Genomic DNA, 54,024 nt, shown 5'->3' with positions numbered 1-54,024 from the left:
GTCGAACGTCAGCTTGCCGTCCGGCTTCGGATACTCGATCGGCGTGCATTGCGACGCGGGCTTCAGCATCTCGTGGTCCGCATGCTTGTGGTGCAGCGTCCACGGCACGTTGCCGCCCATCACCTTCTGCTCGAGCCCGACCATCAGCGTGCCGAGGTACAGCCCCTTGGCCATCCACTGCTTGAAGTTGCGCGCGCGGTACAGCTCGGTGTACAGCCACGACTGCCGGAATGCGTCCGGGTAGGCGTGCAGCTCGTCCGACTGGCGGCCGGCCTGCACCGCATCGAACGCCGCGTCGGCGGCCAGCATGCCGGTCTTGATCGCCGCGTGGCTGCCCTTGATGCGCGATGCGTTCAGGAAGCCCGCATCGTCGCCGATCAGCGCGCCGCCCGGGAACACCGTCTTGGGCAGCGACAGGAGCCCGCCCGCGGTGATCGCGCGTGCACCGTACGACACGCGCTTGCCGCCTTCGAGGAATGCGCGGATCGACGGATGCGTCTTGTAGCGCTGGAACTCCTCGAACGGCGACAGGTACGGGTTCGTGTAGCCAAGCCCAACCACGAAGCCGACCACGACCTGGTTGTTGTCCATGTGGTACAGGAACGAACCGCCGTAGGTATCCGACTTCAGCGGCCAGCCGGCCGTGTGGATCACGAGGCCCGGCTTGTGTTTCGCCGGATCGATCTCCCACAGCTCCTTGATGCCGATCCCATATGCCTGCGGATCGGCGTTCGCGTCGAGCTTGAACTTCGAGATCAGCTGGCGGCCGAGATGACCGCGGCAGCCTTCGGCGAACAGCGTGTACTTCGCGTGCAGTTCCATGCCGAGCTGGAAGTTCTCGGTCGGCTCGCCGTCCTTGCCCACGCCCATGTTGCCGGTGGCGACGCCCTTCACCGAGCCGTCGTCGTTGTAGAGGATCTCCGCGGCCGGAAAGCCGGGGAAGATCTCGACGCCGAGCGCTTCGGCCTGTGTGCCGAGCCAGCGCGTGACGTTGCCCAGCGAGATCACGTAGTTGCCGTGATTCTTGAAGTTGTCGGGCAACGCCCAGTTCGGCGTCGTGACCGCGCTCTGCTCGGACAGGAACAGGAAGCGGTCCTCGGTCACCTCGACGGTGAGCGGCGCGCCGCGTTCCTTCCAGTCGGGGAACAGCTCGGTGATCGCGCGTGGGTCCATCACCGCGCCCGACAGGATGTGCGCGCCGATCTCGGAACCCTTCTCGAGCACGCACACGCCGATCTCGGCGCCTTTCTCGGCGGCCAGCTGCTTGAGCCGGATCGCCGCCGACAGCCCGGCGGGGCCGCCGCCGACGATCACGACGTCGTATTCCATCGATTCGCGCGGGCCGTATTGCGCGAGCAAGTCCTGGGTGGTCAAAATACTGTCTCCTCCTGCGCTCCGACCGTGGCGGTCAGAACTGGTCTTCCGTCAGCGCGAGCACGCTCTGGTTACCCTTCGCGCCGACGATCGACGCTTCGAGCGCACCGGCCTGCACGAGCACGTGTTCCGCATAGCATTGGGCGATCGCGATCTTCGCGTCGTGGAACGCCGCGTCGCTCGCGCGGTTCGCGTCGGCCGCGAGCAGCGCACGCGCCATCTGCCATCCGCACAGCACGACGCCCGCCAGCTTCAGGTAAGGCACGCTGCCCGCGAACACCGCGTTCGGGTCCTGCTTCGCATTGGCGAGCACGTAGTCCACCACCGCCGACAGCGCGCGCGCGCCCTTCTCGAGCTGCGCCTTCATCGATGCGGCGGCCGCGCCGTCGACCTTGCCGAGCGCCGCGACGGTTGCGTCGATCTCCGCGATCAGCGCCTTCGCGACCGCACCGCCGTCGCGCAGCGTCTTGCGGCCGACGAGGTCGTTCGCCTGGATCGCGGTCGTGCCTTCGTAGATCGCGAGGATGCGCCCATCGCGGTAATACTGCGCCGCGCCGGTTTCCTCGATGAAGCCCATCCCGCCGTGCACCTGCACGCCGAGGCTCGCGACGTCGTTGACCATCTCGGTGCTCCAGCCCTTCACGATCGGCACCAGATATTCGTAGATGGCCTGATGGCGCGTGCGCGTCGCGTCGTCCGAATGGCGGTGCGCAATGTCGCTGTGCGCAGCCGCGACGTACGCGAGCGCGCGCGCGCCTTCGGTCAGCGCGCGCATCGTGCCGAGCATCCGGCGCACGTCCGGGTGGTGGATGATGGTCACCGACTGCTTCGCCGATCCGTCGACCGGGCGGCTCTGCACGCGCTCCTTCGCGAAGGCCGCGGCCTTCTGGTACGCGCGGTCGGCCACGCCGATCCCCTGCATGCCGACGCCGAAGCGCGCCGCGTTCATCATGATGAACATGTATTCGAGGCCGCGGTTCTCCTCGCCGACGAGGTAACCGATCGCGCCGCCGTGGTCGCCGTATTGCAGCACCGCGGTCGGGCTCGCCTTGATGCCGAGCTTGTGCTCGATCGACACGCAGTGCACGTCGTTGCGGGCGCCGAGCGAGCCGTCTTCGTTGACCAGGAACTTCGGCACGATGAACAGCGAGATGCCCTTCACGCCCTCCGGCGCGTTCGGCGTACGCGCGAGCACCAGGTGGACGATGTTGTCCGCCATGTCGTGCTCGCCCCACGTGATGAAGATCTTGGTGCCGAACACCTTGTACGTGCCGTCGCCCTGCGGCTCGGCGCGCGAGCGCACCAGCGCGAGGTCCGAACCGGCCTGCGGCTCGGTCAGGTTCATCGTGCCCGTCCACTCGCCCGAAATCAGCTTCGGCACGTAGCGCTGCTTCTGCTCGTCGGTGCCGGCCGTCAGCAGCGCTTCGATCGCGCCGTCGGTGAGCAGCGGGCACAACGCGAACGACAGGTTCGCCGCGTTCAGCATCTCGATGCACGGCGTCGCGATCAGCTTCGGCAGCCCCTGACCGTCGTACTCGACCGGGTGTTGCAGGCCCTGCCAGCCGCCTTCGACGAACTGGCGGAACGCGGCGCCGAAACCGGGCGTCGCCGTCACGGCGCCGTCCTTCCAGCTGCTCGGGTTGCGGTCGCCGTCGACGTTCAGCGGCGCCAGCACCTCGCCGCAGAATTTCGCCGACTCGTCCAGCACGGCCTGCGCGGTGTCGTAGCCGGCGTCCTCGAAGCCGGGCAGCTGCGCAACGGTGTCGATGCCCGCGAGTTCCTTCAGCACGAACAGCATGTCCTTGACGGGGGCGTTATAGCTCATGGTCGTTGTTCCAAATCAGGCAGTGAATGAAGCGCGCGGCCCGCGCGGCTGCGGCAAAACCGGCCAGCACCAGGCGACGTCGTGGCCCATCGTAATGCCGACGCGGCCGTTTCCCACTGTCATATCCGGCCCAGATAGTGACAAAACCGGCCACACGATGCGCGCATGCCGACACCCGAACCCGGCCCTTTCGCAGCGTGTGCCGACGCGGATTTCCACGGGGCCGACGCGCCCACGGCACGCCGATCGGGCGGCCGGGGCGGCGCGCCGGTCATCGCGATGGACGCCTTCTATGGGAAAACCCTAGGGCCTGCGCGCGCTGCGCATTTCGCATGCCGGTGCCGCGCTGCACGATGCGCGGCAGACTGGCCGCGTCGGTCGCCGATCCGGATGCCGCGCCGAGACGCGCGCGTCGACGAAACACAGCGGCGCGGCAAAAGACAGCCGCGATGCGACCGCGTGCTGCCCTTGTCCGACGCAGGCGCGCGGCGCCCGGACCGCGTCGGCGCCGCACCGCGAACGACCGATCATCCTGTGATGCAATCTCGCAACCGGTCCACGAAACACAGGCATGATTCTGGTAACTTGACGCACCGGCCCGAGCGCTTCGCGACGGCCATCACCCATCTTTCATACCATGACACTACAGATTGGGATTCCTCTGGAGACAGCCACCGGCGAACGGCGCGTTGCGACCGTGCCCGAGGTGGTCGAGAAACTGATCAAGCTGGGGTTTGCGGTGGCCGTGCAAAGCGGCGCCGGTGCCGGCGCGAACTTCGACGACGACGCCTATCGCGCGGCCGGCGCGAGCATCGCCGCTACGGCGGCTGAGCTGTGGTCCGGCAGCGACATCGTGTTCAAGGTGCGCCCACCGAGCGCCGACGAAGTCGCGCTGATGCGCGAAGGCGGCATGCTGATCGGTTTCGTGTGGCCGGCGCAGAACCCCGACCTGATGCAGCAGCTCGCGGCGAAGCGCGCGACCGTGCTCGCGATCGATTCGCTGCCGCGCACGCTGTCGCGCGCGCAGAAGATGGACGCGCTGACGTCGATGGCCGGCATCAGCGGCTACCGCGCGGTGATCGAGGCCGCGCATGCGTTCGGCCGCTTCCTGAACGGGCAGGTCACGGCGGCCGGGAAAATCCCGCCGGCGAAGGTTTTCATCGCCGGCGCGGGCGTGGCCGGCCTCGCCGCGATCGGCACGGCCGCGAGCCTCGGCGCGATCGTGCGTGCGAACGACACGCGCGCCGAAGTGGCCGACCAGGTGAAGTCGCTGGGCGGCGAATTCGTCAAGGTCGACTACGAAGAGGAAGGCTCGGGCGGCGGCGGCTACGCGAAGGTGATGAGCGAAGGCTTCCAGCAGGCGCAGCGCGCGATGTATGCGCAGCAGGCGAAGGACGCCGACATCATCATCACGACCGCGCTGATCCCCGGCAAGCCGGCGCCGAAGCTGATCACCGCCGAGATGGTGCAGTCGATGAAGCCCGGCAGCGTGATCGTCGACATGGCCGCCGAACAGGGCGGCAACTGCGAGCTGACGGTGCCCGGCGAGGCGGTCGTGCGCCACGGCGTGACGATCGTCGGCTATACCGATCTCGCGTCGCGCCTGTCGCGGCAGTCGTCCACGCTGTATGCGACCAACCTGCTGCGCGTGCTCGAGGAGCTGTGCAAGGGCAAGGACGGCACGATCGACGTCGACTTCGACGACGATGCGATCCGCGGCCTGACCGTCATCAAGGAAGGCAACGTCACCTGGCCAGCGCCGCCGCTCAAGCAGCCGGCCGTCGCGCCCAAGCCCGCGGCCGCCGCACCCGCCGCGGCCGCGCCGGCGAAGTCCAAGGGCCACGGCCACAGCGGCGAGCCGATGTCGGCCAAGGCGCTCGCGATCGTGTTCGCGGTCGGCGCGCTCGCGTTCCTGCTGGTCGGCCAGTTCGCGCCGGCCAGCTTCCTGTCGCACTTCACGGTGTTCGTGCTCGCGTGCTTCGTCGGCTACATGGTGATCTGGAACGTCACGCCGTCGCTGCACACGCCGCTGATGAGCGTGACCAACGCGATCTCGTCGATCATCGCGATCGGCGCGCTCGTGCAGGTGGCGCCGCCGACGGCCGAGCTCGCCAATGCCGGCGATCGTCCGTCGGGGCTGATCCTCGGCCTCGCGGTCGGCGCGCTGACGCTCACCGCCGTCAACATGTTCGGCGGCTTCGCGGTCACGCGCCGCATGCTCGCGATGTTCCGCAAATAAGGGGACGACAACCATGACTTCCAATCTGACCACCGTCTCCTACATCGGCGCCGCGATCCTGTTCATCCTGAGCCTCGGCGGCCTCGCCAACCCCGAAACCGCGCGCCGCGGCAACCTGCTCGGGATGATCGGCATGCTGATCGCGGTGCTGGCCACCGTCGCCGGGCCGCGCGTGTCGGCAGCGGGCATTCCGTACGTGATCGCCGCGCTGGTCGTCGGCGGCGCGGTCGGCCTCTATGCCGCGAAGAAAGTGCAGATGACGCAGATGCCGGAGCTGGTCGCGCTGATGCACAGCCTGGTCGGCCTCGCCGCATGCCTGGTCGGCTTCGCGAGCTACGTCGACACGTCGCTGCAGTTCGTCGGCGCCGAGAAGGCGATCCACGAGGTGGAGATCTACGTCGGCATCCTGATCGGCGCGATCACCTTCGCTGGCTCGATCGTCGCGTTCGGCAAGCTGTCGGGCAAGATCGGCGGCAAGCCGCTGCTGCTGCCGGCACGGCACTGGCTGAACCTCGCCGCGCTGCTGATCGTGATCTACTACGGCCGCGCGTTCCTGCATGCGGAAACCATCCAGGACGGCATGCTGCCGCTCGTCGTGATGACGGTGATCGCACTGCTGTTCGGCGTGCACATGGTGATGGCGATCGGCGGCGCCGACATGCCCGTCGTCGTGTCGATGCTCAACAGCTACTCGGGATGGGCCGCGGCCGCGACCGGCTTCATGTTGGGCAACGACCTGCTTATCGTGATCGGCGCGCTGGTCGGCTCGTCCGGTGCGATCCTGTCGTACATCATGTGCCGCGCGATGAACCGCAATTTCATCAGCGTGATCGCGGGCGGCTTCGGCAGCGGCGCGGGCGCACCGGCCGCCGCGGGCGGCGCCGCGCAACCGGCCGGCGAGGCCGTCGCGGTGAGCGCGACGGAGACGGCCGAGCTGCTGCGCGAAGCGAAGCGCGTGATCATCGTACCCGGCTATGGGATGGCGGTGGCGCAGGCGCAGCACACGGTGTTCGAGCTGACCAAGCTGCTGCGCGAGAAGGGCGTCGACGTGCGCTTCGCGATTCACCCGGTCGCGGGCCGCATGCCCGGCCACATGAACGTGCTGCTCGCCGAAGCGAAGGTGCCGTACGACATCGTGCTCGAGATGGACGAGATCAACGACGACTTCCCCGACGCCGACGTGTCGATGGTGATCGGCGCGAACGACATCGTGAACCCGGCCGCGCAGGACGACCCGACGAGCCCGATCGCGGGCATGCCGGTGCTCGAGGTGTGGAAGGCGAAAACGTCGATCGTGATGAAGCGCAGCATGGCGTCCGGCTATGCCGGCGTCGACAATCCGCTGTTCTACAAGGACAACAACCGCATGTTGTTCGGCGACGCGAAGTCGATGCTCAATGAAATCTTCGGCGCGTTGAAAGCCTGATCGCGACGGCGCGCGCGGCCGGCGACACGCCGGCTTGCGCCGCGCACGAATGCGATGACCGTCGGCCCGTCCCGCAGCGATGCGCGACGGGCCGACGCGCATGTGCGCCATCGGTACGGGGCCGGCAAGGTGGCGGCCCGGCTGGGATGCCGTCCATGGGAGCGCGGCAAGGATGCCGGTTATGGGAAAGCGCTACGCGCGCCGCCGGTACGTGCCCGGCGTACTGCCGGTCCAGTGGCGAAACGCGCGGTGGAACGCGCTCGGATCGTCGAAGCCGAGATCGGTGCCGATCGCCGCGATCGTGTCGAGCGTATCGGTGAGCCGCTGGATCGCGATGTCGCGTCGCAGCTCGTCCTTGAGCGCCTGGAAGGTGGTGCCTTCGGCGGCCAGATGGCGGCTCAGCGTGCGCACCGAGCAATGCAGATGTTCGGCCGCCCGCTCGATCACCGGCAGCTCGGGCAGCGCCGCCGACAGGTACTGCCGCACGCGGTGGCAGACGAGCTGCTCGCTGAACGATTCGAAGATCCAGTCGCCCGGCGCTCGCGCGAGGAACTTGCGCAGGTTGCGCTTGCTCTGCCGGATCGGCACGTCGAGAAGGTCGGCGCTGAAGCGCATCAGCGTGCGCTCGCAGTCGAACTGCACGGAGCCGGAGAAGAAGTACAGATGATCGATCGCATGCCGCGGACGCCGGCACGCGAATTCGATCCGCAGCAGCGGGATCTTCTGCCCGATCAGCCAGGAACACACGCCGTGCACGAGCTTGAGCATCAGCTCCTGGCCGAGCGCGCCGATCGGGCCGATCGCCGGGTTCGGACGCAGCAGCACCTGCGCGACCAGGCCGTCGCGCGTCGATTCGACGAAGAAGTCGTCGAGCAGCAGATGGAAGAACTGGCCGAAACGATACAGCGCCGTGCCGAGGTTGCGCGCATCGAGCAGGCTCAGGCACAGGTACTTCAGCGTGCCGCGGCGCAGCGGGCGCGAGAAGATGCCGGGCATCTCGTCGTCGAGGTCGATCGCGAGCGTGCGGTACAGCGTCGAGAACTGATCTTCGGTCACGCGCGCATGCGGCTCGCCGAGCAGTTCGAGCGGAATGCCGGCGCCGCGCAGGTAGCGCTCGACCACGTCGCGCTGCGCGCCCGCGCTCGCGAGAAAGCCGTTGACGAGCGAAATCGGCACCGTCGCGCTGGGCGACGGCAGCGCACGCCCAGGCTGGGCGGGAGGTGAATCTGTACCGGTCATCGCGTCCCCGTCGGTCGAACCGCTCGCATTGTACTTGAGCGACCCACGGCGGGCTTGCGGGGCTTTCCGGTGTTTCGGGGCTTTCGGGACGACCGCGCCGGCAGGCGAGCCGGCCCGCGCGTCGTCGCCCGCGCGGCGCATGCGCACCATCACTGCGCGTGGCTGAGTTCCCGGCGCAGGATCTTGCCGACCGTCGACTTCGGCAGCCGCTCGACCACGCGGATCTGCTTCGGCACCTTGTAGCCGGCGAGGTTCGTACGGCAATGCGCGACGATCTCGGCCTCGCCGACGGTCGCGTCGGGCGCGAGCACCACGAACAGCTTCGGCGCCTCGCCGGTGCGCTCGTCCGGCACGCCGATGCACGCGCATTCGGCCACGCCCGGCAGCGCGGTCACCACCGCTTCGACTTCGTTCGGATACACGTTGAAGCCCGACACGATGATCATGTCCTTCTTGCGGTCGACGATCTTCAGGAAGCCGGCCGCGTCGAACACGCCGATGTCGCCGGTGCGGAAATAGCCGTCCTCGGTGAACGCGGCCGCGTTCGCTTCGGGCTTCTGCCAGTAGCCGCCCATCACCTGCGGCCCGCGCACGCAGATCTCGCCCGCGCCGCCGATCGCGACCTCGCGGTTTTCGTCGTCGAGCAGCTTCACGTCGGTCGACGGCAGCGGCAGGCCGGTCGTGCCCGTGAACCGGTCGACCGACTGCGGATTGAACGTGACGACCGGCGACGTTTCCGACAGCCCGTAACCTTCGCGGATGAAATTGCCCGTCACCGCCTGCCAGCGCGCGGAGATCACGTCGATCACGGCCGCGCCGCCGCCGGCCGACAGCTTCAGCCGCGACCAGTCGACTTCCTTCAGCCGCGGATGGCCCGCGAGCCCCGCATACAGCGTGTTGACGCCGACGAACACCGACGGCCGCGCGGCCTTCAGCACGTCGATCAGGCCGTCCATGTCGCGCGGATTGGCGACGAGCCAGTTCTGCGCGCCGATCGCGAAGTAGGACAGGAAGTTCACCGTCAGCGCGAAGATGTGGTACAGCGGAATCGCCGTGACGACGACCTCCTCGCCCGGCCGCCGCGCGTCCGGCACGATCGCCGCGAATTGCTCGACGTTCGCGATCAGGTTGCGGTGCGACAGCGCGGCGCCCTTCGACAGCCCGGTCGTGCCGCCCGTGTATTGCAGCAGCAAGAGGTCGCTGCCGTCGAGCGCAACCGGCGCGCGTTGCAGCGCCGCGCCGGCCGCGAACGCGTCGGCGAGCGCGAGCGAGCCGGGCGGCAGCGCCGCGCATGCGCCGGCCGGCGCATCGACGACGCCGAGATCGTCGCGGCCCACGGTCAGCACCGTGCGCACGCGCGTCTTGCCGACCACGTCGGCGAACGTGGCCATCGACCCGCCGCACACGACCGCCACTTCGACGCCCGCGTCGTTGAGCTGGTGTTCGAGTTCGTGCGGCGTATAGAGCGGGTTCACGTTGACCTGGACCGCGCCGATGCGCGCGAGCGCGACGAACACCACCGGAAACGCCAGCACGTTGGGCAGCATCACGGCCACGCGGTCGCCCTTGCGCACCTGCGCGACCTGCTGCAGGTACGCGGCGAGCGCGGCCGACAGGCGGTCGACGTCCGCATAGGTCAGCGTGCGGTCGGACGCGCGGAACGCCGGATGACCGGCGAAGCGGCGCATCGCGTCGTCCAGCAGCGCGGTTACGGATGGAAAGCGATCGGGATCGATCTCGGCGGGGATCGAGCCATACGACCCGATCCAGTGTCTCTTCGTCATGTCCTGCTCCTCGGGGGACGGCGCCACGCGGCGCCGTTCGCACGGCGGCCCGCGCATCGGATGCGCGCGGGCCGTCGCCTGACCGACGAATATCGCGCGCGCGGCCCGCTTTGAAAATGATTCGCGCGGCCGAAAACATGATCGAAACGGACACACCGGCGCGCCAGTCCGTAAACCGCAAACCCGCCCGCCCGGGTGGCGACATGATGCGCACGCAGGCGCAGGATCAGGGTGAACCCTATGGCGCGGCCGCGCGTTCGGGGGCAGAATCGCCAACCCGGAACGGTATCGAATCGGACGTACACCCAGCCATGCCGCGCACCGCGCACCTGAACCCGACGGCCGCCCGCGCGGCGGCGCTGCCCGAGACCCTGCCCGCCCATGCGTTGCGCGACAAGCGCTTTTCGCCGGCGAAGCTCGCCGTGCTCGTCGACGTCGCGCGCGAGCTCGGGCTCGATTCGTCGGCGGTGCTCGCCGGCACGGGCCTGTCGCCGGAGGCCGTCGCCGATCCGTTCACGCTCACGTCGCCGCTGCAGTTCCTGACCGCCGCGCGCAACGCGCTCGAGCGCTACGACGGCTCCGACCTCGGCGTGCGCGTCGGCCGCCGGCTGCATGCGTCGAGCTACGGGATGTACGGCTACGCAATGCTGTGCTCGGAATCGCTCGCGCGTGCGTTCGATTCGGCCGTCAAATATCACCGGCTCGCGAATGGGATGCTGACCATCCGCTGGGTTGAACAGGGCGACACCGCGGCGTGGCTGTTTCCCGATCCGCACGAAGCCGCGCTGGCCGGCCCCGATCTGCCGCTGTACCGCTTTCTGATCGACATGCAGTTCGCGCTGCACGTGACGGTCATCAAGGACGTGATGGGCGCGTGGTGCGTGCCGGCGCGCGCGCAGTTCGCGCAGCCGCGGCCCGCGCACGCGGCGCTGCTCGCCGAGGCGCTCGAATGCCCGATCGCGTTCGACCAGCCGCACCATGTGCTGAGCTACCCGGCCGCGTGGCTCGCCCGCGCGCCACAGCTCGCGAACCCGATCACCGCCGCGCAGGTGTCGTCGCACTGCGCGCATCTGCTCGACGAATTGCGCAGCCAGGCCGACGTCACGCGGCGCGTCTACCAGGAGCTCACGCGCACGCCCGGGCAGTTTCCGGACATCGTCGCGATCGCCGGCACGCTGTGCATGACGTCCCGCACGCTGCGCCGCAAGCTCGACGCCGAAGGCACGTCGTACAGCGAATTGCTGACGAGCGTGCGCAAGGCGCTCGCGATCGACTACCTGAGCACCACCACGCTCAGCACCGAGGACATCGCGCTGACGCTCGGCTTCAGCGACGCGGTCGGGTTCCGCCACGCGTTCAAGCGCTGGACCGGCACGACGCCGACCGAAGTACGGCGCAAGCGCGGGACGTGACGCGTGCGCCGCATCGGCGCGGGCCGCGCATGCACGGTCACTGCGGGTCGCCGGGCGCCGGCTGCGCGATCGCGAGCGCGAACTCGAACACCGCGCCGCGCCCGTCCCGGTCGACGAGCCGGATGTCGCTGCCGTTGAGCGCCAGCATCCGGTGCACGATCAGCAGGCCGAGGCCGCCGTTCGTCGCCATGCCGCCGCTGGCGGGCCGCTGCGGCCGCTGGAACAATCCTGCGCGGCGCGCCAGCGGGATCCCTTCGCCGGTGTCCGACACGGTCACCACCACGCGGTCGTCGCGCGGCGTCAGCGCGACTTCGATTGCGCCGTGCTGCGGCGTGTGCCGCAATGCGTTGTCGAGCAGATTGGTCAGCACGCGCTCGATCATCGCGAGATCGGCCGACACGGCCGGCACGCGCGGCGGGATGCGCGCCTGCAGCGCGATGCCGCGCGACTGGGCCGCGAGTTCGAACTTCTGGAAGACGTCCTGCACGAGATCGACGAGCGAGAACGGCTCGCGCTCGGCCTGCACACTGCCCGACTCGAGCCGCGCCAGCTCGAACAGCGCCTGCGCGAGCCGCCCGACCTTGGTGCTCTGCGCGAGCGCGACCGACAGGTAGCGGCGGCGCTCAGAGTCGGCGAGCGTGTCGGCCTTCAGCGACAGCGTTTCCAGATAGCCGTGCAGCGAGGTCAGCGGCGTGCGCAGATCGTGCGAGATGTTCGTGATCAGCTCGCGCCGCTGCTGGTCCTGACGCGTCAGCGCGCGCCACTGCTCGCCGATCCGGTCGGCCATCTGCGCGAACGCGGATTCGAGCACCGCGAGGTCGTCGCCGCGGCGTCCCGGCGCGGGGCGCGGCAGCGGCGGCTGCGTGTCGGGCACGCCGTTCGCGTCGAAGCGGCGCATCGCGTCGGTCAGCCGGCGCAGCGGCCGCGTGATGAAGCTGAACGCGATCAGGCCGGCCACCAGCCCGAGCAGCGCGACGACCGCCATCGACCACAGGGTCGTGCGCAGCACGTTGCCGGCGTCGACGCGCGCGGCCAGCCGGTCGTGCGCTTCGCCGAGCAGCACCACGTAGACGTAGCCGGACGGCGGCTGCCCGGCGCGCTGCAGCGGCGCGGCGCTGAACACCTTGCGCGCGTCGATGCTGCGCGGATCGTCGCCGAGGATCGGCAGCGGCTCGCCCGCGATGAAGCGCTGCACCGGCGCGAGATCGACGCGGGTGCGCTTCACGTGCCCGGGCGGCGCGTCGTCGCCCTCGATGTGCCCCGCGTTGTCGAGCAGGTAGACCTCGACGCTCGGGTTCACGCCCATCAGTTGACCGAACAGCCGGCGCACGGCATCCGGGCGCAGGCCGTTCGCGTCCATCAGCGGCGTGCTGCTGGCGATGTGCGCGGCGAGATCGCGCGACAGCGCCTGCACGACTTCCTTCTCGCGCATGTCGTTCGCGCGGATCTGCAGCCACGCGGACGCGCCCGAACACGCGAGCAGCAGCACCGCGAACACGCACGACAGCCGCTGGGTCAGATTCAGCTTCATCACGCGTCCCGCTGGCCCGGTGCGGCCAGCTTGTAGCCGCGCCCCCACACCGTGAGGATCCGCACGGGATCGGCGGGATCGGCCTCGATCTTCGCGCGCAGCCGGTTGATGTGCGTGTTCACCGTATGTTCGTAGCCTTCGTGCCGGTAGCCCCATACGGCGTTCAGCAGATCCATCCGCGAGAACACCTTGCCCGGATGCCGGGCGAAGAAGTACAGCAGGTCGAATTCGCGCGGCGTGAGGTCGATGCGCGTGCCGTCGACGCTCGCCTCGCGCGCGATCGGATCGATCGACAGGCCGGCGACGTCGAGCGTGCCGGCGTCGAGGCGCGAGTCGCGCGCGAGCGCGTCGACGCGCCGCAGCAGCGCCTTCACGCGCGCGACCAGCTCCAGCACCGAGAACGGCTTCGCGAGGTAATCGTCGGCGCCGAGTTCGAGGCCGAGAATCCGGTGCACCTCGCTCGAGCGCGCGCTCGTGATGATGATCGGCGTGTAGCGCGCCATCGCGCGGGCGCGCCGGCAGATTTCGAGGCCGTCGACGCCCGGCAGCATCAGATCGAGAATCAGCGCGTCCCAGTTTCCCTGCTCGAGCAGACGCAGGCCTTCGGCGCCGTCCGCGCTGTGGACGACTTCGTAGCGCTCGTCGCGCAGATGCAGGCTCAACACGTCGGCGATGTCGGCGTCGTCTTCGACGATCAGGATGCGTTTGGCGTGATCCATGGTGAACGCGGCAGTGCGTCGGTAAGGGTGTCGGGCGCGTGAGCGTTGGCGGCGGCGGCCGGGGCAGCGCGCGGCCGCGATGCCGTCATTGTGCAGAATTTCGCGGCGGCGAGGGATCACAAATCGTTTAACTCTGGGGCAGGCCTGGGCCGGAAGGTCGTTCTTCCTTTCGTCTGGGCGCCGGACAGGCGGCGGCGCATGGCGCGATTACGTCGAACACGAGCGATACGCGTCGCGGTTACTGAGGAACCCGATGTCGGCACTTTGGGGGAGCGGCATCGTCGATGCACCTTGTTCGTACCGACGAACGAGCGCGGAAAATCGCAACCGGTTTTGATTCCCGACGCCAAATACCTCCCGGGAGTGCCGATCGTACGTGTACGCTGTTCAGCTATACATCGGGATCCGAAAATCCCACACCGATCGCGTCGTTCAAGCCCGTACCACGGCCCGTTGGATCAGTCGACTCTCGGTCGACTGGCCGCCGGCTCAAGTCCGGCCGGCCCTATCAATGCAGAGGAATTACATGTCGCTTCTTGACCGCATGCTTTCGCGTGCAACACCGCAAACCGGCAAAGGCCGCCGAAGGGTCTTGGTGCGCGTCTGGCTCGACGACGAAGGTCGGGTGCGCGACCTGAAGGTCCGCCGAAGTTGTGGCGACCCGGCCGGCGACGAGCGCGCCCTCCATGCAATCGCCGTCATGCGCTTTCCACGCGGTCAGCTGGGTTCAGGAGGCGGCACGTCGCAGCGGTGGCACGATCTCAACTACGACGTCGACTGAGGTGTCGACGTTGAGCGGCTTGCTCGTAAGCAGTCGATATGTATCGTCTGGTCGTGGCCGGATGCGTTTGGCGGTGGTTCATCACGTCAATGTGCCTGGTACTCGCCCTGCCGAATGGACCATACAATTGCGCACTTCAATGATGGCACTGAGCTTTACCAGGACTTCGCCGTAATTCAGTACGGTATCGATCGCGAGGACGTGACGCAGTTTGCGAATCTGCTGATGGTCTTGTTGCCGAGCCGGATCGGAGCGGGGCCGCCGTCATCGACTTCGACTGGCCGCGCGCGCTCGACTGCGATGCCGCAGGTTTGCGCGATCGAATCAAGGAGGACCTCCAAGCGTTGCGAGCAAGCGCCTGACTCGATGCTTCCAGCGAGCTCGCCCACGTTACGGATGGTCGCACCATCCGTCAGAATGCCCGCACTTCCGGCGCCGCGATTCTCGTCGCTTGCATGCGCCACTTCGCCGGCGTCATCCCCACCTGCCGTTTGAACACGCGTTGGAACGCAGCCTCCGACCGATATCCGACCGTCTCGCCGATCTCCGCGACGGACATCGTCGTTTGCGCCAGCTTGCGCCCTGCAAGCGCCATGCGGATTTCCGTCAGCACATCGGTCGCCGAGCGGCTGATCGCCTCGTCGAAGTGGCGTGCGAACGTCGCGCGCGACATGTGGCAGCGCTCCGCCAGCTGCGCCAGCGTCCAGGGCTTTTCCGGCTCGTCGAACATCGCAGTGAGCGCCGGCTGCAACCGATGGCGTTGCGCCAGCGCGAGCAGCCCGCGCGGCGCGTGACCGGACTCGGACGCACTGCGCAGCGTCAACGCGAACAGCGCGCCGGACAGATGATCGACCACCGCCGCGCTGCCGGCACGTTGCTCCAGCGCTTCCTCACGCATCAATTCGATGACTCGCGCAAGCCGCGTGGCGGCAAACGCGGCGTCGCGCGTCTGTCCATCGCCGGCGGCGACGCTGCTCACGATCAGACGCCGAGGCAGATGGTCGCGCAGCAACTGCTGCGGGACGGCCGGCAGCACGAAGCGCCCGCACAGCACGTCGATGCTCGCGTCGGCGCTGCCGTTCGTCGTAATGGTCAAGCCGTTGCGGTGCCGCTCCTGCACCGCGCGCGGCGCGTCGCCGCTGCCGTCGTGCAGCCGGTGCGCACTGCCGGAGGGGAACACCACGATGTCGCCGGCCTTCATTCGGAGCGTCGGCTCTTCCGCGCCGCCCGTCTCGCCTTCGACGACAGCCTCGCCGCGCAACAGGATGTGATACGGAAGCTCCCGCTCGTTCGACTCGGGATGGTCGATGCGCCACGGCGAACCGAAATGGCACCGTACGTCCAGCCGGCCGGTGACCGGCATCATCGACAGCAATCGGTCCAGCATGTCCATATGAGACGTTTGAGCATGAATTTGCGCAAGTATGGCATTAAAGAACTCGCCCTGCATCCCTACACTGACTCCCATGCCATACGACATGGCTAAGCAGTTCAACCACTCAACTGAACGAAGGAGTCGATCATGTCCCGTCTCACCACCATTCGCCCTGAAGAAGCCACCGGCGCGGCAGCGGAAGTGTTCGCGAAGATCAAGAAGGCCGCAGGCAAGGTGCCCAATGCGTACGCAACCATCGGCACGCACAGCCCCGAAGCCCTCGGCGCGGCGCTCGCGTTCGACGCGGCCGTGGCTGCCGGCACGCTCGCAAAGGCCGACATCGAAGTCATCAAGCTGGCGGTCAGCGAACACGTGGGCTGTGACTATTGTGTCGCCGCGCATACGCTGATGGGCAAGCTGGCCGGGCTGTCGAGCGACGCCATGAAGCAGGTGCGCGCCGGCGCGGCCACCGGCGACGCCAAGCGCGACGCGCTGGTGACCTATGTGCGTACGCTCGTCGGCACGCGCGGCACGGTGCTCGAGGCGGCCGTCGACGCCGTGCGCGCCGCCGGTTACACGGAGCGCCAACTGATCGAGATCAGCCTGGCGATCGCGTCGATCACGTTCACGAACCTGGTCAATCGCGTCAACGATACGACGCTCGATTTCCCGGCCGTGGCGTAATGGCGCGTCGGTGGGCAGGCACGGCGATCGAACGCAGTCGATCCGACTGCGTTCGATCGTGAGGCCCGTCTCGCCGGCGGAATGTGCTGGCCGGCGGCGCCGTACTTCGATACCGCCTCTGTCACGCGCTGCCGATCACACCGGTCGATCCGCAAAGTCCTCCCACGCCAGTAACGATCAAGACGGGGAACGCTGTCGATCGACACGCACTGGATTTGGCGCGTGCGTTCCCTGCTGGCCGGCCCGCGCAAGCCGGTCGTCGCTGCGCGGCGAGCGGCACCGGTGCCGATGTGATCGCTCGATCGGTGTCGGCCCGTCCACCACGGGTCCGGCCACCGCGCTGGCCGGATCGCGTCCGCTCAGCGTGGCGGCAGCCCGGCCGCGATCTGGTCCGCGAGGCGTCCCAGAATCGCGCTCAGCGCGGCGGCCTGCGCGGCCGCGCCGTGCTGCGTCAACGATGCGGTCAAGGTCGTCTCGCGGCTCGCGCTCACGCGCTCGGGCCGGCCCGCCAACACCGTCCATGCGGCCTCCAACGTCAACGTGCCGCCGTCGTCCGCATGCACGTCCAGCACCGTGACGACGAGCGTGCGCGTGTCGGGCGGGCGCGGCGCATCCGGCAGGACGACGGCCCCCGTCGGCAGGCGCGTCAGCAGGTCCTGCGCGAGCGTGCGCCGCATCATCCGGTCGAGCGGCCCGGCCCAGCGCGCGCCTTCGTCGATCCAGACACGGTTCGCCGAGCGCTGCACGACGACCTCGGGCCGGTCGAGCTCCGCCGGCACGTGCACGGCAGTCAGTTGCACCGGCTCGATGGGCTCGTCCGCGCGGGTCGATGTAGCCGGCGTCGCACTCAACGCCACATAGCGCGTCGGCGGGCTGTGCCCACATCCGGCGAGCACGGCAGCGAGCACGGCGGCCAGCGCAACGACCGCCCATTTCATCGGGGCCGGCGCCGCTGCCTCGCCGGCCCGTCGCTTCGATCGACGGATCATGGCTTCTCCTTCGCTCTGCCGCGCACGAGCGCTTCGGGATGTCGGTCGAGATAGTCGGCCAGCGCGCGCACCGAGCGGGCGGTATCGGCGAGTTCGCGCAACACTGCGGGCACGCCGGTCTGCGTGGTGGCGTCGTCGCCGAGCGTCCGGCTGGCTGCGGCCGCGGCCTGGTCGGCGCTGTTCGCGGCGTCGCGCAGCTGCGCGACGAGCGGACCGATCTGCGGCGACACCTGCTGCAGCGTGCGGTCGATCTGCGCGACCGATCGGTCGAGATGCGCGAGGCTGTCGCGGATCTGTGGCGATGCGGTCAGCGCATTGAGCCGCGCCGCGATCGCGCGCACGTCGTCGCCGGTCTCCTTGATCGGCAGCGCGTCGAGCTTGCCGGCGATCGCGTTGGCGCGCGCGGCGATCGCATCGAAGTCGGCCGACGCGACGCTCGGAATCTCCGCCGGGTTGGCGCCACCGGAAAACGCGGCCGCCGAAGCGCCGGCGACGAAATCGAGGCTGACCATGCGCGGGCCGACGAGCGGCGGATCCTGCACCAGCCGCGCGCGCAGCCCGCGGGCGACGAGCCGTTCGAGCATGCCGTCGACGATGGGGCGCCAGTTGCCGTCGGCCGGCGGACGCACGCCGGTGATGCCGAGCGCCGACGGTTCGAGCGCAATCTGCACCGGCGTGCCGAGCTGCCCGGTGGCGGCGTCGTAACTCAGCCGCACGCGCGTGACCGTGCCGACCTGGAAGCCGCGCAGTTTCACCGGCGCGCCGTCCTTCAGCTCGCCGGCCGCACCGGCGAACCGAATCACGTACGGCACCACCGGCCCATGCTCGGGCGCGAGCGCCGGGCGGCGCTCGGTGCCGTCGAAGTGCCGCGCCGGGGCGCCGGCGCCCGGCTCCATCACGATTTCCGGCCCGACGACGAGCGCGCGCAGCGAGGTCGGGTCGCTCATGTCCGGCTGCGCACCGCGCAGGAAAAAGCGCGTGCCGCTGAGCAGATACTTCTGCTGCGCGCGATCGATCTTCAACTCGACCTCCACATGCCGGCCGTCGGGCGACAACGCGATGCCTGCGACCTTGCCGACCTTCACGCCGCGCAGCGTCACGTCGGTATCGTCGACTTTCATTCCGTGCGCGTCGGAAAACATCACGGTGACGCTTTCCCCGCCCTGCGCAAGCGCCCGTATCCCGAGCCATCCGACCACGGCCAGCGTGGCGACGGGCACCGCCCAGATCAATCCCGGCCAACGACTGTGGCGCACCTCGGCGCGCGAGCGGCGGATGCGCGGCTGGTTCATCGAGCCCTCCGGTCGCGGCGGTCCCACATCAGGCGCGGATCGAAGGCGCGCGACGCGAGCATGGTCAGGAACACCACGAGCGCGAATGCGGTGGCCCCGGTAGCCGGCTGCGCGGACGCGACGCCGTCGAAGCGGATCAACGGAACGAACGCCGCGATCGTGAAGACGTCGACGTTCGACCATCGGCCGAGTTCGTCGATCCAGCGGTAGAGGCGCACCTTCAGGCGCAGATGCCGGCGCGATCGCCGCAGCACGGACGCGACGAACCAGCCCATGCCGACGATCTTCGCGACCGGGATCACGATGCTCGTGATGAACGTCAAGATGCCGAACGGCCACAGGCCGACGTGAAAGAGCTGCATGACGCCGTCGACGATGCGGTGCATGTGCACGCGTCCGAGCTGGATCGAGGTCGTCATCGGCAACAGGTTGGCCGGCACGGTCAGCACGAGCGCCGCCAGCGACAGCGCGCTCGCGCGCGAAAGCGCCGCGACCCGGCGCGCGCGCAGCGTCAGCCCGCAGCGCGAACACGAACGCCCGGCGCACGCGTACGGCTGCACCATGTCGCAACCGGCACACGACAGCACGGCCTCGCCGCGCGACGGATGCCGATCGGCTTCGATGGCGCGCCACACGGTGCGCCGGTCGAGCGACGCGCGCGTGAGCATCGACATCAGGCCGGCCGCGATCAGGCAATAGCCGCCTGCGCCGATCGACCCGGTGAGACCGTGCGTGACGCGCACGTAGCCGATGATGCAGCCGACGAGGTACACGTCCGGCATTGCCCAAGCGTCGAGTGCGAGCGACCAGCGGAACACCGCGCCGATACCGGAGAACCGCCAGCCGAAGCGAATCGCGGCCAGCACCAGCATCAGGCCGCCGAAGCGCGCGAACGGCAGCACGATGCCGAACATCCCGAGCAACACGGCCAGGATCACCCAGCCGTCGTTCCACATCGACACGATGCCCGACGCGAGCACCGAAGAATGCGACGCGCCCAGCATCGTGACCGTCATCAGCGGTGCGAGGTTGGCGGGAAACAACAGCACGAAGGTCGCCGTCGTGCAGGCGAGCGCGGCCTCAACACTGCGGCCGCGGCGGCGTTCGAGCGTCGCATGGCAGCGTCTGCAGCGCGCCAGCGCGTGTGCTTCGATCGGCGGGATATGGTCGAGCGTCCCGCACGTAGGGCAGCCGATCGTGGTCATGCGACGACAGCTCCGGTGGGCGCGCGATGCGCGCAATGACACGCCCGGTGGCAAAACCTGCACGACGCGGGCAGGCGGTCGCGCGTGATGATCATCGTCATGCGTTCTCCCGTTCGATTAGGTCGAGATAGCGCCGCGGAGCCGCGGCCGTTGAGCGTGCCGAGCGCTACCCGTGTGGCGTGAAAATGCGCGGCAGGCGCTGCTGCATGCGTGCCTGCCGTCGTCGGGGTGTCGGACAGCAAGGCGTGTGCCTGGGGGGGCGAGTGGTGGCGGGCGGTTGCCGATTGCCGATTGCCGGTTGGGTCGGCGGTCGGCAGTCAGCGGTTTAGCCGTAGCTGGTTGCTGGTTGCCTGCTGGCGGTTGCCAGTTGCTAGATGGCGGGCGCGGCGAGTTGGTGGCAGATGGCGGATGATAGGAGGCGGGCGGCGGCCAGGAGCAGGCCACAAGCAGCGGGCAGCGGCACACGAGCAGCACGCCTCGTCGAATCGCCTCGACGAGGCGAGGACGGCAGCCGGCGAGCCAACCGCCCTCCGCACGCGAATCACCGTCGGGCGCCCGCCGCTCGCCATGAACGATCGGAGCTTCTGATTTTCGAACGCCACACCGCGAACGCGCGAACGACGCACTAACCGCTAGTCATAACTCATCGTGACGGTAATCGATGCGTTGGCACTGCCGGCCGTTACCGCAGCGGCGGTCTGATAGAAACGGGCGCGCAGCGGCACGCTGTAATCGCCGGCCGCGCCGGCATACCCGGTAACTTTCGCCGTCGTTCCAAACGCAACCGGTTTGCCGCTTGCGTCGAGCAGTTGCAGCCCGATTCCGGTCGCGCTCGATGCCCCGTTCAACGTGGCGACCGAATCGCCCGTGCCCGGCACGACCTGCGTCGTCGGATCGAACCGGTAATAGATGCCCGTGCGACCGGCGGGACACGCATTCAACCGCAAATCGAACGGCGTGTCGCCGGCCGACGACCCCGCGCCGGTAAACCGGTTCGTCACCAGCTGGCCCATATCCACGCTCAAGTCCGGCACCGCACAGGCCGGCGTCGTGACCCTGAAGCCGGTGGTCGTCAACGTCGCAACCGAAAGCCCATCGAGCTTCATCTGCGCCGACAGGGAACCGGCAGGGGCGTCGCCCGCACCCACCGGCCCGGTCACGATGACCTTCACGCCGAGCCGCGCGCCCGGTAACGGCATGCCCACCCAGCCCCACCATCCCCAGTTTCCGGCGTATGCGTCGCCGTCGCCCGCACCCCAGTACCTCGTGGAAGAACCGCCGAAGGAGGCCGGAACGACGCCGTCGGCCATGTCGTAAAAGGCCAGTCCGATGCCCGGCACGCCGGTTGCGAACGTATAGGGCGTCACACTGCTGCCGACCTTGGTTCCGCCGTAAACGCTTCGATTCGATTGGCCGGGCGCAGTGCATTTCGCGAACGCAACGGCATCGACCGGAATGCTTACGTCGTCCAGCACGGTGCCGACGGCCGTGCCGGGCGCCACCTGGTATTCCGACTTCAACGCGAAATTGGCGAGCAGTTCGGTCTTGTTGTTGATGAATTGGCAGGCCGCGTGTGCACCGTCCGGCGTCGCAAACGACACCGCCATCAGGCAGCCTGCGAACAGGCGATACATGTTCATTTTTCGGCGCTCCGATTGACGCGAACAGGCACGCGCCGCTTCATCGGTCCATCTGCGATCGATCAATGAGGTGTTCCGATGATGGAACGGCGCTGCCCACGACGAAATGTTGGCGGGCTATGCATTCGTTGGACTGAACCGGTTATGCGAAACGTCAATTTCCGCATCGCTCCGACTTCGATCGAAGCCGACAGAACAACATCTGCACAGCCTATCGGCGCGAGTCATGCATGAAAATCGGAGAACTGCGATTCATGCGCCTCGCCGTGACGATCGGACGCCGTCGTCAGGCCGTGTCGACAATGGCGCAATGCGTGAAGGTCGTGCACTCCGGCGTCCGATGCAGCCGCCACGCCAACCAGTGGCACGCGACGCCGCTTCACACCGATTCACGCAGCCGGCTGCGCCTCCGTCGGCGCGTACTGCTCCGCGCCAGCCGCCACACAAGGCAAATCGAGACTCCGCAGCGCCCGCTGGCCGGCGCCGCGCGGGTTCGCCGGCAACGCATACGACAGCCGGCAGCCCGAGCGCCCGGCGTCGCTTTCCCACCCGACGTTCAGTTCGCCCTGCTCCGCGAGACCGCGCGCCAGCAGCTTGCCGGCCTGCCCGACCACGCCGATGTCCTTGCCGGCCTGATCGGTCACCACAGCACCGAACGGCACCGGCGATCCGTCCGCCTGCCGCAGGCGAATCACCGCCGAGCGCCCGTAGTCCGTCTTGAACACCAGCAGCGGGACGGCGCCCGCAAGCGGTGCGACGCGCTGGCTGGTCTCCTTCAGTTCGACGTCCGTCGACAGCCCCTTCGGGTCCAGCGACACGTCGTTCATCGAGAACGGCGTCAGGTACGGCACGATCGCATAGCCGTTCGCATCGACGCGCACGCCCGACGCATTCGTGACGCGCGCACCTTCGGCATGCTTCGCCTCGACGATCGCGAAAGTCTCTGACAGCGGTTGCGACAGCGTGACGCCGCCGCGGTGCGCGACGACTGCACCGCGCGCGCCGATCGAGTACTGCTGATAATCGGCGCTCGCGCCGACGCTTGCGCTGAGCTCCGCGCGCGCGCCGCGATACGACACGTTGGCGCCGCCGCTGGTCTGCGCCCCGCCCGGCCCGCTGCTGCGGTTCACGTTCACGCCATACGACACGTTGCTGTCGACACCGGCCGAACCGCTCAGGCTCGTCGCGATCTGCGTCGAGCCGCGCGTATCGTGATTGAAACTGGTCGACAGCGTTGCCGGCCGCGTGCTGCCGAGCGGAATCGACAGCCCCAGATAGACCAGCGTGCTGGCCTGCCCCCACGCGTCGCGCTGACGCGTCGCCGACACGTTGTACGCCACGCTGCGAAACGCGTTGCTGTAGCCGACCGTGAAATCGACATCCGAGCCAGCGCGATTCCAGTAGGTCGACGTCGACGCCGTCACGCTGAGGCTGCCGCCCTTGTCGCCGAGCTGCTGACTCGCCACCAGCGACGCGCGGTTGCGTTGCCGGTACACCTGGCGCAAGGGTCCGCCGGACACCGAGCGGTCGCGCGCAGTCATTGCATCGTTCAGACCGAAATAGCCGTTCGTCGAATAGTGATACGCGGCAATCGCGACGTTGGTGCCGGTGGCCGCGACGGTCTTCGCGTAGCTGACGCGAAAGCTCTGCCCCGAATACGTGCGGTCGTTCTGCACCCTCGTCGTCGCATGCGCGACGTCGACGCCGATTGCGCCCCACCCGGTGTTCAGCACCGCACCGACCATCGCCGCCAGGTAGCCTTGCGCGGCCGTCGCGCCGCCATAGCCGGTCAGCATATTCGTGAAACCGTGCTGCCAGGTCGCCTGCGTGAACAACGGCGTCGTGTTCGACAGGTTGCGCACAGCGCCCGCCGTGAAGCTGTAGCGATTCTGGCCGGGGCGCAACGACATCGGCACGGCTGCATACGGGACGGAGAAGGTGTGCGTGGAGCCGTCCGCCTCCGTGACGACGACGTTCAGGTCGCCGCCATAGCCGGTCGGATAGAGGTCGTCGATCACGAACCCGCCCGGCGCGACCGTCGTCTCGTACAGCTTCACGCCGTTCTGCGAAATCGTCACCTTCGCGTTGGTGTTCGCGACGCCGCGCACGACCGGCGCGTAGCCGCGCTGCGAGTCCGGCAGCATCCGGTCGTCGCTGCTGATCCTCACGCCGCGAAACGACGTCGAGTCGAACAGATCGCCCGACGTATACGTATCGCCGGCCACGAACTGCGACGACCACGACGCCAGATCGCGTTGCACGTAGGTCGCGACATTCTGGTAGCGCCGGCGGCCGCGGTCGTCCCAGTTGAACGACCCGCTGTGCCGGAAATGCCAGCGCTGAACGTTGAATCCGCTATCGACACCGACATAGCCTTGCGTGCTGCCGTGCGCGCCGCTCGCCTGCGCGTGGTAGACGTTCGCGTTGTAGCCAAGCATCGCGACGGGCACGCCCGCGCTCCATCGGTCGGGGCTCACGTAGCCGCGCGCGGTGCGGCTCAGCGATACCTGCGGAATGCCGAGATCGAGCCGGAGATCGTTGAAGTCGAAGCCGACGGTGGCTTCCGGAATCGCCTGACCGATGCGCACGCAACCACCCTGCTGTTCAAGCAGCGTGCGGATTTCCTGCGACAGCGCGGTCAGCTCGACACCGATGCGCTCCAGCAGCGCCTTGTCGAAGCAAGGCTGTGCGTCGGGACTGTCCGCTACGCTCTTGAACGGCACCTCGAATCGCCCGGCCCAGCGGCCGCTGACGTAGACGTCTGGACTGTAGGTGCCGGCGCGCACCACGTTGCCGCGCGAATAGCGCGACACGTCGATCGAACCTGCGCCGTTATTGAGAAATCCACCCTCGAATTCGACTTGCGCGAACTCCATCTGCGCAATCTGCTGCGGCCGGGCGTGTTCATCCGCTACCGCAAGTGCGTCCGTTTGCCAGCTGGCGACGATCGAGAAAACCAGCGCACATATCGGCTTGAGCCGTGGCGCAATCTCCGCGTGCGGGCCACTGTATTTTTTCTCCATCGTGCTTTCTCCTCCTATCGATGGCGAAGTCGCCACCGTCCCGTTCGTGTTCCGCTCATCGGCCGCTTGGGACCTTCCAACGCACCGCCGAATCACTTCGTGATCGTCGCCTCGTGCGCATGGGCCGTCCCCCAGTCGTCCACGCTGCTGTAGTGGACGGTCCCACCCGCGAGTGCGGCACCGTTGGCACCGGTCAGCGCGAAGGAAGCCGTTTCGCCGGCACCGACATAACCGAGCTCCGCCGCGTAGGTTTTCCCGCCTGATTTCAATTCGACGCCGGCGAGATTGACGACGTAGGCGCTCGGATTCGTCGCCTTCAACACCGGACGATGTCCATCGTCGGTGCCGAGTGCCCATTTCAGTTGGGCGGGCGCGTCGCCTGCCGTTCCGGCCAGGCCGGCGGGCCGGTACATCAGCTTGATGCGGGTGCGAAACGCGAACTGCAGGCGGTTGACGTCGTCCTTGCCGCTAACCTTGGGCGGCACATCGAGCACGTTCAACCAGAACAGCGACTCCTTGTTCTCCGGCAGAGGCTCGCCGGTATACAAGATCCGCAACGTCTGCCCCTTGCCCGGCTCGACACGAAAAATCGTCGGCGTGATCACGAACGGCACGTCGATCGCATCCGGGGACGTGCGCTGGTTCCCCTTGTCGATCCAGGCCTGAACTAGCGCAGGCTGCTTGCCGTCGTTGGTGAGCTGAACCGTGACTTCCTTGTCGGCGGCCGGGAACACGACGCGGGTGCCGGATAACGTCACGCTGGCCTGTGCATTCATGCAGAACAGCAGCGACATCAGGACCACGACGATGGCATATGGACGATTCATTTCCCTTTTCCTCCTGACAGTTCCTCTGCAGTGCGAATAGACAAGACCACCTCCACCGCACCGAATGACACCCCGGCGCCGGTACGCCTTGCGACCGCCGGCGCCGGGGGTCAGCTCATCGTGCGATCAGGGATAGACGAGCGAATACGTGACGTACGAGTTTGCGGAACCGCCGGTTACAGTAGCGCTCGTCGCGATGTACTGCGCAGAGAACACGAGCGCTGCCCTACCCGAGTCCGTATTGACATTGACGGTTTGCGTACGCTGCTCCGAGGCCGGGGCGCCGACAAGGATCGGCTCATACTTGTCGTTGAGGATCTGGATTTGCACGCCGCCGGCCGCATCGGCGCCGGTCAGGTTCAGACGGCCGGTTGACAGGTCGACGTTGGGGCCGGGCTCGAACGCGACCGATACCTTCTTCGCCGGTGCGGAGGTGTCACCGCCTTCCGCGTTCATCTCGCATCCCGACACCAGGAATACGAACGGTGTACGGCCGACGGTGGCGCCCACGGACCCAAGCTGGCTGGTGGACACCCTCGGCAGGTTGACGACCTGATTGTTCGTCCCCGGTTCGATCTGGCACGTCGACGCGACGATCGAGCCCGTGAAATTGACGGTGCCGTCGGCCGCATGAGCGGTATTTGCCGCCGCGCATGCCAGGCCGAACAGCGACATCGCGAATGCGATATTTTTCATTTGCTTTTACTCCGTTGTTGAGAATGCTGATTTGACGTATTACCAATATTTATACGAGATACCGCTATTCACCACTCCAGCGCAGAACCCTCCATGAACGCGCAATTGATTTGTCCGAAAACTCGTCTTTCCAAAAATTGGTTCGAATCCATTCCATTCGCTCACGACTCGGCACCGCGGCGAACATCGTGTGCACCGCGACCCACGTCGAAAATGTCGAGGGCATTTCCCCCGTATTTCGCTCCAAAGCGCCAATTGAATTCGAATCAGAACCGCGCCATTACCTTGATTTGAACCGGCATCCGATTTGAAAACAGCGGACCGCTAGTCATAGCTGATCGTGACGGTAACTGCCGCGTTAGCGTTACCGGCAGTTACCGAAGCGTCGGTCTGGTAGTAGCGAGCGCGAAGCGGCACGCTGTAATCGCCCGCGCTGCCGGCATACCCGGCCACTTGCATCGTCGATCCGTACACAAGCGGCTTGCCGAGTGCGTCGAGCAGTTGCAGCCCGATGCCCGTCGCTGGCCGGCTCCCGGTCAACGCGGCAACCGACTCTCCCGTGCCGGGCACGACGCTCGTGGTCGGATCGAGCCGGTAATAGATTGCCGTGCGGCCGGCCGGACATGCGTTCAAACGCAGGTCGAACGGCGTGTCGCCGGCAGTCGTGCCCACGCCTCTGAAGCGGCTCGCCGACACTTCGCCCATAACGACGCTGACGTTCGGCACGGAACAGGCCGGCGTCGTAATCCTGAAGCCGCCGGTCCTCAATGTCCCAACGGGAAGACCGGAGATCGTCATCCGCGCATACACGGAGCCGCCCGCGACGCTGCCGACACCCACCGGCCCCGTCACGACGAGCATCACGCCGAGCCTCGAGCCCAGCCGCGGTGTGCTCGACACCCAGCCCCACCATCCCCAGTCTCCCGGACGCCAGGGGCCGATGCCGTCGCCCCAGTAGTGCACGAAGCGGTGGCCGAAGCTGTCGGGCGGATCGGTCTCGTAAAAGATCAACCCGATGCCCGGCACGCCGGTTGTGAATGCACCGGTGTTGCCGACCGGCACCCCGCCATAAACGTTCCGGATCGGCGACTCCGGCAACCTGCACCGCGCGTACGCAACGGTATCGGGCGAAATGCTCACGTCGTCGAGCACGGTGCCGACGGGGGTGCCCGGCGCCACGTAATACTCGTCCTTCAACGGAAAATTGGCGATCAGTTCGCTCTTGCCGTTGATGAACCAGCATTCCGCGCTCGCGTCGCCCGGCGCCGCGAACGACACCGCAATCAGGCACCCTGCAAACAGGCGATACATGTTCATTTCTTGGCGCTCGAATTTGCGCACCGGCGCGCCGCCTCATCCGTCCAGCTTCGACAGATGAAGTGGTCCCCTCACGGAACGACGCCGCCGCACGGAAAAATGTTGACGGGATATGCTTCCGCTCGCGTGAACCGGCTATGCGAAACGTCAATCTCCGCATCGCCCGGCTTCCGTCGAATCAATGAAGCACCACACCCGCATGCTATCGACGGCGAACGCGTGTAGATATCGTAGAACTCTGATTTATGCGGGCCGTCGTGGCGAGCGGCCGCTTGCCGACGATCGTGTCGGCAACGACGGGAAGCCGGCGATCCCGCTCGACCGCCGGCACACTGCGTATCACGCCGGCATCATGCGCAGGTCGCGCGCCGCGCGGGCGTCTCGACCGCCGATTGCATGAACCGCTGGTCGACCGTCGCGGCAATCCGCCGCGCCGTTTCGTACAGTGCGACGCCCACCTGCTCGACCGGCATGGCGCCGGCATCGTCAGGATGCGTCAGATACGGACACGCGAGGATCGCGATGGCCGCACCGGTCTTGTCGACGATCGGCGTCGCGATATCCGTGACGCCCGCAATGCGCGCGTTCGGGCGGCGGATACATCCGTCCGCCCAACGCGATGCCGCCGCCTCATCGTGGCCCGACGCGCCCGGCAAGCCGACGGCCCGCGCGCCGGCGCGCAGCAAGCGGGACCGCGCGTCGTCGCCCTGCAGCGCCACGTACATCTCGCCCGCTGCGCTGCCTTGCAACGGCACGCGCGTGCCGACGCGAACCGCGATGTTCCACTCCGTCTCGGCGTCGGCGGCGGCAATGACGATCATCGTGTCGCCGTCGAACACGGTCAGGTAGCACGACTGCACGGTCTGCAGCGTGAACTCCTGCATTGCCGGCGTGACGAGCGCGCCGAGCGAGCGCGTCGGCGCGTGATGCTGGCCGAGAAAATACAGCTTCATCGTCAGCGCATAGCGATCGTGGCGATCGATCCGGTAGATGTAGCCGCGCTCCTCGAGCACCTGCATCATCCGGTACAGCTCGCTGCGGCTGCGCTTGAGCGCTCGGCAGATGTCCGCCTGCGCCATGCCGTACTGCCGATCGATCAGCAATTCGAGGATATCGAGCCCCTTCTCGAGCGCCGGCGCGCGATAGTTCACTTTCTTCCGGCGCACCGGATTGCCCGAATCGTTCGGGTCCATCTCTGGATTGCGCATGTCAGCCATTACCCTTCAAGGTGGTCGTTCGATTCGCACGGCGCTCGGCCGCGCGATACCCGGACATCGGCAGCGGGAACGCGATCAAGGCGTTTCCGGCCACCACGGCTGTGGGGTCGTCCTGATCAGGTAGTCGTCGAGATTCTTGCCGGCCAGCCAGCCGGGGCGCGCGCCCTTGCCCGACCACGCGCGGCCGGTGTCGGGATCGTAGTATTTCGCCGGCGCCTTCTGCTTCCTCGCCTTGACGAAACCGGCCGCACGCAGCAGTTCGATTTCGGTGATGCCGAACTCGCGCACGTGCGCCGCAATTTCGTTCAGCCGCGCCTGCTTCTCCTTCTGCCGCGCCTCTTCGACGATCAGGTTCAATCGGCCGAGCTGCCGCTGCAGCTCGCGTATGGTCGGATGGGTCATGTCACGCGTTCCGGGAAAACTCGACAGGTTGAGGGGAGCGCGCGCCGGTGCTCGTGCGCGGCTTGGAATGGAGACCAACGGGCAAGGCCGCCGCGCACGACGGCTCGATCGCGTCGATCGCGTCGATCTCGTCGATCACGCCGCGCAGATTGCGCAGCGACGCGTCCTTCACGCGCGGCAGCGCGGCACGCACCTGCTCGCGCAGTTGCGGCAGCGCCGACACGAACCGCTCCAGCACGGCCGCGAGACGCGTCGCGCGCATCGCATCGGCGGGCTTCAGCAGGAAGGCGTCGGACAAGCCGAAATGGCGGAACAGCCCCTGGAACTTGTCCTGATAGGTGAGCGCCGCGACCGGCACGCCCATCCCGAGGCTCGCGATCGCCAGATGCATGCGGCCCGTCACCACGCCGTCGACCTGCCCCGCGATCGCCTTCAGCTCGGCCGCCGACATGCGCGCGCGCGGATAGCAGAGCCGCTCGCCCAACGCCGCGGCCAACGCGCGATGCAGCGGCTCGAGGCACGTGTCGTCGCCGTCGCGGCCGCGATAGTCGTGCGACAGCAGCACGATGCCGAGGCCACGTTGCGCCGCGATCGCGCGAAGCGCGTGCTGCGCCGCCGCGACCAGCGCGGCGATGTCGGCGTCGCTGGCGCCGCGAATCAGCATCGGATGCAGATTGAACGCGATCACGACATCGCCGGCCGCACGCCGTGCGTCGATCCATGCGGCGGTGTCCCGCACGCTGTCCGAAGCGTGATCCGGCGCCAGCATGAACGCCGAATCCGCGACGAGCGTCGCGGGCGCCGAGCTGAAACGCCTGAATCGGTCGAGCGACACGTCGTCGCGAACGTTGACCAGCAGCCGCGCGTCGAGGCGGTCGAACGCGTGCCGCAACGGCCGGTACGGCCGGGCGTTGAAACTGAAGCCGAGAATCGTGCCGCGCACGCCGCGCCGAACCAGCAGATCGGCCGTCGCGAGCAGGCGCAGCGACGTCATCGGCGAGTAGTAGCCATCCATCACGTCGGCGCCGATGACGACCAGCGCGCTCGGGCGCAGCGCCGCGAGCCGTTCGACCGTGTCGGTGAGCCGCCACGGCTCGCGCCACGCGTCGACCGCATGAAAGCCCATCCGCGTCGCGGCGTGCGCGGCCTGCGGCGTGGCCGTGACGACCGAGACCTGCAGCGCGCGGTTGGCCGCCCGCAACCGTTCGACCACCGCGCTCAGCATCGCCTCGTCGCCTTTCGAGCCGACCAGCGTCCACGGATCGCACGGCAATATCAGCAGATGCGCACCGGCCGCTGCATCGTCGCGCGCGACGCAGCGTGCGGCCTCGCGGCGCCATTGCGCGGTCAATCGCTTCACGTACAGCCACACGCGCAGCCGCTGCTTCAGATCCGCCAGTTTCGACATGTCCGGTTTCCTCTGGATGGTGGAAGGTGCCAGCGCACGCGCGCACGCGCGATGTGCGAGCGTTTCGCGCAGCACGCGCAACTGCGCGTCGTGCCATGCGCGCGCGGCATCGCGCGCCGCCGCGCCCTGTGCGACGCGATGAGCGCGATCCGTCGCGAGACGGACGAGCGCATCGGCGAAACCGCGCGGGTCCGCATCGGGCACGATCGTGACGCCGCCCGCCGCGTGTTCGCCGAGGCCGCGCGCGCCCGTTTGCGTGCTGACGGTCGGCACGCCGAGCGCCATGCTTTCGAGCAGCTTGATGTTGATGCCGGTGCCGAGCAGCATCGGGTTGATCGAGATCGGCGCGCACGCGAACGCATCGCCGAGCTCGACGACCGGGCCGCGCTTGACGACGTGCGCGCCGTCGGGCACGGCCGCGGCGATCGTGCCGGCCAGATGCACGCGAAACGCCGGCAGCCGCGCGACGACGTGCGGCAGGATCTCGTCGACGAAATACTGCATGGCGTCGCGATTCGGCTGGTTGTCGCTGCCGACGAAGGTCGCGTCGGCATGCGACGCACAGTCCACCTGCGGCGGGAACGCCAGCAAGTGGCTCAGTACCGCGACCGACGGCGCGCCATCGCTGCCCAGGCGCGCGGCCAGCGCGTCGCCTTCGTCGGCCTGGATCGCCAGCGCGACGTGCGCGCGACGCAAGCCTTCGCATTCGCGCTCCGGCGGAATCGAAAACATGTAGCGCTTCGCGCCCGCGCGACCGATGAACGGCACGTGCCGGTCCGCGAAGATATCGTGCGTGTCGAGGACTTTCACGACCGTGTCGGGGAACGCGTCGAGCGCGCGCGAATAAAACACGTATTCGACGAACACGGCGTCGAATGCATGACGGCGCTGCAACGCGCGCAGCTGCGACAAGAAGCTGTCGCTGAACAGTTCGTCGAGCCCCGTGTAGTACGCGTGACGGCTGCCGACCGCCTGCGCCGCCAGCCGGCGCACGAGCCATGCGACGCGCTTGAACCGATAGCACGCGAGCGCGACGCCCGTGCGATGCAGTACCTGCACGTGGTCGGCGCCGAATTCGTCGCGATGCGCGTCGAGGTCCATGCCGCCGGTCTGCCTCGACTCCAGATAGACGAAGTGCACGTCGCAGCCGAGCGACCGCACCGCGCGCGCCAGATTGAGGATGCGGCTGCGGTTGCCGGCGTTGACCGGAAACAGCGGAACGGGTGAAACGATCGCGACTTTCATGAAGCACTTCCTTTGGGTGGCGCGGGCGGCTGCGCGCCGTCGGGCGCACGATGACGAATGGCGACGAACGCGCCGACCCGCACGGACTGCCCGTGCGCGAAGCCGACGCCATGAACGTAGATGCCGCGTTCGTGATCGACGTCGTGAACGAATGGGCCGCCGGGAACGGGCAGCCAGCGGAACTGCGCGTCGTCGAGCATGCCGGCCGGCGTGTCGGTGTGCAGCGTCATCGGCGGATACGCACCGACGCGCACGGCAGCCGCCGACGCCCCGCGTTCCGGCAGCCGCACCGACGCATAGAGATCCCAGCGCCCGTCGGGCGGCAGCTTGTCGAGCTTCAGCTGGATCGCCCAGACGCCCGAATCGCCGCGAATCGCGATCGCCGCGCCTTCGGGCGCGGCGGCGTCGGCGACCATCCTCGCGCTGTCGTACAGATTCACGCGCGACACGTCGATCGCCCGCCAGTCGGCAGCGGCGACGCCGGCCGCGATCGGCGGCGCGGCGACCGGATGCCGGTCGATGTCGAGCAATGCATCGAGTGCGGCGAGATCGCCGCTTTGCCGGTACTGGCGCAGGCCGGCCGCCTGAATCGCCGCGTCGAGGCGCGCGCGCCGCGCGCCGACTGCGAGATCCCAGCCGTCCTGCGCCGCGCGCGCCGCATAACGATCGCGCAGCGCGAGGATCACGAAATCGACGGGCATGCGCGCGGCCCGCACGCGCGCGCCGTGCAGCGCATCGCCGTCGACCGCGCGGGCGGCCGCGTCGAAATCCCGTTCCGACTCGCGCACGAACTCGTACGTGTACATCGACATGCCGAGCGGCGTCTGCTCGGCGAGCACGTCGCCGCTCGCGCGCAGCGCGGCGTGCATGCGGTCGATGTAGCGCACGATGGCGGGGCCGGCCGCGCCGTAATACGCGTCGCAGTATTCGCGCACGAGCGCGCGCGGATCGGCCGTCGGCGTCCACAGCAGCCGCGCGATCAGCCACACGCGCAGGCTCGCGAACTCGCCGCCACGCGACTGCCAGTCGCCCTCCGCGAAGTAGCCGTCGACGTGCGGCAACGTCGCGAGCCACGCGATGCTGCGGCCGATCGGATAGAGATTCGGCGTCGGCTGCAGATAGCCGCCGAAGTTCACGACGTGGTCCCACACGGTCACGTGCTGCGCGATCTCGTTCCATCGCACGAGGCCGTCGCGCAGCCGTGCGTTGCGCGCGTCGTTCAGTGCGGCGCTGTAGTCGACCTGGATCGTCATCGGGTACACGCGCACGTGGTCCGGGACGAGCATGCCGTCGGGCGGCGCGAAGCCCCAGTGATAGGCCGGCATCGCGAAGCGCGCGCCGGGCACCTCGGCGCGCACGCGCTCCGACACGTCGCGCACGAGGTCGACGAACGCCGCCGACGGCGCATCGCCATGCGCATGCGCAAACGCACGGCTCGCGTCGTCGGGGTCCCAGCCCCAGTCCATCGCGCGGATGCCGAACCAGATGCGCGTCGGCTCGGCGCGACGCTTCAGGCGCTTGACGATCTCCGCGGCCATCGTCGCGCGGACCTCGTCCGACATCATCGCGAGTTGCCCGCCGGCATACCACGACGGGTGCGTCGACGCATGACGGTCGCGCGGCACCAGCGTCCAGAAATCGGCGTCACCGTCGCGCGCGAGCCAGCTGTAATCCCAGATGTCGATACCGGGCGGCGACGGGCGATACGACGGGCCGTGAGATTCGCCGTTCAGCAGGTTGTGCGCACGGAACGCCTTGTCCTCGCCCTCGGCGCTCAGCACCTCGCGATACGCGAAGCGCGGGATCTGCAGCACGGGCGTCGTGTCGACCTGCAGTTCGGGCTGCCGCGGCACTTCGGTCGCATCGGGCGCGAGCCATTTCACGCCGAGCCGGCGGTCGAGCCACCAGTACGCGCCGAACAGCGTGCCGCGCACGGTGTCGCCGGCGATCACGAGATCGCTGCCGCTGCGGCAGATCACGAAGCCGTCGCTGCCGAGCGCCGCGTCGCTGCAGCGGCGCGCCGCATGCTCGCCGCCGACGACGATGGCCGGCGTGCGGCCCGGCGCATCGTTCGACACGGCGAACGACGCGCCGCTGATGCGCGACAGGTAATCGGCGATCTCGTCCGCCGCGTGACGCGTGACGGCATCCGCCGCGCCGGCGCGCACGACGTAGCGCGCGACGCCGTGCTGCGCGAGCCGGACGTGCGACGCGGGCGCGCGCTGCGCGCGGGCGCCGCCGCATAGCGCGGCCAGCGCGATGCACGCCGCGATCGCGGCGGATGGCAGGCGCGTCATTGCCGCGCGATCCGCGACACGCCGGGCGGCAACGCGAGCGGCACGTGGAACTTGCGATAGAACCGCCACAGGCTGCGCAGATGATGCCGTCCCGCGCGCGATACGGGGCTCGCGGCCGACTGCCGTTGATGCTCGTGCACGAGCGTGACGCCCGGCATCCCGAGCACGCGATAGCCGGCGAGCCAGGTTCGCGCGCAGAGGTCGACGTCCTCCATGTAGAGGAAATACGCTTCGTCCATCCCCCCGAGCGATTCGAACAGTTCGCGGCGCACCACGAAGCCCGTTCCCATCACCCACTCGGCATCGAACGGATTGCCGCACGCCCACGCGTCGATCATCAGATGCCGGTCGACGCGCGCGCGAAAGCGGTCGGAGCGGCCCAGCGCGGTGCGCCGCGCGAGGATGTCGAGCCAGCTGTAGAAGCGGCGCGCCGAATACTGGCGGCGGCCGTCGGGATACTGCAGGTCGAGCCCGACGAGGCCGGCCTGCGGGCACGCGTCGAACAGGTCGAGCACTTTCGCGAGCCCGTTCTCGTCGAAGCGCGTGTCGGGGTTCACGACCAGCACGTAGTCGCGCCGGCACGCGGCCATCCCGAAGTTCACGCCGGAGCCGAAGCCGCGATTGCACGCCGCGCGCAGCAGCCGGACGCCGCCCGGCAGTTCGCCGCGCAAGCGCGCGTACGAGTCGTCCGGCGACGCGTTCTCGACGAAGACGATGTCGCCGGCATGCGCGACGCGCAACGCGATCAATGACGCCACGCATCGCAGCGTCAGGCCGGGCGTGCCGTAGTTGACGACGATGACGCTGATTCTTCCTTCGGTTTCCATCGTGATACCCCGCGCGGTGGTTGAATGTGCTGGCCGGTGGGTCCGGCTCTGTGCGTTGCCGTGCGCGTCATCCCGACGCGCCGACCTGCTCGATGAGTTTCCAGAAGCGGCAAGCCGAGTCGTCCCAGCTGAAGCGGCGCAGCTGCTCGCGGCCGCGTGCGACGAGCGCCTCGCGGCAGCCGGCGTCGGTGCCGAGCCGCCGCATCGCGGCCGCGATGTCGGCGACCGACGCCGGATCGACGAGCATCGCCGCGCTGCCGGCCACCTCGGGCATCGCCGACACGCGCGACGTCAGTACCGGTACGTCCGACGCCATCGCCTCGAGGATCGGCAGCCCGAAGCCCTCGTACCGCGACACGAACGCGACGAACAACGCGCCGCGATACAGCTTCGGCATCGCGTCGTTCGGCACGACGCCAGCGAACGTGACGGCGTCGGCGCAGCGATGCCGCGCCGCGTGCTCGAGCAGCGCCGGATCGGGTGCGCCGGTCAGCATCAGCCGCACGCCGAGCGCGACCAGCCCGCTCGCGCCGAACGCCTCGATCAGCCGGTGCAGGTTCTTGTAGTTGCGCCGGTTGCCCGGATACAGCACGTACGGAAACGGATGGCCGAGCGTGTCGCGGTTGTGCGTGTACGCGTCGTCGGTCCCGTTGTGGATCACGTGCACGCGCTCGGGCGGCATGCCCGACCACGCGAGGAATTCGTCGCGCGTGAACGCCGACACGCAGACGATGGCCGAGCAGCGGCGGTACAGCGGACGCAGCACGGTGTCGTAGTACAGCCGATGCGCACGCGTATAGAAGTGGCGATGCGTGAGGTCGTGCACGACGACGACCGACGGCAGGCCCGGCCACGCGGCCGGTACGAAGCCGGGATTCCAGAACACCGCGTTGCGCGCCGGCAGCTTGCGCAGCGCGCGGCTCAGCGCGAGCGGCGACAGCGGATGCGCGACGCCGCCGCCGACCGGCAACGGGACGATCCGGATGTTGGACGGCACGCGCGCCGCATAAGCGGCCATCACGTTGTGGATGCCGGTGGCGGCCGGCCAGCGCGTATCCGTATAGACGGTGACGGGTGCGCGGTCGGTGTGATCGGCGTGATCGCCGCAATCCGCGCACGCGGCAACCGCATCGGCCGCCGTCGTCGTCGCAATGGAGAAGGGCGTGCTCATCGCTCAATCCATCCAGCCGAGCAGCCGATGCGACGCCGCGATCCAGTAGTACTTCGCGCGCTGCGGATTGCGGCGCGCGAACGCCAGCGCGCAACCGGCGACGGGCCGCGCGATCATGTACAGCACGTAAGCGAGCGGATAGCGATTGATGCGCAGCACGTGGCCGAAGCCGCGGTTGTAGCGTCGGCCGCGCGCATACGCGTACTCGTCGAGCACGGCGAGCGGCTCGGGATGATGAACGCGCAACTGCGGGTCGTAGCCGATCCGGCACCCGGCGCGCAACGCACGGACGAGAAAATCCACTTCCTCGCCCGCGCCCCAGCGGCTCGTCGCACCGACGCCCAGCTCGACGTCGAACTGCCCTGCCGCGCTCACCGCCGAGCGGCGCAGGAAGATCGTGTACGACGTCGCGCAGACCCACACGTTGAAGCGGTTCACGGGCTGCGCCGCGGTGGCCCACCGTCCCTGCGACGGCCGCCCCGCGGCATCGATGCTCATGCCGGTCACGCCGTCGAGCATGCGGTCGGCGGACAGCAGCGCGGCGACCGCGTGGAGCGTGCCGGGCCGATACCAGCAGTCGTCGTCGGGGAACGCGACCACGTCGCCCGTCACCGCCTGCAGCCCGACGTTGGTCGCCCGCGACTTGCCCTTCTCCGAACGCAGATGGACGATGCACAGCCGCTCGCGATACCGCTCGACGATGCGTGCGACGCGCGCGTCCGGGTTCTGGTCGACGATGATGACTTCGAGGTCGGCGTAGGCCTGCTGCAGCAGCGAATCGAGCATGCGTTCGATCTCGTCGCTGCGGCCGAGCGTCGCCATGATCAGGGAGAATTTCATCGGATGGGCACGGTAGGGAACGGGGATCGGAGCCGCGCGACGCGCGGTGCGGCGCGCACCGTCCGGCGGACCGCGCGCGGCGCGCGGGCGAACGACGCGAGATAGCCGAGGAACAGGTACGACGTTTCGCTCTGGTGCATCGGATTGATCAGCGACCAGGCAGCGATCGGCGCGAGCAGCAGCATCGCGCGCCGCCCCTGGCCGAGGCCGCCGAAGAACACGGCCCACGCGAGCAGCCCGATCGGACCGGCGACCAGCAGCAGGTCCAGCGGCGCGCAAAACACCGCGCTCGTGCCCTCGCCGAGCCCGCGCACGGCGACCGCCGAATGCGAGAAGTAATGCTCGACGAAGCCGAAGCCGTGGCCGATCAAGTCGCGGCCGACGAGCTTGACCGACTCGACGAACGCAAGGCCGCGCTCCTGCTGCAGCCGCACCTGCAGCTGGTCGCCGGTCAGCTCGCGCGTGAACATGTACAGATAGAACGCCGCGCCGGCGGCCATCGTCAGCACCTTCGCGAACAGATGGCCGCGCACCTGCAGCAGGATCACGAGCGCGCACGCGATCAGCACCGTCTTCGATTCGCTCAGCAGCGTCACGACCAGCGCGAGCGCGACGAACTTCGCGACGTCGGACACGCGGCGCGGCGACTGCAGGAAGCACGCGTACGCGCTCAGGAAGAAGAACGCCGCGAACCAGTTGCGCTCCTTGAACGACCCGTGAACGGCGTTCTGCATGAAATCGACCTTCTCGTACAGCACGGGCACGTCGAAGTACTGCAGCGCGTACTGGATCGCGACGAATGCCGCGATCGCGACATAGCCGAACGGCAGCGGCCGCCGGCACGCGCGCGCGCCGTAGTAGCGGCCGATCAGATAGAACGCCGGCATCACGAAGATGAATTTCACGATCTGCTCGGCGGCCTTGAAGCGCGGATAGCCGGACAGGAAGGTGATCGACAGCGCGGCGCCCGCGAACAGCGCGAACGCCCACACTTCCCATGCGCCGACGTGGATGCGCCGACGCACCAGCAGCACCGGCAGCACCAGCACCGCGAACAGCTGTCCGAGCTGCGCGCCGCCGATCTTCAGGAACTGGATCGAATTCAGCAGCAGCAGCGCCAGCAGGACGGCGTCGGCGACGTCGAGGCGCGCGCGCCGCGCGGGCGTCGGCGCGGCGGAATGCGACAACGGACGAACGGCGGCGCTCATGTCGCGCTCCTCGCCGCGCGCAGCGCGATCAGCATCGACACGGTGCGGCGCGCGGCGTCGCGGCGCAGCATCCACGTCGCGCAGACGTACGCGCTCGCGAAGCAGACGATCAGCAGCGGCAACCGGACCAGGACCGGCACGCCGCCGAGATGCGCGCCCGCCTGTCGCACGATCGCCGCGCAGCCGAGGGCGATCAGATACGGCGGCACGAGCCGGCCCAGCAGCCGCGCGCGGTCCACGGCCAGCTCGACGACGACCGCGCCGAAACTGAGCGGCGTGATGCACAGCACCGCGCCGACGTACAGCCATGCGAGCTGCGCGACGCGCTGCGACGGCACGGCCACCATCGTCGCCAGCACCAGCGCGAGCTTGACGAGCGTCAGCCACATCGTCACGTGCGGGCGGCCGCGCGCCGCGAGGAACGCGCCGTTGACGAACTGAACCGTCTGCACGGCCCCGAGCGCCATCAGCGGCGTCATGACCGCGGCGCTGGCGGCCCAGCGCGCACCGAACAGCACGATCGTGATGTCGTGGCTCAACACGGCCATCAGCACGAACAGCGGCGCCGCCGTCATCGCCGCGAGGCCGGTGACGTCGACGTAGGTGGCCGCCATCCGCTCGGCGTCGTGCGCGACGCGCGACAGCACGGCGAGCGCGACGTCGGTCGCCGCGCGGCACAGCAGCTCGAGCGCCGTCTGATAGAGCCGCGCGCCGATCGCATAGATGCCGAGGCCGGCCGCGCCGTACAGCGCGACGACGATCAGGTCGACGGTGCGCGTCGCCCACCAGTCGATCAGCCGCGCGGCGACGACATGCGCGCCGAAGCGCGCGAGCGGCGCGAACGTCGCCACGTTGCGGCGGCCGCGCGGACGCCACACCGGCCGGCGCCACAGCCACGCCGCGGACACCGTCATGAAGGTCGCCGCCTGCGCGATCAGGCTCCACGCGCCGGCGCCGGCCACCGCGAGCGCAACGGCCACCGCGCCCGCGACGCTCACCGACACGAGCTGGCGCATCGCGAGCGTCCGGAAATCGAGCCGCCGCTTGTACAGCGCCTCCTGAAACGAGCCGGCCAAGCCGATCGGCACGAACGCGGCGGCCACCCGCAGATACGGCGCGAGCCCCGGCACGCCGAGCCATGCTTCGACGCGCGCGGCGAACGCGAACAGCACGGCCGCGAGCACGACGGCCATGCCGATCGAGAACGCGAACGGCCATTCGAGATCGTCGTCGGCGAGCGCGGCGCGCTGGACCACCGCATCGCCGAGGCCGCCTTCGGCGATCATCAGCACCAGCGACAGCGACAACGTGACCGCCGCGGCAAGGCCGACGTCGGCCGGACCGAGCCAGCGCGCGACCAGCAGATACGTGACGAGCGTGACGAGCTTGCCGCCCCAGGCCTGCACCAGCGCCCACGCGAGGCCGCGCACGGTGCGCGCGCCGAGCCGCTCGCCGCCGGGCGACGCGTGCGCCTGCGCATGAGCGTGCGCGGGCGCGGCGTGCGGCGCGAACTCGCGCAGCGCCGGCTCAGTGCTCGGTTTCATATGCGTAATTCCGTTCGCCGTACGTGCCGTAGACGGCCTGCCGGCGCGGCACGTCGTTCAGCACCACGCCGCTGATCGCGATGCCGGCGTTGCGCAGGCGTCGCTCCGCCTCGCGGATCTCCGGCATCGAACTGCGGCCATGCCGCACGCACAGCAGCGTCGTCGCGCCGTGGCGGCCGATGGTCGCCGCGTCGTGCAGCGCGAGGATCGGCGCGGTGTCGACGATGACGATGTCGTAGCGCCGCGACGCGGCGTCGAGCACGGTCTTGAAGCGGCCGTCGTTGAACAGCTCGGACGTGCGCGCGACCGCGCCGCGCGGCAGCACGTCGACGCCGGCGATCGACGTGCGCTGCACGCCGCGCTCGAGCGCGCCGCTCGCGATCACGTCGGGCAGCCCCGGCGCGGCCGGCAGGCCGAAGTGCCGATGCGCCTGGCCGCGACGGATGTCCGCGTCGATCAGCAGCACGCGCTTGCCGCCCGACGCGAACAGCGACGCGAGGTTCGCGCACAGGAACGACTTGCCGGCGTTCGGCTGCGGGCTCGTGACCATGATCACGTGGTGGCCCGTCTCGGACATCGTGAACTGCAGCGTCGTGCGCAGGCTGCGGATCGCGTCGACGGTGACGTCCTCCGGGATCTCGGAGGCGAGCACGTGCGGGCCCTGCGCCGCGCGCTGCTGGCTGCGCACGAGGCGCCGCTGCTCGCGGCTGTGCGGCACCACCGCATAGACCGGCACGCCGAGCGCCTGCTCCAGATGCTCCGAGTGTTCGACGCGGCCCCACACGGCGCGCTGCGCGAACGGCGCGGCCACGCCGAGCGCGATGCCGACGCACAGCGACAGCGCGATCACGAGCAGGCGCTTCGGCTTGACCGGCTTCACCGGCAGCACCGGCTGGTCGACCGCGCGGACGTTGCCGATCTCGCTCTGCTTCGCGATGTTCAGCTGCTGCGCGGTGTTGAGCAGGTTGGTGTACAGCTCGGTGTTCACGCGCACGTCGCGCAACACCGCGAGGCCCTCGCGCTCCGTATCGGGCAGCCGCGCTTCGCGCGCGCGCAGTTCCGCCGCCTTGCCCGCGAGTTCGGCGAGGTTCGCATCGAGCGCCTGCACGGCCGGATGCCCGTCGGCGAAGCGCGCGATCAGGTCGACGCGCTTTTGCTTGAGTTCGAGCATGCGCGTGTCGATGTCGACTTCCTGGCCGAGCAGCAGCTTGCCCTGCTCGTCGAGATCGACCGTGCGCGTGCGCGCGCGGAACTTCGCGTAGCGCTCCTCGGCGTCCTTCAGCGTCTGCTCGACCGCCGGCATGCTGATCTTCAGCGACTCGAGCGTGGCGGCCGCCTCCTTGCTCCGGTAGTCGCGGTTCTGCGCGACGTAGCCGTCCACCACCGCCTTCAGGATCTCCCTGATGCGCACCTTGTCGTCGCCCTCGAGCGTGACCGACAGGATCCCCGACTGCTTCGCCTTTTCCTCGACGCTCAGATCGTCCTGCAGTTGCGCGACGGCCTCGATCTGCGGGATACGCTTGAGCCGGAACGTCGTGCCGGGGCGCGCGTCGAGCGCCGCGACCAGCAGCGTCAGCGGCTTGCCCTGGTACTCGCCATGCGCCGGTGCGCCGACGGCGCCGCTCAGCACGATGGCGTCGTCGTCGTCCCGCAGCATGTAGCGGCCGCCGTCCAGCGCGGTCACGGTGAACCACAGCCCGTCCAGCGCATCGACGCCGTCGTGGCTCGTCGCGCCGGCCGTCTCGAACGTCGCGACGTCGAACCGCTCGCCGCCCCACGCGAAGCGCGACAGGCCCCACAGCGGCGGCGCGATGCCTTCGCCGCGATAGCGGCGCGCGACCCAGCGGCCGATCAGCGGCACATAGCGCGGCTCGGCGACGAGGTTCAGATGCTGCTTGGTGACGACCGCGTCGATCACCATGCGCGCGCGCACGAGCTCGAGTTCGGCTGCGGTGGTGCTGCCGTTGTCGAGCAGCGCCGCGATGTCGTGCAGCGGCGAGTTGCCGGCGGCGGTCGATTCGTTGACCTGGATCGTCGCGTCGACCCGATACACCGGCGTCGCGAACACCGCGTACAGCAGGCCCAGCAGGAACACGCCGGCCGCGATGCCGAGCACGAGGCGCCAGCGCGCCAGCACGATGTCGACGTAGGACGAGAGCGGCGCATCGTCGTACAACGCCGCGTCGTAGAGCCGTGTTTCGGAGAGGTCGTTCATGGCGAATCCAGTGTCTATCGGGTTACGGCGTAGTTACGGCGGGGTTACGGCGCGGTCGCTGCGACGCGGCGGGCGCTCATTTCGCGACGAGCGCGCCGGTCATGCCGGCATTGATCGCGGGCAGCAGCAGCGACAGCACGCGGCTGAAGCGCACGAGGCCGTTGCCGTCGACATAGACGACGTCCTTCGGCGCGAGCCGGAAGTCGTTCGCGAGGACCATCGCGACCGGCGACTTCGCGTCGAGATGGAACACGTCCGGCGTACGCGAGCCGCGCGCGCGGATCACGTACACCTGCGCGGTGTCGGCGGTGCCGCTGTTGAAGCTGCCGGCCTGCTGCAACGCGTCGCCGAGCGTGAGCGACCCGTCGCGCAGCGGCAGCGCGAGCGTCGGCTTCGTGACCTCGCCCATCACGTATGCGCCGCTGTCCTCGCGCGACTGCACGCGCAGCACGTCGCGATTGCGCAGCAGGATGCGCGCCGGGTCGATCCGCCGCGCGACGAGCCGCGACAGGTCGAGCACGTAGCGCGCGTCGCCGCGCAGCAGCTCGATCCGGCTGCGGTCGGCGGTGGGCTGCAGGCCGCCCGCGCGATCGAGCGCCTCGATGAGCGTCATCGGCACGTCGTTGATCGGCTGGTTGCCGGGATTGCGCACCTCGCCTTCGACGTAGACCTGCTGGCTGCGGTACGACGTGACGCGCACGGTGACCTGCGGATCGCGGAACGTTTTCGCGAGCGCGACGCGGAACGCATCGCGCACCTCGGTCGTCGTCCTGCCCGCGACCGCGAGCGTGCCGACATACGGAAACTGCACGCTGCCGTTCTCGTCGACGACGAAGCCGCCGACCGGGTCGCTCGGCCGTTGCGTCGACGACGTCTGGTTGGTCGGCGCCGCCGCGGACAGCTCCGGGTGGTCCCACACCGTGACCTGCAGCACGTCGCCCGCGCCGATGCGGTAACCGCCCTTCCCACGCTCGGCCAGCAGCGCATCGACGTTCGCCGACCGGTCGCCGGCGTCGCCGCCGTCGCCGCCGTCGCCGTCGCGCATCCGCTGCAGCAGGTCGACGTCGATCTCGCGGATCGGCACGTCGAGCGCCCGCGCCGGCTCGCCGTTGCGCGCACTGTTCAGCTGAAGGGCCGGCGCGTCGTTCATCCGCATGCCCGGCGCGACCGCGCAGCCGGCCACGACAACGGACAGCGCGAGCGGCGCCAGCGCGCGGCCCCAACGGCCCGGTCGGCCCCAGCGGCCCCAGCGGCCTGCGGTCGATACAACGTCTGATGCTCGATTCATTGCGGCCTCGTATGTCGGGCTGTCGTTGCGTCCGTCGCGGCAGCAGGCGCACGGCGGCTCTCGTTTCGTTGCGCGACGGCGAGCGTCCGTGCGCGCCGCTCGCATGCGTTGCGGTCGGTCACCATGGCGAGCGAGCCCACGGTGGCGCGAGGCCGGGCCAGTCGTCGCGCGCACCGTCCTGCGCGCCGCGAGTCGGAACCGCGACGCGGCGCGCGTGGCCGGCGCGCGGCACGCCCGGCAGGTCGGGCGCGTCGAGCGAGAACGCACGCATGCGCCGCTCGATCGGCAGCAGCGCGTAATAGCCGGCTGCCGGCACGGCAACGCCGGACGCGGCCGCCGGCTTTGCACGCGCGCCACGCGCGCCATCCGCGCGCGACGGCGCGACGTTCGCGAGGCCGGCGAGCCCACGCGCGGACACCGTCAGCGCAGCGGCCGCACACGCACCGCCGTGCGGCGCCGCTGCGCCGATCGCGCACGCAAGCATCGCGAATCGCAGCACGCGCCGTCGCATCACGCGCCTCCATGTGCGGCGGCGGCCGGAATGCGCACGATCCACTGCGCGACCGCGCGCTCGATATGGGCGGCCACAGCGTCGAACACGTCCGCCGACTTGCCGACCGGATCCTCGATATCGCGCTTGGTCGCGTGGTCGAGCTGGAACACGCGGCCGCGCGCAAACGGATAGCGGCGTTCGATTTCGCGGCACTGGACGAGCGTCATCGCGAGAATCAGCTGCGAGGCGCGCACGTGGCCCAGATGCACGGGCTGCGCGATATGCGGCGTGAGGTCGAAGCCGCGCGCGCGCATCGCGTCGATCGCGGCCTGCGCGGCGGGCCGCCCGGCCAGCGCGATCAGTCCCGCGCTGCGCACCTGGATGAACGGCAGCGCCCGCGCGAGCATCGCGCTCGCCATCGGGCTGCGGCACGCGTTGCCGTCGCAAACGATCAGAATGCGTTCGATCATGGGCGGCCTCAGTACGCGTTCGGATGCACGAAGCCCTTCAGCACCGTGGCCGCGACGATTCGCATGTCGAGCCCGAAGGACCAGTTGCGCAGGTAATAGAGGTCGTGCTGGACGCGCCCAACCATCTTGTCGAGTTGGTCGGTTTCGCCGCGATAGCCGTTGACCTGCGCCCAGCCGGTGATACCGGGCTTGATCCGGTAGCGATGGATGTAGCCGTCGACGAGCGGCCGGTACAGATCGTCGTGCTCGATCGCATGCGGCCGCGGCCCGACGACCGACATGTCGCCGCGCAGCACGTTGAAGAACTGCGGCAGTTCGTCGAGGCTCGTGCGGCGCAGGAATGCGCCGACCCGCGTGATGCGCGCATCGCCGCGCGTGGCCTGACGCACGACGCCGGCCGGGTCGGCGTGTACGCGCATGGTGCGGAACTTGTAGATGCGGAAGACGCGGCCGTCCGCGCCTTTCCGATACTGCGTAAACAGCACCGGGCCCGGCGACGACAGCTTCACCGCGACGGCGATCGCGCCGAGCAGCGGCGCGAGCGCGACGAGCGCCGCCGCCGCGAACACGCGGTCGAACAGCGCCTTCTGCAGCAGCGCGCGATGCGACATCGGCGACGCGACCAGATTGATCGCGGGCATCCCGACCAGATCCATCATCGTGCCGCCGAGCCACGCAATGCTGCGCATGTCCGGCATGAAGCGGATGTTGACGAGGTCGTCGCCGAACGCCTTCAACACGCGCCGGATCGTGCGCTCCTCGCAGATCGGCACCGCGAGCCAGATTTCGGTGGCCGCTTCGGCGCGCACGGCCGCGGCGAACGCGGCGAAGTCGGTGATCGCCGGAAGCACGCCGTTGGACGCGCCGGCCGGATCGTGGAACAGCACCGGGCGAAAGCCGCTCGCGGGCGACAGCGCGAGCGTCTCGATCACGCGCACCGCATAGGCGCCGCTGCCGACGATCGCCACCTTGCGCAGGTTCAGGCCCGCATGCCTGACGCGCGCGAGCATCGCATACGCGAGCATGCGCATCGCGATGAATCCACATCCGGCGATGCCGGTCCAGTACGCGAACCACAGGCGCGACACCTGATCGGCCCGATGCAGCGCGAACAGCAGCACCAGGTTGCAGGCCTGCACCGCGATCCACGCGGCGCTGATGCGGCTGATCATCGCGATCCACGAGCGCCCGCGCCACGACTGATACACCTGCAAGGCCGGAAACACGGCGAGCGTCAGCATCACGACGAACGGCACGACCATCGCGTCGGATCGGCCGAGCGGATCGTCGGCGAAGCGCACATGCGACGCGACGGCCGCCGCGGCCACCACGACCACCGCGTCGAGCACGCGCGCCACCATCGACTGAACTCCAAACATGGGCTTTCTCCACGCGGCGCACGAGCGCGCCGCAATCGCGGTCACACGCGTCCGTAGGCGTCGTCGAAGCGGACGATGTCGTCTTCGCCGAGATAGCTGCCGGTCTGCACTTCGATGATTTCCAGCGGCAGCCGCCCCGGGTTTTCGAGCCGGTGGCGCACGCCCATCGGGATGTACGTCGATTCGTTCTCGCCGAGCAGGAACTGCTCGTCGCCGCGCGTGACGGCCGCGGTGCCTTTCACGACGGTCCAGTGTTCGGCGCGATGGTGATGCATCTGCAACGACAGACGCGCGCCCGGATCGACGACGATCCGCTTCACCTGAAAGCGCTCGCCGCGGTCGACCGAGTCGTAACAGCCCCAAGGACGCCGCACGAGCCGATGCGTGTCGGCTTCCGCGCCGCGTTCGGCCTTGATCCGCGCGACCAGCGACTTGACGCCCTGAACCTGCTCGCGGTTCACGACCAGCACCGCATCGGGCGTCTCGACCACCGCCACGTTGCTGACGCCGACGCACGCGACGAGCCGGCCCTCGGAATGCGCGTAGCACGCGGCTGCGTCCTCGAACATCACGCGCCCGCGCCCGGCGTTGCCGTTCGCGTCCTTGTCGAGCGCGGCCCACACCGCGTCCCACGAACCGAGATCGGACCAGCCGGCGTCGAGCGGCACCGCGACGGCCGCCGGCGGTTCGGCGAGCGACGAGAGCCGCTCCATCACCGCGTAGTCGATCGAGTTCGACGGACACGCGGCGAACGGCTGCGCGGCCGGATGGAAGCAGTCCGCCGCGGCGGCGCCGTCGCGGATCGCGGCGACGCACGCGTGATGAATCTCCGGCGCAAGCGCGGCGATCGCACGCAGCCACACGCTGGCGCGCACGACGTAGATCCCGCTGTTCCACCAGTGCGACCCGGACGCGACGTAATGCGCGGCAATTTCCGGCGCGGGCTTCTCGACGAACGCATCGAGCGCGAACGCGCCCGCGGCGCCGTCCAGCGCCACCGGCATGCCGGTGCGCAGATAGCCGAAGCCCGAATCGGCATGCGTCGGCCGCACGCCGAGCGTCGCGAGGCAACCGAGCTGCGCGTAGCGCAACGCCGTCTCCATCGCGCGCTCGAACGCGGCCGTATCGGCGATCGCGTGATCGGCCGGCATCACCGCCAGCACCGCATCGCCGTGCCGCACGCGCGCGAGTTCGGCCGCGAGCGTCATGGCGGGCGCCGTGTCGCGCCGCGCCGGCTCGACGATCACCTGCGCGCGCAGCTCGCTCGCCGCGAGCTGGCGCACCGTGATGTGCCGATGCGCATCGCCGCACACCACCTGCGCAGCGGCCAGCTCGAACGTCGCGGACAGACCGCGCACGCGACGCAGCGTCGATTCCAGCAACGATTCGTCGCCGACGAGCTGCGTCAGCTGCTTCGGATGCTGCTCGCGCGACATCGGCCACAGCCGCGTGCCCGCGCCGCCGGCCAGGATCACCGGCACGACCGCGGCGGCGGCGGCGGCGCCGCGGCCGGGTTCGTGCAGATCCGAATCGGCAATGCGCGCATTACCGATGGAAGCGAGTTCGCCCATTTTTGCGCTCCTCAATGCAAGCTGTTTTCGCATGCACGGAAATGCCGGACGCGTTAAGCCCTCGGCATCCCGATGCATCGCACATTCGCCGCGAATGCGATTCATTCGCGCGGACCAATCAATTAATTCGAATGCCCTTATGAAATCGAATTCGCGACTAGCGGACCCACGCCACGATTCGCGAGGGCCATGCGGACGTTGAACGCACTGCAGCCTGCTCGAAAGCGCGCATCGCACCGTTATGTGCATGCGCGGAAAACGGCTCGATAACACGCAATGGGGCGACGGACATGCCGTGCCGCAGCAATCCGCAACGGACGCGCGAGCGGACCTGCTCCGTCGATTGAAGGCCCAGCCCCGGCCGCCTTGCCCCCACGGCGCGGCCGGTGATCGGAATGCTTGTGTAATTCATGGTTGGTCTAACGTTATGGTATTAACTACTGCGGCACATGGCATTTAATGCAGGTTCCGTGCCACCGCTGCGCATTCTGATGCTGCAGCGCGGAAAACCATCGACAAACCAATGACCTAGGTGTGCGGGCCAATAATCTGAATAAATCGAAACAGGCCGGTGTAACGTTTGCGCGAATGCCGCGTTCTCGGCCGTTACGTAACGACACGCCGTAACGCAGATACGTTACGGATTGCGAGATCACACGCGTCGGGCGATTTTCTGCGCGAGCAAATCATTCGCCCGTTTCATCCATGAATAATCGAATATCGCAATAGAGCGACGCGGTTCATCCATGAATCGATGCGCGCTTGAACGCATGCGAATAACGACAAAAAGAGAACCGCTCCGCTGCGGGATTCGAGTCGCGACGTTCATGCGCACCGGCGATCCGGTGGCGATCGGAAAGCGATTCGCGCGACGCATCGCGCGTCGGCTGCGACAATGTCGCCGTCGCATCAATTCGAGGCATCGATGGAACTCAGGCAACTGCGCTATTTCGTCTGCGTGGTCGAGCACGGCAGCATGGGCAAGGCAGCGCTGGAGCTCGGCGTCGTGACGTCGGCGCTGAGCCAGCAGATCAGCCGGCTCGAGAGCGAGTTGTCCACGCGCCTGCTGCAGCGAACCTCCACGGGCGTCGTGCCGACCGACGCGGGGCTCGCCTTCTGGCGACAGGCGCAGCTCGCGTTGCGCCACATCGACGATGCGGCGCTCGCCGCCCGTCAGGCGCGCCTGTCCGGGCACGTCAGCGTGGGGCTCGCGCCGAGCACCACGGGCGTGCTCGGCCTCGCGTTCATGAAGGCGATGCGGCAGCGCTATCCCGAGGTGCGGCTGCGCATGGTCGAGAGCCTGTCCGGCTACCTCGGCGCGATGCTGAGCGCGCGGCAGATCGACCTGGCCGTGCTGTTCCGCGAGGAGCCCGCGCAGCGCTGGAGCGTCATGCCGCTGCTCGACGAGCATCTGTTCGTGATCGGCTGCGCCGGCCAGCCCGGCATGCCCGAAGGGTCGCCCGTGGGTCTCGCGCAACTCGGCGCGCTGCCGCTGATCCTGCCCAGCGGCCCGCATGGCTTGCGCGCGCTGCTCGATGCCGCGTTCGCGCGCACCGGCTTTACGCCGCATATCACCGCCGAAGTCGACGGCCTCGCGATGCTGATGGACGCGGTGCGCGGCGGCCTCGGCGCAACCATCCAACCGGGCGCGGCGCTCGCGCGGCTCGAGAATGCGGCGCTCGCGAGCGTTCCGATTGCCGACGCGCATGCGACGCGGCCCAACCTGATCGCGAGCGTGTCCGACGACGAGCTGTCGCCGGCCGGGCTGGCCGCGCGCGTCGTACTCGCCGACGTGGCGCGCGAAATCGTCGCGGCCGGCCGCTGGCCGGGCGCCACGCTGCGCACGTAGCCCTTCCCTTCACGAAAACTGAAGACGTGTTGCCGTCCGCGTGATGGCGGCGTGTCGCGTCGATCCGTAGAGTCGCGTCTCAAAGGAGACAACTCAGATGGTCGACGTACTCGTGATCGGCGGCGGCAATGCCGCGCTCTGCGCCGCGCTGATGGCGCGCGAAGCAGGCGCTTCGGTGCTGCTGCTCGAATCGGCCCCGCGCGAATGGCGCGGCGGCAACTCGCAGCACACCCGCAATCTGCGTTGCATGCACGACGCGCCGCAGGACGTGCTGATCGGCGCCTATCCCGAAGAGGAATACTGGCAGGACCTGCTGAAGGTGACCGGCGGCATCACCGACGAGGCGCTGGCGCGGCTCGTGATCCGCGCGTCGTCGACCTGTCGTCCGTGGATGCAGGCGCATGGCGTGCGCTTTCAGCCGCCGCTGTCCGGCGCGCTGCACGTCGCGCGCACCAACGCCTTCTTCATGGGCGGCGGCAAAGCGCTCGTGAACGCCTATTACCGCAGCGCCGAAGCGCTCGGCGTGCAGATCCGCTACGACACGCCGGTCGACGCGATCGAACTCGACGGCGCGCGCTTCGTCGCCGCGCGCAGCGGCGCGCAACGCTTCGAGGCACGCAGCTGCGTGCTCGCGGCAGGCGGCTTCGAATCCAATCGCGCGTGGTTGCGCGAAGCATGGGGACAAGACGAGCGCGGCGAGTGGCCCGCCGACAACTTCCTGATCCGCGGCACGCGCTTCAATCAGGGCGTGCTGCTGCGCTACATGATCGACGCCGGCGCGGACGCGATCGGCGATCCGTCGCAATCGCATTGCGTCGCGATCGACGCCCGCGCGCCGCTGTACGACGGCGGCATCTGCACGCGCATCGACTGCGTGTCGCTGGGCGTCGTCGTCAACCGCGACGCAGAGCGCTTCTATGACGAAGGGGAAGACTTCTGGCCGAAGCGCTATGCGATCTGGGGCCGGCTCGTCGCGCGGCAGCCGGGCCAGATCGCCTACTCGATCATCGACGCAAAGGCGCTCGGACGCTTCATGCCGCCGGTGTTTCCCGGCGTCCGGGCCGATTCGCTGCCGGAACTCGCGCGCGGCCTGAAGCTGCCCGAGCACGCGTTCGTCGCCACGCTGAACGCCTACAACGCGGCCTGCCGCGGCGGCACCTTCGACCACACGACGCTCGACGACTGCCGCACCGAAGGGCTCACGCCGGCGAAGACCCACTGGGCGCGCCCGCTCGACACCCCGCCGTTCTTCGGCTACGCGCTGCGACCGGGCATCACGTTCACGTACCTGGGGCTCAAGGTCAACGAGCGCGCACAAGTCCATTTCGGCGGGCGACCGAGCGACAACCTGTTCGTCGCGGGCGAAATGATGGCCGGCAACGTGCTCGGCAAGGGCTATACGGCCGGCGTCGGCATGTCGATCGGCACCGCGTTCGGACGTATCGCCGGCACTCAGGCGGCGAAGGCCGCGCAATCGACTGGAGTTCAACGTGCAGAATCTTGAAGAACGCATCCACGACGCGCCGCCGGCCGCGCGCGTCGCTCGCACCGAGCGCGCCGAACCCGCCGCGCACGCCGCCGGCCGGCCGGTCATTCGCCTGCAGCCCGTCACCGACAACGAAGCCGAAGTCGCGCGGCAGATGAGCATCTGCAATGCGTGCCGCTATTGCGAGGGATTTTGCGCGGTCTTCCCCGCCATGACGCGCCGGATGGCGTTCGCCAAGGCGGACGTCAACTACCTCGCGAACCTGTGCCACAACTGCGGCGCGTGCTATCACGCATGCCAGTACGCGCCGCCGCACGCGTTCGCCGTCAACGTGCCGAAGGCGATGGCGCAGGTCCGCTTCGATACCTACGTCGAGTACGCGTGGCCGGCGCCGATGGGCAAGCTCTATCAGCGCAACGGACTCACCATCGCGCTCGCGCTCGCCGTCGGGCTCGCGCTGTTCCTGATACTCGGCGCCGCGCTGAACGGGTCGCTGCTGAGCGGCGCGGCGCACGGCAACTTCTATGCGGTGTTTCCGCACAACCTGCTGGCGGCGATGTTCGGCGGCGTGTTCGGCCTCGCGATGCTCGCGCTCGGCAACGGCGTGAAGCGGTTCTGGCGCGACGTGTCGGCCGGCACGGCGAGCGTCCCGGCCGTGGCGGAAGCGGCGCAGCACGCGCTCGCGCTGACCTATCTCGGCGGCGGCCACGGCGACGGCTGCAACGAGGCGGACGATGCGTTCACGCTCGCGCGACGCCGCTTCCATCACTTCACGTTCTACGGCTTCATGCTGTGCTTCGCGGCCACCGTGACGGCCACCTTCTATCACTACGCGCTGAACCTGCATGCGCCGTATGCGTTCGCGAGCGTCCCCGTGCTGCTCGGGACGGCGGGCGGAATCGGCCTGCTGATCGGCCCGGCCGGCCTGCTCTGGCTCAACCTGCGGCGCGACCCGGCGCGGACCGATCCGAAGCAGCGCCCGATGGATCGCGGCTTCATCGCGCTGCTGATGCTCGTGAGCGCTTCGGGGCTGGCGCTGCTCGCGTGGCGTGACAGCGGCGCGATGGCGTGCCTGCTTGCCGTCCACCTCGGCATCGTGATGGCGCTGTTCGTCACGTTGCCGTACGGAAAATTCGCGCACGGCGTCTTTCGCTGCGCCGCACTGCTCAAGGCGTCGATCGAGAAGCGGCAGGCCGCTCGCCTGCAACCGAGCCCGGACTGATCCGGGCCATGCGAAGCGGATCGGCATCGCGCCAGATCCGCCCACCACACCATAGGAGACAACTCATGCATCGCTTACCGTCAGACGCGCCAGTTCGCGCCGCTGCCCGCCCGTCGAAGCTCGGCGCGGTCCTGCGCGTGACCAGCGGCAATTTTCTCGAGCAATTCGACTTCTTCCTGTTCGGCTTCTACGCGACCACGATCTCGCGGGTCTTCTTTCCGACGGCGAGCGAATTCGCGTCGCTGCTGCTGACGTTCGCCGTGTTCGGCGCCGGCTTCCTGATGCGTCCGCTCGGCGCGATCGTGCTCGGCGCCTACATCGACGAAGTGGGACGGCGCAAAGGCCTGATCGTCACGCTGTCGATCATGGCGAGCGGGACGGTGCTCATCGCATGCGTGCCGAGCTACGCGACGATCGGCGTCGCCGCGCCCGTGCTGGTGCTGCTCGGGCGGCTGCTGCAGGGCTTCTCCGCGGGCGCGGAACTGGGCGGCGTGTCCGTCTATCTGGCGGAAATGGCGACGCCGGGCCACAAGGGCTTCTACACGAGCTGGCAGTCGGCGAGCCAGCAGGTCGCGATCGTCGTCGCGGCGGCCATCGGCTATCTGCTCAATCATCTGCTGACGAGCCAGGAGATCGGCGCATGGGGCTGGCGCATTCCGTTCTTCATCGGTTGCGCGATCGTGCCGGCGATCTTCCTGCTGCGCCGCTCGCTGCAGGAAACCGCAGAGTTCAACGCGCGCACCCACCGGCCGCGGGCGCGCGAAGTCTTCGCGACGATGCTGAAGAACTGGCGGACCGTGTTCGCCGGCATGCTGCTCGTCGCAATGACCACGACCACGTTCTACCTGATCACGGTCTACACGCCGACGTTCGGCAAGGCGGTTCTCAAGCTCTCCACCGCCGACAGCCTGATCGTCACGTTGTGCGTCGGCCTGTCGAATTTCGTGTGGCTGCCGGTCGGCGGCGCGCTGTCGGACCGCATCGGCCGCAAGCCGATTCTCGTCGCCGTGACGGTCCTGGCGATCGCGACGTCGTACCCGGCGCTCGCGTGGCTCGCCGGCGCACCGAGCTTCGGCCGCATGCTGGCCGTGCTGTTGTGGCTGTCGTTCTTCTTCGGCATGTACAACGGCGCGATGGTCGCCGCACTCACCGAAATCATGCCCGCCAACGTTCGGGTGGCCGGCTTCTCGCTGGCGTTCAGCCTCGCCACCGCGGTGTTCGGCGGCTTCACGCCCGCGGTGTCGACCTATCTGATCGAGCTGACCGGCGACAAGGCGGCGCCCGGCTACTGGCTCAGTTTCGCCGCGTGCTGCGGGCTGTGCGCGACGCTTGCGCTGTATCGCAGCGGAGGCGCCGCCGAACGCGCCGCTTCGCCTGCATGATGTTGGTCGGGCGGCGGTGCGCCGGGAATACGGCAGGTCGCCCGCCGCGCCGCATGCGACCACGCAGTACTACCGCTCGGCCGGCGGCACCAGGATGCTGCGCGGAATCGACAGGATCAGCACGCAGCTGATCAACAGGCACGCGCCGAGCGCATAGGTGCCGTTGTTGATGTTGCCGGTCATTTCCTTTGCGATGCCGGTGATCATCGAGCCCGTGAAGCCGGACAGGTTGCCCACCGAATTGATCAGCGCGATGCCGGCGGCCGCCGCCGTGCCCGACAGGATCTGGCCGGGGAACGTCCAGTAGATCGGCATCAGCGCGAGGATCGCGCAGGTCGCGATGGTCAGGAACACGATCGACAGCGCCACGTTCTGCGCGCACGCGGCGCTCGCGATCAGGCCGACGCCGCCGATCAACGCGGGAATCGCCGCATGCAGCCGGCGCTCGCCGGTCTTGCGCGAGTGCGATGCGTTCCACAGCATCGCGAAAATGGCCGTCAGATACGGAATCGCGGTGAGCAGCCCGATATGCAGCGGGCTGCGCACGCCGGACGCGCGGATGATCGACGGCAGCCAGAACGCCAGCCCGTAGAAGCCGGTGTTGAACGTGAGCAGGATGAAGGTCAGCAGCCACACGCGCGGGCTGCGCAGCGCGACGCCGACACGGTGCGACTTGTGCGCGGCCTCGCGTTCGAGGTTGCGCGCGAGCAGCGCCTTCTCGTCGGCGGACAGCCATTTCGCCGACTGCGGACCGTCGCCGAGGAATGCCAGCACGACGAACGCGACCACGATCGACGGCAGGCCCTCGAGCAGCAGCATCCACTGCCAGCCGCTCATACCCGACAGCCCGTGCGTCTGCTCCATCAGCCAGCCGGACACCACGCTGCCGAGCGTCAGGCTCAGCGGAATCGCGACCAGAAAGCCCGACATCGCGACGCTCTGGCGACGCGCCGGGAACCAGTAGTTCATGTACAGGATGACGCCCGGGAAAAAGCCGGCTTCGCACAGGCCGAGCAGGAAGCGCAGCGCGTAGAACATCGTCGACGTCTGCACGTGGAAGAACTGCGCGAGCGGCACGATGAACGCCATCGACGACGACACGATGCCCCACGTGATCATGATCCGCGCGATC

40 protein-coding genes (1 of these 40 cut by a window edge) are annotated in these 54,024 nt (G+C 68.6%); 9 read left to right on the top strand and 31 right to left on the bottom strand.

Annotated features, from left to right (window positions below; translation table 11 throughout):
• Both EX20_RS19040 and EX20_RS19035 read right to left on the bottom strand, forming a co-directional pair.
• The coding region (locus EX20_RS19040; RefSeq protein WP_414629613.1) for an NAD(P)/FAD-dependent oxidoreductase at positions 1-1,329 on the bottom strand (1,329 nt) is incomplete at its 3' end.
• A 79-nt stretch (positions 1,330-1,408) separates the two neighbouring features.
• Complete coding sequence (locus tag EX20_RS19035; protein WP_014725604.1) at positions 1,409-3,199, bottom strand: acyl-CoA dehydrogenase; 1,791 nt, start codon at positions 3,197-3,199, stop codon at positions 1,409-1,411.
• A gap of 637 nt (positions 3,200-3,836) precedes the next feature.
• Between EX20_RS19035 and EX20_RS19025 the strand changes: the two genes are divergently transcribed.
• Together EX20_RS19025 and pntB are read left to right on the top strand one after the other, a co-directional pair.
• On the top strand, positions 3,837-5,438 hold the full coding sequence (locus EX20_RS19025) for a Re/Si-specific NAD(P)(+) transhydrogenase subunit alpha (RefSeq protein ID WP_034194376.1): 1,602 nt from the start codon (positions 3,837-3,839) through the stop codon (positions 5,436-5,438).
• Between the two features lie 13 nt (positions 5,439-5,451).
• On the top strand, positions 5,452-6,864 hold the full coding sequence (gene pntB, locus EX20_RS19020) for a Re/Si-specific NAD(P)(+) transhydrogenase subunit beta (RefSeq protein WP_014725601.1): 1,413 nt from the start codon (positions 5,452-5,454) through the stop codon (positions 6,862-6,864).
• Positions 6,865-7,056: 192 nt separating this feature from the next.
• Here pntB and EX20_RS19015 read toward each other — a convergent pair whose 3' ends face one another.
• Together EX20_RS19015 and EX20_RS19010 are read right to left on the bottom strand one after the other, a co-directional pair.
• Positions 7,057-8,103, bottom strand: a complete 1,047-nt coding sequence (locus EX20_RS19015) for an AraC family transcriptional regulator (RefSeq protein WP_034194388.1) — start codon at positions 8,101-8,103, stop codon at positions 7,057-7,059.
• Positions 8,104-8,252: 149 nt separating this feature from the next.
• Positions 8,253-9,887, bottom strand: coding sequence for an AMP-binding protein (locus EX20_RS19010; protein ID WP_034194375.1), 1,635 nt, complete (start codon positions 9,885-9,887; stop codon positions 8,253-8,255).
• Positions 9,888-10,198: 311 nt separating this feature from the next.
• Between EX20_RS19010 and EX20_RS19005 the strand changes: the two genes are divergently transcribed.
• Positions 10,199-11,299: an AraC family transcriptional regulator gene (locus EX20_RS19005; RefSeq protein WP_034194374.1), complete on the top strand. Its 1,101-nt coding sequence runs from the start codon at positions 10,199-10,201 to the stop codon at positions 11,297-11,299.
• Between the two features lie 37 nt (positions 11,300-11,336).
• Here the strand turns inward: EX20_RS19005 and EX20_RS19000 are convergent, their stop codons facing one another.
• Both EX20_RS19000 and EX20_RS18995 read right to left on the bottom strand, forming a co-directional pair.
• Complete coding sequence (locus EX20_RS19000) at positions 11,337-12,830, bottom strand: sensor histidine kinase (protein WP_034194373.1); 1,494 nt, start codon at positions 12,828-12,830, stop codon at positions 11,337-11,339.
• Positions 12,830-13,549: a response regulator transcription factor gene (locus EX20_RS18995; protein WP_034194372.1), complete on the bottom strand. Its 720-nt coding sequence runs from the start codon at positions 13,547-13,549 to the stop codon at positions 12,830-12,832. The genes EX20_RS19000 and EX20_RS18995 overlap by 1 nt, the downstream gene beginning before the upstream one ends.
• Positions 13,550-14,075: 526 nt before the next feature.
• On the opposite strand from EX20_RS18995, the gene EX20_RS18990 reads away from it, so the two are divergent.
• Entirely contained in the window at positions 14,076-14,330 is a 255-nt protein-coding gene (locus EX20_RS18990; RefSeq protein WP_034194387.1) for an energy transducer TonB family protein, read from the top strand.
• A gap of 412 nt (positions 14,331-14,742) precedes the next feature.
• Here EX20_RS18990 and EX20_RS18985 read toward each other — a convergent pair whose 3' ends face one another.
• Positions 14,743-15,780 carry an AraC family transcriptional regulator gene (locus EX20_RS18985; RefSeq protein ID WP_051974450.1) on the bottom strand — a complete coding sequence of 346 codons (1,038 nt, stop codon included), beginning with the start codon at positions 15,778-15,780 and terminating at the stop codon, positions 14,743-14,745.
• Positions 15,781-15,852: 72 nt separating this feature from the next.
• On the opposite strand from EX20_RS18985, the gene EX20_RS18980 reads away from it, so the two are divergent.
• Positions 15,853-16,389 (top strand): carboxymuconolactone decarboxylase family protein, encoded by a 537-nt coding sequence (locus EX20_RS18980; RefSeq protein WP_034194370.1) that lies wholly within the window; start codon positions 15,853-15,855, stop codon positions 16,387-16,389.
• A 359-nt stretch (positions 16,390-16,748) separates the two neighbouring features.
• Here the strand turns inward: EX20_RS18980 and EX20_RS18975 are convergent, their stop codons facing one another.
• The 23 genes from EX20_RS18975 to EX20_RS18865 all read right to left on the bottom strand — a co-directional run bounded on the left by EX20_RS18975 (position 16,749) and on the right by EX20_RS18865 (position 46,953).
• A complete protein-coding gene (locus EX20_RS18975) occupies positions 16,749-17,378 on the bottom strand; it encodes a PqiC family protein (protein ID WP_034194369.1) in 630 nt (209 codons plus the stop codon).
• Positions 17,375-18,670, bottom strand: a complete 1,296-nt coding sequence (locus EX20_RS18970) for an MlaD family protein (RefSeq protein WP_034194368.1) — start codon at positions 18,668-18,670, stop codon at positions 17,375-17,377. The genes EX20_RS18975 and EX20_RS18970 overlap by 4 nt, the downstream gene beginning before the upstream one ends.
• Positions 18,667-19,875, bottom strand: a complete 1,209-nt coding sequence (locus EX20_RS18965) for a paraquat-inducible protein A (protein ID WP_034194367.1) — start codon at positions 19,873-19,875, stop codon at positions 18,667-18,669. Before EX20_RS18965 ends, EX20_RS18970 begins: the two co-directional genes overlap by 4 nt.
• Positions 19,876-20,507: 632 nt before the next feature.
• Positions 20,508-21,515 carry a fimbrial protein gene (locus EX20_RS29925; protein ID WP_051974449.1) on the bottom strand — a complete coding sequence of 336 codons (1,008 nt, stop codon included), beginning with the start codon at positions 21,513-21,515 and terminating at the stop codon, positions 20,508-20,510.
• Positions 21,516-21,904: 389 nt separating this feature from the next.
• Positions 21,905-24,538: a fimbria/pilus outer membrane usher protein gene (locus EX20_RS18955; protein ID WP_014725585.1), complete on the bottom strand. Its 2,634-nt coding sequence runs from the start codon at positions 24,536-24,538 to the stop codon at positions 21,905-21,907.
• A 92-nt stretch (positions 24,539-24,630) separates the two neighbouring features.
• On the bottom strand, positions 24,631-25,365 hold the full coding sequence (locus EX20_RS18950) for a fimbrial biogenesis chaperone (RefSeq protein WP_014725584.1): 735 nt from the start codon (positions 25,363-25,365) through the stop codon (positions 24,631-24,633).
• 126 nt (positions 25,366-25,491) lie between these two features.
• Positions 25,492-26,061, bottom strand: a complete 570-nt coding sequence (locus EX20_RS18945) for a fimbrial protein (RefSeq protein ID WP_014725583.1) — start codon at positions 26,059-26,061, stop codon at positions 25,492-25,494.
• A gap of 324 nt (positions 26,062-26,385) precedes the next feature.
• Positions 26,386-27,402 (bottom strand): fimbrial protein, encoded by a 1,017-nt coding sequence (locus EX20_RS29920; protein WP_051974448.1) that lies wholly within the window; start codon positions 27,400-27,402, stop codon positions 26,386-26,388.
• 326 nt (positions 27,403-27,728) lie between these two features.
• Positions 27,729-28,571: an IclR family transcriptional regulator gene (locus EX20_RS18935; RefSeq protein ID WP_224056556.1), complete on the bottom strand. Its 843-nt coding sequence runs from the start codon at positions 28,569-28,571 to the stop codon at positions 27,729-27,731.
• A gap of 99 nt (positions 28,572-28,670) precedes the next feature.
• The gene (locus tag EX20_RS18930; RefSeq protein ID WP_014725579.1) at positions 28,671-28,997 is read right to left on the bottom strand and encodes an H-NS histone family protein; all 327 of its coding nucleotides are present in this window, start codon (positions 28,995-28,997) and stop codon (positions 28,671-28,673) included.
• 1 nt (position 28,998) lies between these two features.
• Positions 28,999-31,650 carry a polysaccharide pyruvyl transferase family protein gene (locus tag EX20_RS18925; RefSeq protein ID WP_034194365.1) on the bottom strand — a complete coding sequence of 884 codons (2,652 nt, stop codon included), beginning with the start codon at positions 31,648-31,650 and terminating at the stop codon, positions 28,999-29,001.
• Complete coding sequence (locus tag EX20_RS18920; protein WP_034194364.1) at positions 31,647-33,947, bottom strand: DUF4838 domain-containing protein; 2,301 nt, start codon at positions 33,945-33,947, stop codon at positions 31,647-31,649. Before EX20_RS18920 ends, EX20_RS18925 begins: the two co-directional genes overlap by 4 nt.
• Positions 33,944-34,774: a glycosyltransferase family 2 protein gene (locus EX20_RS18915; protein WP_034194363.1), complete on the bottom strand. Its 831-nt coding sequence runs from the start codon at positions 34,772-34,774 to the stop codon at positions 33,944-33,946. The genes EX20_RS18920 and EX20_RS18915 overlap by 4 nt, the downstream gene beginning before the upstream one ends.
• A 67-nt stretch (positions 34,775-34,841) precedes the next feature.
• On the bottom strand, positions 34,842-35,945 hold the full coding sequence (locus EX20_RS18910; RefSeq protein WP_034194362.1) for a glycosyltransferase family 4 protein: 1,104 nt from the start codon (positions 35,943-35,945) through the stop codon (positions 34,842-34,844).
• 3 nt (positions 35,946-35,948) lie between these two features.
• Complete coding sequence (locus tag EX20_RS18905) at positions 35,949-36,785, bottom strand: glycosyltransferase family 2 protein (RefSeq protein WP_034194361.1); 837 nt, start codon at positions 36,783-36,785, stop codon at positions 35,949-35,951.
• Positions 36,782-37,993 (bottom strand): hypothetical protein, encoded by a 1,212-nt coding sequence (locus EX20_RS18900; RefSeq protein ID WP_034194383.1) that lies wholly within the window; start codon positions 37,991-37,993, stop codon positions 36,782-36,784. The genes EX20_RS18905 and EX20_RS18900 overlap by 4 nt, the downstream gene beginning before the upstream one ends.
• A complete protein-coding gene (locus tag EX20_RS18895) occupies positions 37,990-39,537 on the bottom strand; it encodes an oligosaccharide flippase family protein (RefSeq protein ID WP_034194360.1) in 1,548 nt (515 codons plus the stop codon). The genes EX20_RS18900 and EX20_RS18895 overlap by 4 nt, the downstream gene beginning before the upstream one ends.
• Complete coding sequence (locus EX20_RS18890) at positions 39,521-41,752, bottom strand: polysaccharide biosynthesis tyrosine autokinase (RefSeq protein WP_034194359.1); 2,232 nt, start codon at positions 41,750-41,752, stop codon at positions 39,521-39,523. Before EX20_RS18890 ends, EX20_RS18895 begins: the two co-directional genes overlap by 17 nt.
• Before the next feature lie 76 nt (positions 41,753-41,828).
• The gene (locus EX20_RS18885; RefSeq protein WP_034194358.1) at positions 41,829-43,040 is read right to left on the bottom strand and encodes a polysaccharide biosynthesis/export family protein; all 1,212 of its coding nucleotides are present in this window, start codon (positions 43,038-43,040) and stop codon (positions 41,829-41,831) included.
• A 118-nt stretch (positions 43,041-43,158) separates the two neighbouring features.
• Entirely contained in the window at positions 43,159-43,551 is a 393-nt protein-coding gene (locus EX20_RS18880; RefSeq protein WP_034194357.1) for a hypothetical protein, read from the bottom strand.
• Positions 43,551-44,003, bottom strand: a complete 453-nt coding sequence (locus tag EX20_RS18875; RefSeq protein ID WP_014725568.1) for an arsenate reductase/protein-tyrosine-phosphatase family protein — start codon at positions 44,001-44,003, stop codon at positions 43,551-43,553. The genes EX20_RS18880 and EX20_RS18875 overlap by 1 nt, the downstream gene beginning before the upstream one ends.
• Positions 44,004-44,011: 8 nt before the next feature.
• On the bottom strand, positions 44,012-45,382 hold the full coding sequence (locus EX20_RS18870; protein ID WP_034194356.1) for an undecaprenyl-phosphate glucose phosphotransferase: 1,371 nt from the start codon (positions 45,380-45,382) through the stop codon (positions 44,012-44,014).
• A gap of 41 nt (positions 45,383-45,423) precedes the next feature.
• Positions 45,424-46,953: a mannose-1-phosphate guanylyltransferase/mannose-6-phosphate isomerase gene (locus tag EX20_RS18865; protein ID WP_034194355.1), complete on the bottom strand. Its 1,530-nt coding sequence runs from the start codon at positions 46,951-46,953 to the stop codon at positions 45,424-45,426.
• A 925-nt stretch (positions 46,954-47,878) separates the two neighbouring features.
• On the opposite strand from EX20_RS18865, the gene EX20_RS18860 reads away from it, so the two are divergent.
• From EX20_RS18860 to EX20_RS18845, 4 genes are all read left to right on the top strand, one after another.
• Complete coding sequence (locus EX20_RS18860) at positions 47,879-48,802, top strand: LysR family transcriptional regulator (RefSeq protein WP_011879756.1); 924 nt, start codon at positions 47,879-47,881, stop codon at positions 48,800-48,802.
• Between the two features lie 97 nt (positions 48,803-48,899).
• A complete protein-coding gene (gene tcuA / locus EX20_RS18855; RefSeq protein ID WP_034194354.1) occupies positions 48,900-50,306 on the top strand; it encodes an FAD-dependent tricarballylate dehydrogenase TcuA in 1,407 nt (468 codons plus the stop codon).
• Positions 50,293-51,510 (top strand): tricarballylate utilization 4Fe-4S protein TcuB, encoded by a 1,218-nt coding sequence (gene tcuB / locus EX20_RS18850; RefSeq protein WP_034194353.1) that lies wholly within the window; start codon positions 50,293-50,295, stop codon positions 51,508-51,510. Before tcuA ends, tcuB begins: the two co-directional genes overlap by 14 nt.
• Positions 51,511-51,575: 65 nt before the next feature.
• Entirely contained in the window at positions 51,576-52,892 is a 1,317-nt protein-coding gene (locus EX20_RS18845; protein WP_034194352.1) for an MFS transporter, read from the top strand.
• A 69-nt stretch (positions 52,893-52,961) separates the two neighbouring features.
• Here the strand turns inward: EX20_RS18845 and EX20_RS18840 are convergent, their stop codons facing one another.
• Positions 52,962-54,024, bottom strand: the 3' portion of a protein-coding gene (locus EX20_RS18840; protein WP_011879752.1) for an MFS transporter. It continues 284 nt past the right edge of the window; 1,063 of the gene's 1,347 nt are visible here — the last part of the coding sequence; the start codon falls outside the window, past its right edge; it ends in the stop codon at positions 52,962-52,964.

It is taken from the genome of Burkholderia sp. WP42, from assembly GCF_000745665.1.
GTDB classification, from domain to species: Bacteria; Pseudomonadota; Gammaproteobacteria; order Burkholderiales; family Burkholderiaceae; genus Burkholderia; species Burkholderia vietnamiensis.
This window is presented reverse-complemented; position numbering and strand designations above follow the sequence as displayed.

What these genes read in the sequence shown, in the direction of transcription:
- EX20_RS18865 (WP_034194355.1), bottom strand. Translation starts at nt 46,953, where the DNA reads ATGGGCGAACTCGCTTCCATCGGTAATGCGCGCATTGCCGATTCGGAT.
- EX20_RS18870 (WP_034194356.1), bottom strand. Translation starts at nt 45,382, where the DNA reads ATGTTTGGAGTTCAGTCGATGGTGGCGCGCGTGCTCGACGCGGTGGTC.
- EX20_RS18905 (WP_034194361.1), bottom strand. Translation starts at nt 36,785, where the DNA reads ATGAAATTCTCCCTGATCATGGCGACGCTCGGCCGCAGCGACGAGATC.
- EX20_RS18910 (WP_034194362.1), bottom strand. Translation starts at nt 35,945, where the DNA reads ATGAGCACGCCCTTCTCCATTGCGACGACGACGGCGGCCGATGCGGTT.
- EX20_RS18920 (WP_034194364.1), bottom strand. Translation starts at nt 33,947, where the DNA reads ATGACGCGCCTGCCATCCGCCGCGATCGCGGCGTGCATCGCGCTGGCC.
- EX20_RS18935 (WP_224056556.1), bottom strand. Translation starts at nt 28,571, where the DNA reads ATGGACCCGAACGATTCGGGCAATCCGGTGCGCCGGAAGAAAGTGAAC.
- EX20_RS18925 (WP_034194365.1), bottom strand. Translation starts at nt 31,650, where the DNA reads ATGAAAGTCGCGATCGTTTCACCCGTTCCGCTGTTTCCGGTCAACGCC.
- EX20_RS18875 (WP_014725568.1), bottom strand. Translation starts at nt 44,003, where the DNA reads ATGATCGAACGCATTCTGATCGTTTGCGACGGCAACGCGTGCCGCAGC.
- EX20_RS29925 (WP_051974449.1), bottom strand. Translation starts at nt 21,515, where the DNA reads ATGAACATGTATCGCCTGTTCGCAGGCTGCCTGATGGCGGTGTCGTTT.
- EX20_RS19005 (WP_034194374.1), top strand. Translation starts at nt 10,199, where the DNA reads ATGCCGCGCACCGCGCACCTGAACCCGACGGCCGCCCGCGCGGCGGCG.
- EX20_RS19015 (WP_034194388.1), bottom strand. Translation starts at nt 8,103, where the DNA reads ATGACCGGTACAGATTCACCTCCCGCCCAGCCTGGGCGTGCGCTGCCG.
- EX20_RS18945 (WP_014725583.1), bottom strand. Translation starts at nt 26,061, where the DNA reads ATGAAAAATATCGCATTCGCGATGTCGCTGTTCGGCCTGGCATGCGCG.
- EX20_RS18860 (WP_011879756.1), top strand. Translation starts at nt 47,879, where the DNA reads ATGGAACTCAGGCAACTGCGCTATTTCGTCTGCGTGGTCGAGCACGGC.
- EX20_RS18900 (WP_034194383.1), bottom strand. Translation starts at nt 37,993, where the DNA reads ATGAGCGCCGCCGTTCGTCCGTTGTCGCATTCCGCCGCGCCGACGCCC.
- EX20_RS19035 (WP_014725604.1), bottom strand. Translation starts at nt 3,199, where the DNA reads ATGAGCTATAACGCCCCCGTCAAGGACATGCTGTTCGTGCTGAAGGAA.
- EX20_RS18845 (WP_034194352.1), top strand. Translation starts at nt 51,576, where the DNA reads ATGCATCGCTTACCGTCAGACGCGCCAGTTCGCGCCGCTGCCCGCCCG.
- EX20_RS18990 (WP_034194387.1), top strand. Translation starts at nt 14,076, where the DNA reads ATGTCGCTTCTTGACCGCATGCTTTCGCGTGCAACACCGCAAACCGGC.
- tcuA (WP_034194354.1), top strand. Translation starts at nt 48,900, where the DNA reads ATGGTCGACGTACTCGTGATCGGCGGCGGCAATGCCGCGCTCTGCGCC.
- EX20_RS18995 (WP_034194372.1), bottom strand. Translation starts at nt 13,549, where the DNA reads ATGGATCACGCCAAACGCATCCTGATCGTCGAAGACGACGCCGACATC.
- EX20_RS18885 (WP_034194358.1), bottom strand. Translation starts at nt 43,040, where the DNA reads ATGAATCGAGCATCAGACGTTGTATCGACCGCAGGCCGCTGGGGCCGC.
- EX20_RS18930 (WP_014725579.1), bottom strand. Translation starts at nt 28,997, where the DNA reads ATGACCCATCCGACCATACGCGAGCTGCAGCGGCAGCTCGGCCGATTG.
- EX20_RS18980 (WP_034194370.1), top strand. Translation starts at nt 15,853, where the DNA reads ATGTCCCGTCTCACCACCATTCGCCCTGAAGAAGCCACCGGCGCGGCA.
- EX20_RS18965 (WP_034194367.1), bottom strand. Translation starts at nt 19,875, where the DNA reads ATGACCACGATCGGCTGCCCTACGTGCGGGACGCTCGACCATATCCCG.
- EX20_RS18895 (WP_034194360.1), bottom strand. Translation starts at nt 39,537, where the DNA reads ATGAAACCGAGCACTGAGCCGGCGCTGCGCGAGTTCGCGCCGCACGCC.
- EX20_RS19025 (WP_034194376.1), top strand. Translation starts at nt 3,837, where the DNA reads ATGACACTACAGATTGGGATTCCTCTGGAGACAGCCACCGGCGAACGG.
- EX20_RS18970 (WP_034194368.1), bottom strand. Translation starts at nt 18,670, where the DNA reads ATGAACCAGCCGCGCATCCGCCGCTCGCGCGCCGAGGTGCGCCACAGT.
- EX20_RS18950 (WP_014725584.1), bottom strand. Translation starts at nt 25,365, where the DNA reads ATGAATCGTCCATATGCCATCGTCGTGGTCCTGATGTCGCTGCTGTTC.
- EX20_RS18975 (WP_034194369.1), bottom strand. Translation starts at nt 17,378, where the DNA reads ATGATCCGTCGATCGAAGCGACGGGCCGGCGAGGCAGCGGCGCCGGCC.
- EX20_RS18955 (WP_014725585.1), bottom strand. Translation starts at nt 24,538, where the DNA reads ATGGAGAAAAAATACAGTGGCCCGCACGCGGAGATTGCGCCACGGCTC.
- EX20_RS18890 (WP_034194359.1), bottom strand. Translation starts at nt 41,752, where the DNA reads ATGAACGACCTCTCCGAAACACGGCTCTACGACGCGGCGTTGTACGAC.
- EX20_RS18915 (WP_034194363.1), bottom strand. Translation starts at nt 34,774, where the DNA reads ATGGAAACCGAAGGAAGAATCAGCGTCATCGTCGTCAACTACGGCACG.
- EX20_RS19010 (WP_034194375.1), bottom strand. Translation starts at nt 9,887, where the DNA reads ATGACGAAGAGACACTGGATCGGGTCGTATGGCTCGATCCCCGCCGAG.
- EX20_RS18985 (WP_051974450.1), bottom strand. Translation starts at nt 15,780, where the DNA reads ATGCAGGGCGAGTTCTTTAATGCCATACTTGCGCAAATTCATGCTCAA.
- pntB (WP_014725601.1), top strand. Translation starts at nt 5,452, where the DNA reads ATGACTTCCAATCTGACCACCGTCTCCTACATCGGCGCCGCGATCCTG.
- EX20_RS18880 (WP_034194357.1), bottom strand. Translation starts at nt 43,551, where the DNA reads ATGCGACGGCGCGTGCTGCGATTCGCGATGCTTGCGTGCGCGATCGGC.
- EX20_RS19000 (WP_034194373.1), bottom strand. Translation starts at nt 12,830, where the DNA reads ATGAAGCTGAATCTGACCCAGCGGCTGTCGTGCGTGTTCGCGGTGCTG.